At 72.1% G+C, this 57,671-nt stretch carries 49 protein-coding genes and 2 pseudogenes (2 of these 51 cut by a window edge); 22 read left to right on the forward strand and 29 right to left on the reverse strand.

The genetic code is table 11. From position 1 onward, the window contains the following. From CRP51_RS11515 to CRP51_RS11530, 4 genes are all read right to left on the reverse strand, one after another. A protein-coding gene (locus CRP51_RS11515) for an ABC transporter permease (protein ID WP_097231000.1) crosses the window boundary here: on the reverse strand, window positions 1-677 show its 5' end (the start). It extends 1,894 nt beyond the left edge of the window; 677 of the gene's 2,571 nt are visible here — the first part of the coding sequence; the start codon lies at window positions 675-677; its stop codon lies beyond the left edge, outside the window. Between the two features lie 69 nt (window positions 678-746). Continuing rightward, window positions 747-1,523, reverse strand: coding sequence for an ABC transporter ATP-binding protein (locus CRP51_RS11520; protein WP_097231001.1), 777 nt, complete (start codon window positions 1,521-1,523; stop codon window positions 747-749). 504 nt (window positions 1,524-2,027) lie between these two features. Then, a complete protein-coding gene (locus tag CRP51_RS11525) occupies window positions 2,028-2,756 on the reverse strand; it encodes a response regulator (protein WP_097231002.1) in 729 nt (242 codons plus the stop codon). Further along, a complete protein-coding gene (locus CRP51_RS11530) occupies window positions 2,753-4,480 on the reverse strand; it encodes a sensor histidine kinase (RefSeq protein WP_097231003.1) in 1,728 nt (575 codons plus the stop codon). The genes CRP51_RS11525 and CRP51_RS11530 overlap by 4 nt, the downstream gene beginning before the upstream one ends. A gap of 825 nt (window positions 4,481-5,305) precedes the next feature. Between CRP51_RS11530 and CRP51_RS11535 the strand changes: the two genes are divergently transcribed. Genes CRP51_RS11535 through CRP51_RS28460 form a run of 3 tightly spaced genes read left to right on the forward strand, consistent with a single transcriptional unit; the run spans window position 5,306 to window position 10,536 of the window. Further along, entirely contained in the window at window positions 5,306-9,766 is a 4,461-nt protein-coding gene (locus CRP51_RS11535) for a DUF6531 domain-containing protein (protein WP_097231004.1), read from the forward strand. A 16-nt stretch (window positions 9,767-9,782) separates the two neighbouring features. After that, the gene (locus tag CRP51_RS11540; protein ID WP_097231005.1) at window positions 9,783-10,040 is read left to right on the forward strand and encodes a S1 domain-containing protein; all 258 of its coding nucleotides are present in this window, start codon (window positions 9,783-9,785) and stop codon (window positions 10,038-10,040) included. A gap of 55 nt (window positions 10,041-10,095) precedes the next feature. After that, window positions 10,096-10,536 carry a transposase gene (locus CRP51_RS28460; protein WP_141514579.1) on the forward strand — a complete coding sequence of 147 codons (441 nt, stop codon included), beginning with the start codon at window positions 10,096-10,098 and terminating at the stop codon, window positions 10,534-10,536. A 340-nt stretch (window positions 10,537-10,876) separates the two neighbouring features. On the opposite strand, the gene CRP51_RS11550 is transcribed toward CRP51_RS28460, so the two are convergent. Then, a complete protein-coding gene (locus CRP51_RS11550) occupies window positions 10,877-12,304 on the reverse strand; it encodes a non-reducing end alpha-L-arabinofuranosidase family hydrolase (RefSeq protein ID WP_439333154.1) in 1,428 nt (475 codons plus the stop codon). A 1,197-nt stretch (window positions 12,305-13,501) separates the two neighbouring features. Here CRP51_RS11550 and CRP51_RS11555 point away from each other — a divergent pair. From CRP51_RS11555 to CRP51_RS11570, 4 genes and pseudogenes are all read left to right on the forward strand, one after another. Continuing rightward, window positions 13,502-14,923, forward strand: a complete 1,422-nt coding sequence (locus CRP51_RS11555) for an endo-1,4-beta-xylanase (protein WP_097231008.1) — start codon at window positions 13,502-13,504, stop codon at window positions 14,921-14,923. Between the two features lie 132 nt (window positions 14,924-15,055). Beyond that, a pseudogene (locus tag CRP51_RS11560) lies at window positions 15,056-16,009 on the forward strand (RICIN domain-containing protein); the annotation flags it as partial. Window positions 16,010-16,032: 23 nt separating this feature from the next. Continuing rightward, entirely contained in the window at window positions 16,033-17,310 is a 1,278-nt protein-coding gene (locus CRP51_RS11565; RefSeq protein ID WP_500691297.1) for an RHS repeat domain-containing protein, read from the forward strand. Then, entirely contained in the window at window positions 17,303-17,596 is a 294-nt protein-coding gene (locus CRP51_RS11570) for a hypothetical protein (protein ID WP_097231009.1), read from the forward strand. Before CRP51_RS11565 ends, CRP51_RS11570 begins: the two co-directional genes overlap by 8 nt. Before the next feature lie 283 nt (window positions 17,597-17,879). On the opposite strand, the gene CRP51_RS11575 is transcribed toward CRP51_RS11570, so the two are convergent. Further along, the gene (locus tag CRP51_RS11575) at window positions 17,880-18,287 is read right to left on the reverse strand and encodes a DUF3224 domain-containing protein (RefSeq protein WP_097231010.1); all 408 of its coding nucleotides are present in this window, start codon (window positions 18,285-18,287) and stop codon (window positions 17,880-17,882) included. Between the two features lie 311 nt (window positions 18,288-18,598). Here CRP51_RS11575 and CRP51_RS11580 point away from each other — a divergent pair, with 311 nt between their 5' ends. Then, window positions 18,599-21,151: an NACHT domain-containing protein gene (locus CRP51_RS11580; protein ID WP_097231011.1), complete on the forward strand. Its 2,553-nt coding sequence runs from the start codon at window positions 18,599-18,601 to the stop codon at window positions 21,149-21,151. A gap of 18 nt (window positions 21,152-21,169) precedes the next feature. On the opposite strand, the gene CRP51_RS11585 is transcribed toward CRP51_RS11580, so the two are convergent. From CRP51_RS11585 to CRP51_RS11595, 3 genes are all read right to left on the reverse strand, one after another. Then, window positions 21,170-23,083, reverse strand: coding sequence for a DUF2207 domain-containing protein (locus tag CRP51_RS11585; protein WP_097231012.1), 1,914 nt, complete (start codon window positions 23,081-23,083; stop codon window positions 21,170-21,172). A 153-nt stretch (window positions 23,084-23,236) separates the two neighbouring features. Next, window positions 23,237-23,776, reverse strand: a complete 540-nt coding sequence (locus CRP51_RS11590; protein WP_097231013.1) for a kinase — start codon at window positions 23,774-23,776, stop codon at window positions 23,237-23,239. After that, window positions 23,773-24,480, reverse strand: coding sequence for a DinB family protein (locus CRP51_RS11595; RefSeq protein WP_170970517.1), 708 nt, complete (start codon window positions 24,478-24,480; stop codon window positions 23,773-23,775). Before CRP51_RS11595 ends, CRP51_RS11590 begins: the two co-directional genes overlap by 4 nt. A 154-nt stretch (window positions 24,481-24,634) precedes the next feature. Here CRP51_RS11595 and CRP51_RS11600 point away from each other — a divergent pair, with 154 nt between their 5' ends. From CRP51_RS11600 to idi, 10 genes are all read left to right on the forward strand, one after another. Next, complete coding sequence (locus CRP51_RS11600; protein ID WP_097231015.1) at window positions 24,635-25,297, forward strand: response regulator transcription factor; 663 nt, start codon at window positions 24,635-24,637, stop codon at window positions 25,295-25,297. A gap of 56 nt (window positions 25,298-25,353) precedes the next feature. Continuing rightward, a complete protein-coding gene (locus CRP51_RS11605; protein WP_245880529.1) occupies window positions 25,354-26,775 on the forward strand; it encodes a sensor histidine kinase in 1,422 nt (473 codons plus the stop codon). Window positions 26,776-26,899: 124 nt separating this feature from the next. Then, complete coding sequence (locus tag CRP51_RS11610; RefSeq protein ID WP_097231016.1) at window positions 26,900-27,196, forward strand: hypothetical protein; 297 nt, start codon at window positions 26,900-26,902, stop codon at window positions 27,194-27,196. Between the two features lie 94 nt (window positions 27,197-27,290). Further along, the gene (locus tag CRP51_RS29960) at window positions 27,291-27,467 is read left to right on the forward strand and encodes a hypothetical protein (protein ID WP_281259646.1); all 177 of its coding nucleotides are present in this window, start codon (window positions 27,291-27,293) and stop codon (window positions 27,465-27,467) included. A gap of 18 nt (window positions 27,468-27,485) precedes the next feature. Next, window positions 27,486-28,295 (forward strand): helix-turn-helix domain-containing protein, encoded by an 810-nt coding sequence (locus tag CRP51_RS11615; RefSeq protein WP_097231017.1) that lies wholly within the window; start codon window positions 27,486-27,488, stop codon window positions 28,293-28,295. Window positions 28,296-28,539: 244 nt separating this feature from the next. Beyond that, window positions 28,540-29,610 carry an iron-siderophore ABC transporter substrate-binding protein gene (locus tag CRP51_RS11620; RefSeq protein ID WP_097231018.1) on the forward strand — a complete coding sequence of 357 codons (1,071 nt, stop codon included), beginning with the start codon at window positions 28,540-28,542 and terminating at the stop codon, window positions 29,608-29,610. After that, window positions 29,607-30,683 carry a FecCD family ABC transporter permease gene (locus tag CRP51_RS11625; protein ID WP_097231019.1) on the forward strand — a complete coding sequence of 359 codons (1,077 nt, stop codon included), beginning with the start codon at window positions 29,607-29,609 and terminating at the stop codon, window positions 30,681-30,683. The genes CRP51_RS11620 and CRP51_RS11625 overlap by 4 nt, the downstream gene beginning before the upstream one ends. Continuing rightward, window positions 30,680-31,735: a FecCD family ABC transporter permease gene (locus CRP51_RS11630; RefSeq protein ID WP_097231020.1), complete on the forward strand. Its 1,056-nt coding sequence runs from the start codon at window positions 30,680-30,682 to the stop codon at window positions 31,733-31,735. Before CRP51_RS11625 ends, CRP51_RS11630 begins: the two co-directional genes overlap by 4 nt. Continuing rightward, complete coding sequence (locus CRP51_RS11635) at window positions 31,732-32,580, forward strand: ABC transporter ATP-binding protein (protein ID WP_097231021.1); 849 nt, start codon at window positions 31,732-31,734, stop codon at window positions 32,578-32,580. The genes CRP51_RS11630 and CRP51_RS11635 overlap by 4 nt, the downstream gene beginning before the upstream one ends. A 203-nt stretch (window positions 32,581-32,783) precedes the next feature. Continuing rightward, window positions 32,784-33,356 (forward strand): isopentenyl-diphosphate Delta-isomerase, encoded by a 573-nt coding sequence (gene idi / locus CRP51_RS11640; protein WP_097231022.1) that lies wholly within the window; start codon window positions 32,784-32,786, stop codon window positions 33,354-33,356. A 46-nt stretch (window positions 33,357-33,402) separates the two neighbouring features. On the opposite strand, the gene CRP51_RS11645 is transcribed toward idi, so the two are convergent. Genes CRP51_RS11645 through CRP51_RS11670 form a run of 6 tightly spaced genes read right to left on the reverse strand, consistent with a single transcriptional unit; the run spans window position 33,403 to window position 38,368 of the window. Beyond that, a complete protein-coding gene (locus tag CRP51_RS11645; protein WP_097231023.1) occupies window positions 33,403-34,596 on the reverse strand; it encodes a cytochrome P450 family protein in 1,194 nt (397 codons plus the stop codon). Further along, window positions 34,593-35,195, reverse strand: a complete 603-nt coding sequence (locus CRP51_RS11650) for a GTP-binding protein (RefSeq protein WP_097231024.1) — start codon at window positions 35,193-35,195, stop codon at window positions 34,593-34,595. The genes CRP51_RS11645 and CRP51_RS11650 overlap by 4 nt, the downstream gene beginning before the upstream one ends. Beyond that, window positions 35,173-35,544, reverse strand: a complete 372-nt coding sequence (locus CRP51_RS11655) for a DUF742 domain-containing protein (protein ID WP_097231025.1) — start codon at window positions 35,542-35,544, stop codon at window positions 35,173-35,175. The genes CRP51_RS11650 and CRP51_RS11655 overlap by 23 nt, the downstream gene beginning before the upstream one ends. After that, window positions 35,541-35,969: a roadblock/LC7 domain-containing protein gene (locus CRP51_RS11660; protein WP_097231026.1), complete on the reverse strand. Its 429-nt coding sequence runs from the start codon at window positions 35,967-35,969 to the stop codon at window positions 35,541-35,543. The genes CRP51_RS11655 and CRP51_RS11660 overlap by 4 nt, the downstream gene beginning before the upstream one ends. Continuing rightward, the gene (locus tag CRP51_RS11665) at window positions 35,966-37,345 is read right to left on the reverse strand and encodes an ATP-binding protein (protein ID WP_097231027.1); all 1,380 of its coding nucleotides are present in this window, start codon (window positions 37,343-37,345) and stop codon (window positions 35,966-35,968) included. The genes CRP51_RS11660 and CRP51_RS11665 overlap by 4 nt, the downstream gene beginning before the upstream one ends. Window positions 37,346-37,390: 45 nt before the next feature. Further along, complete coding sequence (locus tag CRP51_RS11670) at window positions 37,391-38,368, reverse strand: MBL fold metallo-hydrolase (RefSeq protein WP_097231028.1); 978 nt, start codon at window positions 38,366-38,368, stop codon at window positions 37,391-37,393. Window positions 38,369-38,850: 482 nt separating this feature from the next. Between CRP51_RS11670 and xynA the strand changes: the two genes are divergently transcribed. Beyond that, window positions 38,851-39,540 carry an endo-1,4-beta-xylanase XynA gene (xynA, locus tag CRP51_RS11675; protein WP_097231029.1) on the forward strand — a complete coding sequence of 230 codons (690 nt, stop codon included), beginning with the start codon at window positions 38,851-38,853 and terminating at the stop codon, window positions 39,538-39,540. A gap of 246 nt (window positions 39,541-39,786) precedes the next feature. On the opposite strand, the gene CRP51_RS11680 is transcribed toward xynA, so the two are convergent. Then, complete coding sequence (locus tag CRP51_RS11680; protein ID WP_097231030.1) at window positions 39,787-40,851, reverse strand: helix-turn-helix transcriptional regulator; 1,065 nt, start codon at window positions 40,849-40,851, stop codon at window positions 39,787-39,789. A gap of 136 nt (window positions 40,852-40,987) precedes the next feature. Between CRP51_RS11680 and CRP51_RS11685 the strand changes: the two genes are divergently transcribed. Continuing rightward, window positions 40,988-41,557 carry a DinB family protein gene (locus tag CRP51_RS11685; protein WP_097231031.1) on the forward strand — a complete coding sequence of 190 codons (570 nt, stop codon included), beginning with the start codon at window positions 40,988-40,990 and terminating at the stop codon, window positions 41,555-41,557. 80 nt (window positions 41,558-41,637) lie between these two features. On the opposite strand, the gene CRP51_RS11690 is transcribed toward CRP51_RS11685, so the two are convergent. The 9 genes from CRP51_RS11690 to CRP51_RS11730 all read right to left on the reverse strand — a co-directional run bounded on the left by CRP51_RS11690 (window position 41,638) and on the right by CRP51_RS11730 (window position 50,458). After that, on the reverse strand, window positions 41,638-42,711 hold the full coding sequence (locus tag CRP51_RS11690) for a hypothetical protein (protein WP_097231032.1): 1,074 nt from the start codon (window positions 42,709-42,711) through the stop codon (window positions 41,638-41,640). Next, the gene (locus CRP51_RS28805; RefSeq protein ID WP_097231033.1) at window positions 42,705-43,367 is read right to left on the reverse strand and encodes a hypothetical protein; all 663 of its coding nucleotides are present in this window, start codon (window positions 43,365-43,367) and stop codon (window positions 42,705-42,707) included. Before CRP51_RS28805 ends, CRP51_RS11690 begins: the two co-directional genes overlap by 7 nt. Window positions 43,368-43,486: 119 nt before the next feature. Further along, on the reverse strand, window positions 43,487-44,788 hold the full coding sequence (locus tag CRP51_RS11700; RefSeq protein WP_097231034.1) for a hypothetical protein: 1,302 nt from the start codon (window positions 44,786-44,788) through the stop codon (window positions 43,487-43,489). 21 nt (window positions 44,789-44,809) lie between these two features. Then, window positions 44,810-45,319: a SigE family RNA polymerase sigma factor gene (locus tag CRP51_RS11705; protein WP_097231035.1), complete on the reverse strand. Its 510-nt coding sequence runs from the start codon at window positions 45,317-45,319 to the stop codon at window positions 44,810-44,812. A 21-nt stretch (window positions 45,320-45,340) separates the two neighbouring features. Then, entirely contained in the window at window positions 45,341-45,571 is a 231-nt protein-coding gene (locus CRP51_RS11710) for a hypothetical protein (protein WP_097231036.1), read from the reverse strand. Between the two features lie 397 nt (window positions 45,572-45,968). Next, window positions 45,969-46,529, reverse strand: coding sequence for a hypothetical protein (locus tag CRP51_RS11715; protein WP_097231037.1), 561 nt, complete (start codon window positions 46,527-46,529; stop codon window positions 45,969-45,971). A gap of 148 nt (window positions 46,530-46,677) precedes the next feature. After that, window positions 46,678-46,929, reverse strand: coding sequence for a hypothetical protein (locus tag CRP51_RS11720; protein ID WP_141514582.1), 252 nt, complete (start codon window positions 46,927-46,929; stop codon window positions 46,678-46,680). Window positions 46,930-46,995: 66 nt separating this feature from the next. Next, entirely contained in the window at window positions 46,996-49,572 is a 2,577-nt protein-coding gene (locus CRP51_RS11725) for an ATP-binding protein (protein WP_097231039.1), read from the reverse strand. 160 nt (window positions 49,573-49,732) lie between these two features. Then, window positions 49,733-50,458, reverse strand: a complete 726-nt coding sequence (locus CRP51_RS11730; protein WP_097231040.1) for a Crp/Fnr family transcriptional regulator — start codon at window positions 50,456-50,458, stop codon at window positions 49,733-49,735. A 320-nt stretch (window positions 50,459-50,778) separates the two neighbouring features. Between CRP51_RS11730 and CRP51_RS11735 the strand changes: the two genes are divergently transcribed. Then, complete coding sequence (locus tag CRP51_RS11735) at window positions 50,779-51,594, forward strand: hypothetical protein (protein ID WP_245880530.1); 816 nt, start codon at window positions 50,779-50,781, stop codon at window positions 51,592-51,594. A gap of 112 nt (window positions 51,595-51,706) precedes the next feature. On the opposite strand, the gene CRP51_RS11740 is transcribed toward CRP51_RS11735, so the two are convergent. Next, entirely contained in the window at window positions 51,707-52,714 is a 1,008-nt protein-coding gene (locus CRP51_RS11740) for a glutathione S-transferase family protein (protein ID WP_097231042.1), read from the reverse strand. A gap of 743 nt (window positions 52,715-53,457) precedes the next feature. Here CRP51_RS11740 and CRP51_RS11745 point away from each other — a divergent pair. Continuing rightward, a pseudogene (locus CRP51_RS11745) lies at window positions 53,458-54,153 on the forward strand (lytic polysaccharide monooxygenase auxiliary activity family 9 protein); the annotation flags it as partial. Between the two features lie 716 nt (window positions 54,154-54,869). Here the strand turns inward: CRP51_RS11745 and CRP51_RS11750 are convergent. The 3 genes from CRP51_RS11750 to CRP51_RS11760 all read right to left on the reverse strand — a co-directional run. Next, the gene (locus CRP51_RS11750; protein ID WP_097231043.1) at window positions 54,870-55,628 is read right to left on the reverse strand and encodes an SIMPL domain-containing protein; all 759 of its coding nucleotides are present in this window, start codon (window positions 55,626-55,628) and stop codon (window positions 54,870-54,872) included. 119 nt (window positions 55,629-55,747) lie between these two features. Continuing rightward, complete coding sequence (locus CRP51_RS11755) at window positions 55,748-56,290, reverse strand: hypothetical protein (RefSeq protein WP_141514584.1); 543 nt, start codon at window positions 56,288-56,290, stop codon at window positions 55,748-55,750. A 270-nt stretch (window positions 56,291-56,560) separates the two neighbouring features. After that, window positions 56,561-57,671 carry the 3' portion of an ABC1 kinase family protein gene (locus tag CRP51_RS11760; protein ID WP_097231045.1) on the reverse strand. It continues 860 nt past the right edge of the window, so 1,111 of the gene's 1,971 nt are visible here — the last part of the coding sequence; the start codon falls outside the window, past its right edge; it ends in the stop codon at window positions 56,561-56,563.

The raw sequence follows: 57,671 nt of genomic DNA on the forward strand, positions 1-57,671 counted from the left end.
CTCACCAGCAGTTCGTCGAACTGCCCGTCGTGGAGGAAGAGCTGCTGGGCGGTCGGGGTGTCGAAGAGGACGAGGGAGCCGCCGGCGTTCACGCGCGGGTCGTCGGTGGAGACGGTGCCGACCAGGGTCTTCTCCAGGGCGGGACCGTCGGTGGCGAAGCGGACCGTGTCGCCGATCCGGTAACCGGACTCGTCGGCGGTGCGGTCGGCCAGGGCGATCTCGTCCTCGGCGGCGGGCCCGCGACCGGCGGTGATCGGGAAGCGGCTGTCCTGGCCGTCCGCCTCGTCGGCGGCGTAGTTGGTGGCCAGGTTCTGCCAGAAGTACTCCACGTTCAGCGGGTTGCCGTCCTTGTCGGCGAGGGTGGCCCAGCCGTTGACTGTGGGGTGGACGGAGGCGACGCCGGGCAGGGCGCGGATCTCGTCCGCGAGGTCGCTGGTGAGGGCGGTTCTGCGGCCCTCCTCGTCCTCGTCACGGTCGTCGCCCGGCACGTACTCGGCCGTCACGGACACGGCGACGCCCTGGAGGTTCCGGCTGGAGGCATCGCGGAAGGCCTGGGCGACCGTGTCGCCGAAGACGAGGGTGCCGGAGACGAAGGCCACTCCGAGCATGACTGCGAGGGTGGTCATGGCCAGTCGGGCTTTGTGCGCGAAGACGTTGCGCAGAGCGGTACGCAGCATGATGTCTCAGTCCTGGATCGTATGGCGGGGCCGCGCTCGCGCGGCGGGAGTCCGTGGGGCTGGCCGGCGTCAGGTGGTGCGGTCCTTGGCCTTGAAGAGGCCCATCCGGTCCAGGACGCTCTCCGCGGTGGGTCCCAGCAGTTCGTCGGTGAGGCGGCCGTCGGAGAGGAAGACGACTCGGTCGGCGTAGGCCGCGGCCACCGGGTCGTGGGTCACCATCACGACGGTCTGGCCCAACTCCCGGACGGACTCGCTCAGGAAGCCGAGGATCTCGGCTCCGGAGCGGGAGTCCAGGTTGCCGGTCGGTTCGTCGGCGAAGATGATCTCGGGCCGGGAGGCGAGGGCCCGGGCGACGGCCACACGCTGCTGCTGGCCGCCGGAGAGCTGCGCGGGACGGTGGGAGAGCCGCCCGGAGAGGCCCACGGTGTCCACGATCGTGTCGAGCCACTGCCGGTCCGGCCTGCGCCGCGCGATGGTCATCGGCAGCGTGATGTTCTCCAGAGCGGTCAGCGTGGGCAGCAGGTTGAAGGCCTGGAAGACGAAACCGACGCTCTCACGCCGGAGTTTGGTGAGCTGGCGGTCGCCGAGAGTGGAGAGTTCCGTGTCACCGATGCGCGCCGAACCGGCGGTGATCGCGTCGAGCCCGGCCATGCAGTGCATCAGGGTCGACTTGCCCGAGCCGGAGGGGCCCATGATCGCGGTGAACCGGCCGCGCGCGAAACCGACCGAGACGCCGTCGAGGGCGACGACCCGGGTTTCGCCCTCGCCGTAGACCTTGCTCAACTGGGTGGCCTCGGCCGCGGCGACGGTGTGGACGCGGCCGGTGGCTGCTGGGTGCCTGTGCATGTCGGCTCCTGAGGAGTGCGGAAGCGGTTGGGCTGCTTCCATCCTCACGACGCCGCGCCCCGGAAACGTGGGCCTCAGGGCGTGGATACCGGGTCCCCGAAAAGGCAGGCACGGGGCGGTCCCTCCTCCTCGCTGCGGACGGTGGATCTGCCATCCGGCAGAGGAGGCCACCGCCGTCGTCCGCGCCGGGCCACCCGTGGGCGGCCCGTGGCCCGGGACGCGGGCGTGCGCGGCCCGGTCAACGGCGGCTGCTCGCCCAGCGCCTCTCAACTCGGGCTGGAGGATGGCCGGTCCGGGCCAGGGTGGCCGGTCTGCGGCGGGCGGTCAGCGGCGGCCGACACCTCCCGACGAGGCCACGACACCCGTCGACCGACCCGTGGTCGGGATGGTCGGTGTCGGGAGAGTCGGAGGGCGGCGTCGGCGCGGACCACCCCGGCTCGGCACGCCCACCGCACACGCCGGGGAAGCGTCCCCGGGGCTATCGCGCGCCCCGACCGTCCCGGCTCAGGAGACCAACCCCGTCTGGTACGCCAGCACCGCGGCCTGGACGCGGCTCTCCGAGCCCGTCTTCTCCAGGATGGCGCTGACGTGGGTCTTCACCGTGCCCGCGCCGATGTCCAGGCGGCTCCCGATCTCCCGGTTGGCCAGGCCCTGCCCCAACAGGACGAGGACGTCCCGCTCCCGTTGGGTGAGGTTCCCCAGCAGTCGCGCGGCCGTCGGCGAGGCATCGGGGCTCGACGCGGGGTCCGGCACCCCGCGCGCGGTCCGCGGCGTGCCGGTTCCGCCCCTGAGCATGCGGGTGATGACCGCTCCGGTGACGCCGGGCGAGAGGACCGAGTCCCCCACGGCGGCGGCCCGGACAGCGCTGACGAGTTCCTGCGGACCTTCGTCCTTGAGGAGAAAGCCGGCGGCGCCGGACCGCAGCGCGCGTAGCACGTTCTCCTCGTCGCCGAAGGTGGTGAGCATGACGACCTGCGGGCGGGGGTCGAGGGCGACCAGCCGCTCGATCGCGGCGAGCCCGTCGAGTACGGGCATCCGGATGTCGACCAGCGCGACATCCGGACGGGTCTCGGCGGCGAGGCGCACCGCTTCCTCGCCGTTGGCGGCCTCACCGACCACCTCGACGCACTCGGCGTGCCGCAGGATCAGCCGCACGCCGTGGCGGATCATCTCCTCGTCGTCTGCGAGGAGCACGCGGATCGGGCGCTGGTCGTGAGCCGACGGCTCCGTCATAGGGCCTCCCACGGGGGCTTCTGCGACACCATCGGCACGGTGAAGCGGTCGATGGCGGCCAGTTCGTCACCGCGGAAACAGTACCGGGTGATGAGGTAGTGCGCCGCGCCGTCGTAGGTCCAGGCGTCGATCTCGGGATCGTCCCGTACGTGCTGGGGAACGATGTGCTCGCCCGGCAACGAGGGGTAGACGCACCTCGTCACGTCGTCCGGGCGAGCCGGTTCCCGCCCCGTCGCCGCCGCGCGGACCACCGAGCTGTCGCTCCCGACGGCGTCCTCGACCTCCTCGCGGGACATCCCGATCCGGGGATCCTCTGGCGGGACATAGGGACTTCCGGGGCGAGCCGAGTGGAACAGGGCCAGGGAGAGCAACATCAGCACGGCCAGTCCCGCGAGTCCGAGGAGGCCGGTGAGCGCGTTCGCCGCGCGGCGCTGGAACCCGTCGAACGACCGGGCCGGGGGCGGCTGGGGGAGCGGTTCCGGCGCGGGTTCGCCCGTGTCGGCGGGGTCCGCCTCAGGGTCGGGTTCCGGCCGGATATCGGCCGTCACCGCGAAACCTCCGGACGCGGTCGGTCCCGCGTCCAGCGTGCCGCCGAGCAGGGACACCCGCTCCCGCAGACCGGTGAGGCCGCGCCCCGTGCCGAGGCCGGTCGTCGCGGGCGGGGGCGAGGGCGGGGCCCCGTTGCGCACGAGGAGGCCCACCCGGTCGTCGGTGTGGGTGACGGCCACGGTGACGTGGGATCCCGGGGCGTAACGGTGCACGTTGGTCAGGGATTCGCGCACCACGCGGTGCACCGCGCGACGCACCATGGCCGGGCGGACGTCGAGATCGGGTCCGTCCCAGGTGAGTGCGACCGCGATGCCGACCCGTCGCGACTCCTCGGCGAGCGCCTCGATGTCGGCCCGGGTGCCGGTGGCGTCGGTGAGGGCGCCGGTGCCGGTGTCGTCCCGCCCCAGCGGGCCCAGGACCCCCAGTACCTCGCGCAGTTCGCGCATGGCGTCCCCGGTGGCCTTGCGTACCAACGCGGCCTCGTCGCGCAGTTCGGGTGACTCCTTGCCCAACGCCATCTCCAGGCCGCCGGAGTGCAGGGAGATCAGGCTGAGCCGGTGGCCGACGAGGTCGTGCATCTCGGCGGCGATCCGGGACCGCTCGTGGGTGCGGGACTCGCTCTCCGCGAGCCGTCGGGCCTCCTCCGCGGCGGCTGCGCGCTCCCCCAGCGCCCGCAGCAGGCGGTCCTGCTGCCCGCGTGCGGTGCCGACGAGACCGGGGACCAGCAACGTCGTGGCGGCGAGCACGAGCCCGAGCCCGAAGCCGAAGGAGCGGCTGCCGGCCGCGTAGAGCGGTGCGACAACGGCGGCCACGACCACGAGGAGACCGGTCGCGCCGAAGAGCACGGACGTTCTGCGCCGTGCGGAGGCCAGTTGCCTGGCCGTGGTGTAGGCGATCACCGCGACCGGCAGTCCGGCCGCGGGCAGCGCGCCCAGGAAGGCGGACGCGCCCAGGAGGCTGGTGATCGGATAGCGGCGACGGACAGCGAGGAGGACGAGGATGGCGCCGCTGAGGAGGAGAAGAGGCAGGACGGGCGGAGACGGGGTGAAGCCCTCCATCGTTGAGTAGGTGAGCAGCATCAGCAGCCCGGATCCGGTCGTTTCCCAGAGCGCGCGCCACCGCCCGTGCCGCTGCTCACCCGGGGCAGTGAGGAAGCTGTGGGGGGTTGGAGCCATGGCTCAATTGTCGGGTCTGCCAGAGCGGGGTCGCTGGGCCCCGGGGGTGAGGTCGCCTCTCCCGTTCGGCAGAGGCGACCGGTCGCGGGAAGCTGGTGAGGCACGCCGGAGCACCGTGCCGCGTGGCCGCGCGACGACGCGCCCTGCCGCCGACACACCACGCGCCGGCGTGGGCGTGGGTCGTCGTGCCGTCGTGCCGCCGTGCCGCCGTGCCGCCGTGCCGCCGTGCCGCCGTGCCGCCGTGCCGCCGTGCCGCCGTGCCGTCGTGCCGTCGTGCCGTCGTGCCGTCGGCTGAAGATCTACCGCACCGCTCACCGGGAGCGGCGCCGTACTCGCGTCCCGGGGAGCCGGTGAACGCCAACGCCGAGCCGCCGCCACCCGAAAGCCGCGCCCACAGCCTCGGCGAGGACCTGGCCGCAGCGCGACAGGCTTCCTGTCTCCGCTCCGAACACCAGGCGGGGCGAGGACACCGAGTACTGCGCTCGGGGCCGGCGGACTGCCGGCTCCCGTCAGGTGCCGTGCCCGACGCGTGCCCGTCAGAACGCTTACCCGCAGTCGACGGGGTTCCCCAGCGGGGGGTGAACAGGGCACCGAGTGTGACGTTTCAGCAGATCAGTGGCCCGGCAACCGCCGGAGGCGCGATGATTCCCAAGCTGAGAGTGCGAGTTCGATTCTCGTCGCCCGCTCTTGTAGGCAAGGCCCAGGTCAGCGTCCTGGGCCTTACTTTTTGCGCCTCCGTGCGCCCGGCCTCCCCGGTGCCGTCGGTCACCCGTTGCTCGCGTCGACTTCTCTGAGTAGTGTTTCGTCCGCTTTGGGGAAAGCGGCTTGGGGGGGATCATGGCGCGGCCGTCTGACTGGTCACCGGTGGACATGGACCGCGATCCGACGCCGGGGGATCCGGACGAGGTCCGGGAGCTGGCGGATGAGTTGGAGGAGTTCGCCGACGATGTCGGTGAGGCGCTCGGCAAGATCCGGGGCATGGCGGGCGAACGGGCCATGCTGGAGTGGGCGGGGCTGTCCGCGGACGCCTTCCGGCGGGAGTTCGACGGTGTTCCGGACAACCTGACGAAGCTGGAGGACAGTTACTCCCTTTGTAGCCAGGCCCTGCACACCTACTGGCCCAAACTCCAAACCGCCCAGGGCATGGCCGACCGTGCCCTGGACCGCGCCGTCACCGCCCAGGCCGACCTCGCCTCCGCCCAGACCGCGCTCGGCGACGCCACCGACTGGGTCGGCCGCGCCGGCGACGAAGCCGAACGCCTCCAACGGGAGGGGGAGCAGGAGAACGTCGAACCACCCGACGAGGCCGACGTCCGCGCCGCCACCCGCGACCAGCAGGCCGCCGAAGCCGCCGCCGGCGCCGCCCAGAGCCGGGTCGACGACGCCGAGGAACGCCTGACCGCGGCCCGCCAACTCGCCCTGGACGCGCAGGAGATGCGCGAGGAAGCCGCACGCCAGTGCGCCCGCGACATCGACGAGGCGAGCGACGCCGGTATCCAGAACCGGCGGTGGTGGGAGAAGGCCATCAAATGGGCCACCGACAACTGGGACACCCTCGTCGAGATCTGCAAGGTCATCGTCGCCGTCCTCGGCATCGTCGTCCTCATCATCGGCGGGCCCCTCGCCTGGGTCGTCCTCGCCGCCGCGATCGTCGTCCTCGCCGACACCCTCATCAAATACGCCAGAGGAGAAGCCGGACTCCTCGACGTCGCCTTCGCGGCACTCGACTGCATCCCCGGCATGAAAGGACTCACCACCCTCGGCGGCCTCGCCCGAGGACTACGCGGGGCCGCGAGCACAGGACTGCGAGGGCTGCGGCAGGGAGTGCGAGGGCTCGGGCGGGGCATTCGCCGCATGGGCCGGGGCGGCGACAACCTGGTCTGCCGCACCGATCCGATCGACATGGCCACCGGCGAGATGGTCATGTCCGAGACAGACATCGAGTTGCCCGGCGTCCTCCCGTTGGTCATCCGTCGGCATCATCGCACCAGCCTCCGCGAAGGGACTTGGTTCGGCCCCTCCTGGACATCGACCCTCGACCAGCGCCTGGTCCTCGACGAGGCTGGTCTGCGGTTCATCACCGCCGACGGCATGATCCTCGACTACCCCCGCCCCGCCCCCGACGAGCCAGTGCAGCCGGTAGAGGGCCCACGCTGGGGCCTTTCCTGGGACGGCGATCCCGGGACGCCACTTACGGTCCATCAGCCCGAGACGGGCCATACCCTGCACTTCGCGCCCGTCCCCGGCCGCCGCGGTGGCGAACTCCCCCTCACCGCCATCACCGACCGCAATGACAACCACATCGCCATCCACTACGACGGGCAGGGTGCGCCCACAGATGTCGTCCACCACGGCGGGTACCACATCGGGATCACCACCGCCAACGGTCGCATCACCCACCTCCACCTACTCAACGATCCCGAACGGCCGATCCTGCGCTGCTACGCCTACGACGGGCGCGGCAACCTCTTCAAGATCCACAACTCGTCGGAGCTCCCTCTCGTACTTTCCTACGACGACGAGCGGCGCATCACCGGCTGGGAGGACCGCAACGGCACCTGGTACCGCTACACCTACGACGGCAGCGGTCGTTGCGTCCGCACGGAGGGTATCGATGGTTTCCTCAGCAGCCGCATCGCCTACGACGAGGCCAGCTATCGGACCCTCTTCACCGACTCCCTCGGCAACACCACCGTCTACCAGTTCAACGACAGCTACCAACTCCTCACTGAGACCGACCCCCTTGGCCACCGCACCCACCGCACCCACGACCGCTACGACCGTCTGCTGACGATGACCGACCCCTTGGGTCGCACCAGCGAGTTCACGTACGACGGCGATGGCAATCTGATCCGGATCCGACGCGCTGACGGCAACCAGGCCACCGCCGAGTACAACGACAAGCGGCAGCCCGTCCTCATCGTCGAGCCCGGCGGTCAGCGTTGGGAACAGGGCTACGACGAACGCGGGAACCTGGTCGCCGTCAGCGACCCCCTCGGGAACACCACGGCCTACACCTACAGCGGCCACGGCCATCTGCTCCGTGCGACTGACCCGTTGGGCGGCGTGCGACATCTGGAGAGCAACGCGGCGGGGCTGCCGACCGCAGTCACCGAGTCAGACGGTTCCATAACCCGCTGCACTCGGGACCCGTTCGGGCGCGTGGCCGAGACGATCGATCCGACGGGTGGTGTCACCCGAGTCACGTGGTCGGTGGAGGGCAAGCCTCTGCGCAGAAACCTGCCCGACGGCAGTGCTGACTCCTGGGCATACGACGCCGAAAGCCACCTCATCGCGTACACCGACCCAGCTGGCGGCGTGACCGCCTACCGATGGGGACCTTTTGACCTGCCCGCCTCTCGGGTCGGTCCGGACGGCGCACGCACCGAGTACGCCCACGACACCGAAGGCAACAGGACCTCGGTCACCAACCCGCTGGGTCTCGTGTGGACCTACGCTCACGACGCTTGCGGTCGAGTGGTCAGCGAGACCGACTTCAACGGCCGCACGATCCGTTACCGCTACGACGCTGCCGGGCGACTCTCTGAGCAAACCAACGGCGCTGGCCAGACCACATACTTCACCCGTGACGCCCTCGGCGAGATCGTGACGCGGCGCGCCGGCGACGCTGTCACCGTCTTCGAACGCGACCGGCTCAGCCGCATCGTTCACGCCAGCAACGCGGACGCCGTACTGACTCTCGAACGTGATCCGCTCGGTCGCGTCATCGCTGAGACCTGCAACGGTCAAACGATGGTTGCCGAGTACGACACGCTGGGTCGGCGAACGTCCCGGCGTACACCGTCGGGGACGGTCAGCCGGTGGCGGTACGACGAGGCGCACCGCCCGCTCACTGTGGACATCGCCGGCCGTATCATCGGTTTCACCCACGACGCGGCAGGCCGCGAGATCGAGCGTGGTCTTGTCGGAGCCGTCAGCCTCACCCAGGAGTGGGATGCCGTGGGCCGGCTCACCGCCCAGACTCTCACCGGGTCGAGCGCCGGCAGAGGCGGAGAACCACAGTCAATTCAGCGGCGGGATTACGCCTACCGGGCCGATGGCTACATGACAGCGATCACGGACCGGATGTCGGGTGAACGCCGCTTCACCCTGGACGCGGCGGGCCGCATCACAGGCGTCGACTCCGGGGAACGGCTGGAGTCCTACAGCTACGACGCCGTGGGAAACGTGATCGACGCCACCTGGCGCGGGGAGGACCAAGCCGCGCTGGGCGAACGCGTCTACGCCGGTACGCTGGTCCGACGTGCCGGCCGTACTCGATACGAACACGACGCACAGGGCCGGGTGATCCGACGATCTCGGAAGCTGCTGTCTGGAGGCACGAGGGACTGGCGGTATGTCTGGGACGCGGACGATCGGCTCGTGGCCGTGGAGACGCCCGGCGGCAGTATGTGGCGCTATCTCTACGACCCGCTTGGCCGTCGAATCGCCAAGCTGCGAGTAGCCAGTGATGGCAGCGTGGAGGAACAGACGAATTTCGTCTGGGATGGCACGCGCGTCATCGAGCAGTCGCACAACGGGCACACCACAACCTGGGAGTGGGAGCCGGGTTCCGACCGTCCCGTGGCGCAACTGGACAAAGTTGACCTTGATGAGCGTTTCTACGCCATCGTCACCGACCTCGTCGGGACTCCCACTGAACTCGTGGACGACGCCGGGCGCGTCCTCCCCCAGAGGAACACAACCGTGTGGGGCGTCACCACTGGCAACGCTCCGGGTGATGCGGACTGTCCTCTGCGCTTTCCAGGCCAATACCACGACTCCGAGACCGGCCTGAACTACAACCATCACCGTTACTACGCACCCGAGACAGCCCGCTACCAGTCACCGGATCCACTTGGGCTGTTCCCGGCGCTCGACCACCACGCGTACGTCCACAACCCGTTCTTGTGGACGGACCCACTCGGCCTGTCCGGCTGCGACGAGTACTTCTCCATCTACCGCACCCCCAGGCGTGATGACCTGGCCGACGAACTGGCAAACGGGCCCGACCCGGCGAACTTCCCACCCGTCACGCGCCAGTCCGGCGCGTATTTCGGAGAGCGAAGCGTGGCAGCCGAGTACCAGGGGCGACGTGGATATGCAGATGGGATGGTTCGCTACGATATGGACCCGGCCTTCGTCAACGAGTTCATGGACTGTATGCATCGCTACGACTGGGCTGGACCGAACGGTACCCCGCGCATCGAGTGGGCCATTCCGGCCGATCGATTGGCCCGGTTCAACGAGCTCACCGGCGGGCGGCGGACATTTATTCCGATGTGAGGGGCGCAAAAGAGAAATGGTTTCTGTTCATGAGGAGTTCGAGGCGGTCGTCACCGAGATCGCTCCCTGGGGCGTACTCGTTCAGCTCGACGGCGACATCGCCGGACTCATTGACAATCTGAAACTCCCGGCATGGCTCCACGACAAACCACTCCCCGAGATCGGCAGTACCATGCGTGTCGTGGTCCTGGACGACGCCCGAGACCCCGTCCGTGTCAGCGCACTCGCGGCGGACATGGAAATCGCTCGTGGGCTTCGTGGGCATCGCGCCTGAGAGCGCGTTTTGAGATCTGGAGTGCCTTGTCTGGGGCTTGGTCGTTGAGCGGTGTGTGAGTGTTGCCGGGGGGCTACCCGTCGGCCTGCTGCTGGCCATCCACGTCGTCTCCGCTAGCGTCCAAGACAGCGACGGGGCCAGGAGTCCACTGCTGTGGACGCGTCTGGACCACCCATCGGTGCGCCTGATCTGGGCAGACGCCGGCTTCGCCGGACGTCTGGTGGAGTGGACCAACCAGATCCTGTGCCGCACGCTTGAGATTTTCCGTAAGTCGCCTGACCAGCGTGGTTTCGCTGTCCAGCCCCGGCGCTGGGTGGTCGAGCGGACGTTCAGCTGGATCTCCATGCGCCGCCGGCTGGCCAGCGACTACGAAACCAACCCAGCACACTCCGCCACCATGATCCGCCGGGCGATGACCGACGTGATACTCCGCCGACTCACCCGTGGTCAATCCACGACCCGACCCGGACGGCGACCCCTGCGACACACCTCATAACCGAATTGCAAACGCGCTCTGAGACTGCCAGCCAAGGACAATGCAGTCGGAACTCGCGGAACCGCACAAGCGGCGTGGCGGAGCGAGCTCGGAAAGCCATGTCACCGCAAAGACCCGGGCCTTGCGCCCGAGCCGATCCGGCGCCTTCGGTGGCCAACACCACCCTCCTGAACCACGCCGGAGATGTTGGCGCAAGCGTTACCCCCACCGAGTTCACTGAGTGTTTCCCCGCGCCCCGTCGCCGTACGAGTGCCGACGTGGTCGCGCGACCCGGCGGGCTCGGCGGAAGGCCGAGCCCGCCACGTCGGCTCCGTGCCGGAGCCGGAGTCGTGTCGCGCCGTCAGCGCCGCAGTGTCAGCAGGCCCGGACGGTAGGGGAGGAGGCCGTAGTCGCCGCCGGAGTTGGGGCTGCACCCCTGGTAGAGCAACTGCAGATTGCAGGGGTCGACGGTCATGGTCTGATCGGGGCTCGTGCGAAGCAGTTCGCCGTGGCTGATGTCGTTGGTCCAGGTGACGCCGCTGTTGGCCTTGCCGGCGAAGGGGTTGTTCTCGGTCACGGCCTGGGGCGTCCACGAGCCGTTCAGACTGGTGGCCGTGAACGAGCGGAAGTAGCGGCCCTGCGAGCCGATCGCCTCGACGATCATGAGGTAGCGGTTCTCGCCCTGAAGCTTGTAGACCTGCGGGGCTTCGAACAGGTTGTTCTGCGTATCGCTCATGATCACGGTCGACGTCGAACCGAAGCTGCTCGGGAAGTTTCCGATCGGCATACTGGCCCGGTAGATCCTGCCGTTGTCACCGGCGAAGAACAGGTACATGTTCGTGTCGTCGGCGATGAGCGTCTGGTCGATGGGGCCGGTCGGGGAGTCGGAGATGCTTCCGGAGAAGAGCTCCTGCTCGGCTGACCAGCCGTTCGGGTTGGTGGGGTCGCTCGAGGTCCGGTAGGAGAACGAGGTCCTGCCCCATTGGTAGGCGAGCACCCAGATGTCCTTCGGCGCGAAGTAGAAGAGCGTGGGCGCGACGGTGGAAGCTGACATCGCGTTCTGGCTGGCCGAGGCCATCTGCGACCAGTCGCCGAACAGGCCGAAGTTCATCGAACCCCAGCGCGTCCCCGTGTCGTGCGTCGTCGCGTAGACGAGGTGCTGGCCGTTGTGGGGGACGACGGTGAAGTCCTTGAGCGAGACCCAGCCCGGCCTGGGCTCCGCCAGCGCGCCCGTTGATGTCCAGCGGTATGTCGATGGCAGAGCGCACGGGCCGGGGTCGCCCTCGCCGACCTTGACGAGCCGCCACTGCTGATTGGCGCCGTCCCAGTCGTCGTACTGGACGATGTTCGCGCTGTCGGCGGTGGAGGCGCCTTGCACTTCGAGGGCCTTGTCGCTGTGGCGCGAGATGAACCTCACGTAGCCGTCAGAGCTGTCGGCCAGCCGCCACTGCTGGTTGGTGCCGTTCAGGTCGGCCCACTGGACGATCGAGCCGCCGTTCTCGGTGGACCAGTTGTGAACGTCCAGGACCTTGCCGGAGTGGCGCGACTTGATGCGGTAGTAACCGTTGCCGGAGTCGACGAACTGCCACTGCTGCTGGGCCTGATCGTTTCTGGTCCACTGGGTGATGCGGGCGCCGTCGCCGGTCGCCTGGTTGTAGACGTCAAGTGCCTTGCCGCTGTTGCGGTTGACCAGCACATACGAGGCGTCGGGGTCGATGGTCGCCGCGCTGGCGGGCTGGGCGCCGAGGAAGGTGGCCACGAGCAGTAAGGGCGCGAGGATGGTGAGCATACGTCTCAGGCGGAGCGGGGACGGACGGCGAAGCCACATGGGAGGCATCCCTTTCTGGGGTCGGGGGTGAGGTGACCCCGATGAACCGGAACGGCCGCCCCGGGGGTCAGGGACGGGAGAGGTGCGCAAGCGGCCGCGTATGCCGAGGAGTTGGTGCGCCGGGCGCTCAGCCGGAGCACTTCGCCGTGGGCGGAGACGAGATATCTCCAGCCTTCGGCCGTTCCGGCTGACGACCGGTTGTGAGGGCTACCGCCGGGGGGCCGTCACGCCAGCGGATCCACTGGGCGTCCGGTGGGGATTGGCCATGGAGACCTCCGGGGCGGGAAGCATCAAGCATCGAAAACTTACGAAACTTCATGGACTCCTTGGCGCCACAAGCTAGGAACGTAGGGCCTCTCGGTCAAGACCTGTCACCTATCTGTCCATAAACAGCCCCTCTCCTTCGGACTTGAGGGAACACGTCCGACCCTGGCCGGTACTCGACCTCGCGCGACCGGCCGGCACGTGGACCCAGCGGCACCAGGGGCCGCCCGACCTTGCCTACCTGCTGTTTCGATCCCTTCGTCGGGGCCCGCGCCAACGGCCCCCACCGACGGCGGCACGGCGGGTCCGGCGGTCCCCGTCGAACGCGCCAGGCTTCCGGAAACTCTCGGTCCAGACCCGAAATATTTTTCGCGAGGAGGATTGACGGCCCCCCGTCGATCCCGCAATCTCACTGTCTGAGAAGGCAGTTGCCGTGCGCACTTCGAACAGTCGGCCCCGAGCGATCTGTGGTGCACGGCAGAGCCGCGCACCACGGCACCGCGCCACCCCGTTTCCGATCCGGTGAGGTCCACGCCCGCGCGTCCTGGCTCTTCGCACAGGTGGAGAGGTAGGCGACGACGCGTGGCGGTCCGCCGGTTGAGCCGCCATGGAGCACCCCATGCCTCTGTCGAAACCCCGCGACGGCCCCGCGTCCGGTAAGCGCGGCCGTGGTGGTCCCGCGTCCGGTACGCGCGGCCGTGGTCGTCCACCACGGCCTGGCGTCGGCGTCGCTCATCGCCCCCGCCGAATCCGCTGCCCTTCGGCGCGCCCGCGGTGTCCGGTGATCCCGTAATGCCCGGGTCCCGGCCCGCCTCCTCCGCCTGCCGCGTGGAGGCGGACGACGACTCCGCCGCGCTTCAGCCCTTCCGTGACGTCTACCCAGGAGGCACAGTCATGGGCTCGTATGCCATATCCCCACCCACCGCCCGCCGAAAGTTCCGCGGACTGCTGACAGCGCTGGTCGTCGGCGTCCTCGGGGTGGTCGGTGCACTGGTCAACCCGCCGAGCGCACACGCCGCCGAGAGCACGCTCGGCGCCGCGGCGGCGCAGAGCGATCGTTACTTCGGCGTCGCCATCGCCTCGGGCAGGTTGGGCGACTCGGTGTACACGAGTATCGCGAACCGCGAGTTCAACTCGGTGACGGCCGAGAACGAGATGAAGATCGACGCCACCCAACCCCAGCGGGGACAGTTCAACTTCACCGCCGGTGACCGCGTCTACAACTGGGCGGTGCAGAACGGCAAGCAGGTGCGCGGCCACACCCTGGCCTGGCACTCCCAGCAGCCCGGCTGGATGCAGAGCCTCGGCGGCGGCGAGCTGCGCCAGGCGATGATCGACCACATCAACGGCGTGATGGCCCACTACCGCGGCAAGATCGTCGAGTGGGACGTCGTGAACGAGGCCTTCGAGGACGGCGGTTCGGGAGCCCGGCGCGACTCCAACCTGCAGCGCACCGGCAACGACTGGATCGAGGTCGCCTTCCGCACCGCGCGCGCCGCCGACCCGGCCGCCAAGCTCTGCTACAACGACTACAACGTCGAGAACTGGAACGCGGCCAAAACCCAGGCCATGTACGCCATGGTCCGGGACTTCAAGGAGCGCGGCGTGCCGATCGACTGTGTCGGCTTCCAGTCGCACTTCAACGAGGGCAACCCCTACAACAGCAACTTCCGCACCACCCTGCAGAATTTCGCCGCGCTCGGCGTCGACGTGTCCGTCACCGAGCTCGACATCCAGGGCGCCTCGCCCACGACCTTCGCCAACGTGACCAACGACTGCCTGGCGGTCGCGCGCTGCGTCGGCGTCACCGTCTGGGGGGTGCGCGACAGCGACTCCTGGCGATCGCACCACACGCCGCTGCTCTTCAACAACGACGGCAGCAAGAAGCCCGCCTACGACGCCGTCCTCAACGCGCTCAACGGCGGCACGTCCACGCCCCCCACGGGTGGGCAGATCAGGGGCGGCGGTGCGGAGCGGTGCCTGGACGTGCCCGACTCCAGCACCACCGACGGCACCCAGGTTCATCTGTGGGACTGCCACGGCGGCACCAACCAGCAGTGGACGCACACCGCCGACGGCGAGTTCAGGATCTACGGCGACAAGTGCCTGGACGCCGGCGGTACCGGCAACGGCACCAGAGTCCAGATCTACAGCTGCTGGGGCGGCGACAACCAGAAATGGCGCGTGAACTCCGACGGCTCCATCGTCGGCGTCCAGTCCGGCCTCTGCCTCGACGCCACAGGCTCCGGCAACGGCGCCCTGCTCCAGCTCTACTCCTGCTGGAACGGCAGCAACCAGCGCTGGACCGTCACCTGATAAGGCCTGTCGCTGACCGCGGAGCGAGTCGATGAAGACCCATGGTGCGGCTCGCTCCGCCCGCCCCCACGGAACCCGACGGCGGTCCCGGTTCACCGCCGTGCTGACGGCGGTCCTGTCCTCGCGACTGGCCTGCTCACCTCGGTGATCACCACGCCCGCCCAGGGGCTGTCGGCGTCCGCCGAGGCCGCGGCGGTGGACACAGACGCCTGGTACGTCCTGGTCAATCGCAACAGCGACAAGGCACTGGACGCCGCGGACGCCTCGACCGCCGACGGCGCCGCGCCGCGGCAGTGGACGCGCCACGACGGGGCCAACCGGCGGTTCAGCCTGGCCGACTCCGACGCGGACCACGTCCGGCTGGTCAACCGCGGCAGCGGCAAGGCCGTAGAGGTGCGGGACGCCTCGACCGCCGACGGCGGCAGCGTCATCCAGTACGCCGACTGGGGCGGCACCAACCAGCAATGGCGAACGATCAAGCTGTCGTCCGGTGGCGACGGCGGATGCGGCAGCGCACCGGGGCTGACGAACGGCACGCACACGATGCAGAGCAGCGGCACGAGCCGCAGCTTCAACCTCAGAGTCCCTGACAACTACGACGACAACCACCCCTACCGGCTGATCTTCGCCTTCCACTGGCGAGGCGGAACCGCCCAGGACGTCGCCTCCGGCGGAACGAGCGGGACCGCCTGGTCCTACTACGGCCAGCAGGAATAGTCGAACAACACCGCGATCCTCGTCGCCCCCCAGGGTCTCGACAACGGCTGGGCCAACGCGGGCGGTGAGGACGTCACCTTCGTCGACGACATGATCCGGCGCATCGAGGCAGGCCTCTGCGTCAACCAGGCACAGCGTTTCGCCACGGGCTTCAGCTGGGGTGGCGGCATGAGCTAAGCACTCGCCTGCGCCCGGGCGAACGACTTCAGGGCCGTCGCGGTCATCGCCGGCGCCCAGATCAGCGGGTGCAGCGGCGGCAACCAGCCCATCGCCTACTTCGGAATCCACGGCATCAGCGACTCCGTCCTCAACGTCGCGCAAGGACGGTCCCTGCGCGACAGGTTCGTCAGCAACAACGGCTGCGCTTCGACCTGGACCCGGTCGGTCGGGTCATTTCCGTCACCACACCGCGCTGGACGGAGCGGTACGCGTATGACGAGTGGGGAAACCAGGCATCGGCCCACTGGCAGGGCGGAGAAGAGAGCCAAGAGAGCTCAGCCTGGGGCGAACGCTCACTCACAGGCAGCCGCGTCGACCGCGCCGGCGCGTTCCGCTACGAGTACGACCGGGCTGGCCGCACGGTGCTGCGCCAGAAGTCTCGCTTGTCGAAGAAACCCGCCACCTGGTGCTACGAGTGGGACGCCGAGGACCGGCTGAGCTCGGTCGTGACACCAGACGGCGCCCGATGGCGCTATGTGTACGACGCCCTCGGACGACGCGTGGAGAAACGACGTGTGGACGCCCGGGGAGAAGTCGTCGACGGAACGACCTTCACCTGGCAGGGCACCACCCTGGTGGAACAGGTCAGCCTGTGCCCAGACAAGTCGGCCCTCGCAGTACTCACCTGGGAATACGACGGAGTCCGGCCACTCAGCCAGACGGAACGGCTGGTGGGTGACGGGGAAGCGACGCAGCGGGATTACGACCACCGCTTCTACGCGATCGTCACCGACCTGGCCGGTGCCCCCACCCATCTCGTAGACGAGGAAGGGGATATCGCCTGGGAGGCGACGACAACACTCTGGGGGGAGGCCAGACCCTCCCCATCGAACCGGGCGAGTACCCCGCTGCGGTTTCCCGGCCAGTACGCCGACCCGGAGACGGGTTGGCACTACAACTTCCATCGCCACTACGACCCCGCCCTCGGACGCTTCACCTCGCCTGACCCGCTGGGCCTCGCCCCAGCAGGGAACCCCGTCACCTACCCCCACAACCCACACATCTGGTCCGACCCGCACGGGCTCAGCCCGTGCCACCTCTTCCGTGGAACTACGCGCGGCTACGCGGGAAGCTCCGGAACACAGCGTGTGGGCATCACACCGACAAGCAGCGACCCCGGTGTGGCCACGATCTTCGCGACGCATTCAGCGCAGTACGGTGACGACGTGGTACAGATCATCCCGACATCGGCCCTGGACGGGGTGCCCACCCACGCCGGGTACATTCGAGCGGAAGCCGAGGTGGCCGTAGAGCTTCCGGCATCGGAGCTGGCCCAACGCGCGACGATCGAGATCCCCTCGGCCACGGCCCGGGAGATCCTGGGCGACATGGGGATCGACGTCCCACGCAATGTCCCTCTGGACCAGCTCAGTTCCGTTCTGGAGAACACCCCCAAACTTTCCACCGACCAGATCAACCAATTCGTAGCGGAGGCCGCAAGACGTGCCTAGTCCCGTAGAACTCGCCGTCGAGCACGTGGAGAGCACCCAGGAGGGCAGCGCGGTGTGTGTGGTGCGCTGCCTCTCCGGAGTCGTCGAACCTGGGACCCTCGTCCTGGCCGGCACGGACGCTGAGGCTCCGGCCCAGGACGGCACACTTCGCATCGACTGGATCAAGCGGTACGAGCGCATGGTCGATATCCTTGACCCGCCGCACAACGCCAAGGTGCAGCTTTCGGGTCCCACTGTCTCCTACGTGCGCCACGGGACGCGCTTGCGTTCCACAGCCCCACACTGACGACCAGGGAGCCGGGGACCGGGACTACGGGCGTCACCGTGGACGGACCCGACATCAGACAGGCCGACGGCAGTGTCCTGGCATCGTGCCCGATGCGTGGCCTGCAGGGTCGGTACCGATCGGTGGCTGGGGGCACATCGGCAAACGCTCATTCAGCCAATGGGACGGCGCCCGAGACCCCGTCCGTGTCAGCGCACTCGCGTTCGAGGACCCGGTCAGCAGGGAGCGACCACCGTCGCGGAGGGACGGGGCTCCGGGTTGGAGCCTCTCGTGACGCGCCGGGCTACTGGCCGAGTTCGTAGTCGAACCAGATGCGGTGAGTGCCGTCCGCGTCGACGGCGATCCCGCCGGTCCCCGTGATTCCAGCCAACGCGCCCGTGCCGCTGGTCGGCACGATGGCAAAGAACTCGTTCTCTCTCCCCTCTCCCAGGGTCGTCGCGGAGTGCGCGAAGTTGAAGGCGCCCGCCCGGCCATGGAGCGTGCCTTCGAAGGACTCCATCGCGAGATACGTCCCCGTCCCGGCGGACTGCTCGAACGCCGCGGTGAACAAGGTGGCGGAGCGGCCGGCGACCTCGCCTTCGTACCGCTTCTCCATCGTGGCGACATCAACGGGCAGTGCCGTCTCGATCGCGGGGCTCGGCACCGGTGCCGGGGCGAAATCCGCGACGTGGAACGTTCCTGAGGCTCGCATGTCGGCATCGTATGCGGCACCACTGACACCGCCGCTGCACAGTCCGCCGTGCTCCGAGGCCGAGACGCTGTACTCCCCCGCAATGCCAGGGAAGGAGAGATGGTCCGCGAGTTGCCGCCCGGCTTCGACTACCCGCCGTCCCTGACGAAGTGTGGCTCGCCGGCGCCGGACTGGTCGGTGCCTGCAAGCAGACGAGTCGCTCGCGCTCCGACATCAGCTACCAGCACGAGCGCCGCGGCGGCAGGGGGTCACGACCGCGCGCGGGCGCACCCTGTCGAGTGCGCGCCCCGCGCCGCCTAGCATCTGCCGGTATGGAGCTTGCGTCCGCCTCCGCCCGTGTCGCGGCCGGTGTCGTGGGGCCGCTGGTCAGGAAGTTGTTCGTGCGGGACGGGGTCGGGGCGGGGGTGGTGGATCGCCCGGTGCGGATCGCTTCTCTGGTCTCGTTTCGGGGGGAGCGGCGGGAGCTTTCGGAGAAGGAGTTGCGGAAGCTGGCCGGCGCGTTGGTGCGGCGTTTCCTCGAGGCGGGTGGGCCGCACGAGGCGCCAGATGGGGAGGGGCGTCGGGAGTTGGTCGAGGCGTTGGTGCGGTGTCTGCACAGCCTCGGGGATCTCGACATGGACGACGTGCAGGCCGTGGCGCTCGGGCACCGGGAGTTGGCGCGGCGGTTGCGGCGGCCGGTGGATGTGTCGGCCGAGGTGGAGGCGCGGTTGGACGCTCTGTTGGAGATCTGCTGTCTGCACGTGCTGAATTTCTTCAGCCAGCGGTCGACCTTCGTTTCCCGCACATTGATCGAGCAGACCCGGCGCATTGACGGTCTGGTCGCGGCCGTTGACCTGCTGGCCGCTCGTGTTCCGCGCCGAGCGGCGGAGGACGTGCGGTTCGAGACGCGCTACGCCGACCACGTGGTGCGTGCGCACGGCCGGTTGAGTATCCCGGCGGCCGATGTCTCGACGGGGTTCCGGGTGCCTTTGGACAGCGCCTATGTGTCGTTGGAGGCGACGGTTCTGCCGGACGGACCGACCGCGGCGGAACGGGTGTTGGCGGGGGACGGGCGGGTGTTGTTGCGCGGCGCTGCGGGCGCCGGGAAGAGCACGCTGGCGCAGTGGGTGGCGGTGGCGACGGCGCGGCAGAGTCTCGACGAGACTCCCGGGCATCTCCTCGGACGGGTGCCTTTCGTTCTCCCGCTGCGACGAGTCGTGCGGGAGGGGCGGTTTCCGCTTCCGGAGGACTTTCTGCGCCGGGTGGGAAGCGCGGTCGCCGGCGGGCAGCCGGACGGGTGGGTGGACCGGGTGCTCGGCGCGGGGCGCGGGGTGTTGCTGGTCGACGGTGTGGACGAGCTCGGGGAGGACGAGCGGGCGGAGGCACGTCGTTGGGTGGACGACCTGGTCGGGGAGTTCCCGGGGAATCTGTGGCTGGTGACCGCGCGCCCTTCGGCGGTGCCCGAGGGCTGGCTGGCCGAGCAGGGTTTCGCCGAGGCGTCGTTGTCACCGATGGGGCGCGGGGAGGTCGCGCGTTTCGTCCGCCGTTGGCACGGTGCCGTCGACGCCGGGCGTGCGGGAGGGCACGAGGAGCGCGCGGAGTCACTGGTGACCGCGGTCGGGGCGAACGGTGGACTGGCGCGGCTGGCGACGAATCCGTTGCTGTGCGGTCTGTTGTGCGCGTGGCACCGGGAGGGGAGCGGGGCGCTGCTGCCGAGCGGGCGGGGGGAACTCTTCGAGGCCGCCCTCCACACGCTGTGGAAACGCCGGGAGGGCGGTCCGGGGGGCACGGGCGAGACGTCGATGCGGCTGTTGGAACGGCTGGCGTACTGGATGATCCGCAACGGGGTGGCGGAGGTGGGGCGCCCGGACGCGCTGCGCCAGGTCGAACGGGCGCTGCTCGCCCTGCCGGGGCGCGCCTCCGTCGCGGCGGAGGAGGCGTGGGACGCCCTGGTGGAACGGTCCGGTGTGCTGCGCGCGTCGGCGGGGGGTTCCGTCGAGTTCACGCACGGCACGTTCCGGGATTTCCTGGGTGCGAAGGCTCTTGTCGAGGAGGGGGACTTCCCGCTGCTGCTGAGCATCGCCCGGGAGGTCCGCGGGGAGGACGTCGTGCGGATGGCGGTGGCACGGGGGCGTCCGGAGGAAGCGGCGCGGATTCTCGACGGGTTGGTCGCGGGCGGCACCGTGCGCGGCGCGCTGCTGGCCGCGGCGTGTCTGGACCACGCCGGGCGCGTCGACCCCGGGGTGCGGGCTCGGGTCGTGGCGCGGGTCTCCGAGCTGGTTCCGCCGCGGGACTGGGCCGCGGCGCGGCAGTTGGCGGACGGGGGCGGGGGCGTGGTGCTGGAGCTGCTGCCGGGGCCGGAGTCGTGCGGCGAACGGGAGGCACCGTTCGTGGTCGCGGCGGCGGGGCGCACGGGTGACGACGCGGCGCTCCCGCTGCTGGCGCGCTACCGCACGCACCCGAGTCTGGAGGTCCGCCGTCAACTCGTCTGGTGCTGGCACCGGTTCGACACCGAGCGGTACGCCGAGGAGGTGCTGCGGCACGTGGACGAGCGGGGGGTCTACTTCACCGTTCATCGTCCCGAGCATCTGCGGGCGTTGCGCGCGCTGGGCGGGCGCAGCCGGGTGCACGTCGCCTTCGACTGCGACCCGGGCGAGTTGGTGGAGCTCGTCGACGGGGAGCGCCTGACCCATCTGTGGCTCCGGGAGGGCCTCCGGGCGCGGAGCGGCGCGGGGGGTGCCGGGGGCGCGGGGGGCGCCGCGTGGCTGGCGGCCCTGCCGGCGCTGCGCGTGCTCGTCCTTCCTGAGGGAGCTGAGGGCTCGGTGCCCTCGCTGCCGCCCGGCGTCGACGTGCGGTTCGCGCGCAGAGGCGAGGTCGTCTTCTGAGGCGGCGCGCCTCGGCGTTCACCAGGAGCCGCCCCCTCCCCCGCCGTCCCCGCCGCCGACGCCTCCGCTGTCGCCGCCGCCGCTGTATCCCGAGGAGCCGGAGCCCGAGGAGCCGGAGGAGGAGCCCGAGGTGAGGGCGGAGCCCGAGGAGGACGGCGTGGTCGCGGCGGCGACGGCCGCCAGCGGGAGGTGGGCGGCCAGCAGCGGCCGGTGCGTGGCGTCGTCCACGGGCAGGCGGGTCCCGGCGCGGGAGCCGCGGCGCCCGGCCCTCGTCGCGGCGGCCGTCCAGGTCCCGCCCGCGCCGAGGGCCACCGCCCAGGCCGCGGTCCGGTCGGCGGGTACCGGGTCCTCGGTCTCGGCCAGGTGGCGTCGGTAGGACTCGGTCTCGCACCACAGTCGGGAACCGCGCGCGGTGAGCGCCCGCAGCTCCCAGGCGCGCACCAGGGCCGCGAGCCCCGCGCCGGCCAGGGCGGCGCCCAGCGCCAGCGGTGTCCGCCAGCCCGCGCCCGGGTCCGCGACATCCGTGGCCGCGAACGCCACCGCGACCGTGCCGACGGCGGCGGCGACCGCGCCGGCCCGGCGGGCCGCCCGGCGGCGGCGCTCGCCGGCCGGCTCCCACAGCCCCTCCCCGCCGCTGCGCCGCCACTCCTCCAGCCGCTCGCGGAGCAGCTTCCAGGCGTTGGCGAACGCCCTGTTGTACTGGCCGAGCGGGACGCGCGGCTTGCGGGCGAACACGGTCTCCAGGAACTCCGGGGTCAACGGGTCGGCGCGCTCCGGGGGAAGGGCCTCCACGGGGAGGGCGTCGATCGGGGCGCTCTCGGCGGGGCTCGCGCCCCGGGCCGGCTCCGCGCCGTCGGCGGAGGCCGCGCCGTCGGCGCCCGTCGGCTCCTCGCCGACCCGGTGCAGCACCGGGCGTCTGCCGCCGCTGACCGTCAGGTGGCCGTGCGCCGCCGCCGTCAGCAGCCACGCCGCCAGGTGCTCGTCGCGCACCCGGTCGGCGAGCAGGATGCCGGCACGCGCCGGGTCGATGTCCGCCGGCGGCTCGTCCCGGGGGGTGACCGAGGCCGCGAGCCGGGCGACGTCCGTCCGCCGGCTGCCGCCGTCCGGCCGGCCGACCCGCGCCCGCCCGGCCCACCGCACCGACTCGGCGACCAGCGCCGTCGCGAGCATCGCCGCCAGCGTGGCCCACAGCCACCCGGCCGCCGCGCCGTCCCCGCGCTCGACGGCGTCCGCGGCGCCGCCGGGCGGCCGCGGCAGCGGCGCCGCGCCGTCCGGCTCCGGCGCGCCTATCTCGGCGTAGAGCGTCAGCCCCTCGCCCGCGTCCAGACCGTCCCGCACGACCGTCAACTGTCCCGGCGCGGACTGCCGTTGGCCGCCGCAGTCGTCCCCCGAACCCGCGCCGCCCGCCGCGCAGACCGGCGACCGCAGGGCGAACGGGCTGGTCAGATGCACGTCTATGCGGTCGATCGGCACCTCCCACCCGGCGCCGACGGCGTCCCACGCCAGCCACTGCTCGTCCCCGAGGCTCGGGAGCGTGTAGTCGATCCGGTACCGGTGGGCTCCGGTCACCGTCGTGTCGGGGTCGCCGATCACGACGCGCGTGAAGGGCTCGGTCTCCTCCTCGACGCGGAACGGCACGGGCTCGCCGTCGGCCGTCACGGAGACGTCGCTCACCTCGCCCGCGTCCGTCCCCGGGATGTCGCGCAGGATGCCGTGTCGCCGCTCGCCGCCGAAGTCGTAGTCGACGACCTCGGTGATCCGGGCCGTGCCGTCCTCCGCCAGCTCAGCGCCGACCCACATCCGGGGCACGCGCTCCCCGGGACCCGACCCCAACAGCGCGCCGAACAGCCCGACCAGTCCGACCACCAACGCGCCCGCCAGCAGCCACCCCGCGTCGCGCCGCCGCCGCGCCGTCACCGACCCCGCACGCATCCCCTGGCCCCCGTATCGCCTCACTCCGACTGGAAAGGAGACTAACGGCCATGTCTGACAACGGGGAGGTTCCGCCGTCGGCCGCCCCGGCCCAGGGCGCCGGAGCCGAAGTGCGGAGCCAGGAGCTCGGAGGCAGGAGCCCGGAGGCAGGCCCTAGCTGGCCGCGGCGCCCAACCCCGCCTCCCGCAGGATCCGTTCCACCGTCGCCGCGAAGCCGCTCGTCTCCGGGACGACGGACTCGACCCCGCTCGGCAGCAGGTCGAGTGGCCGGTACCAGTCGCGCATCTCGGCCTCCCCGTACTCCGCCGCCTGCGGCTTGCCGGCGTGGCGGCGCAGCGTCTCCTCGAAGGAGACGTCGAGGTAGTAGTGGTGTGTGCGCCCCCGGTGGTCCCGGCGCAGCGCTTCGAGCATGGGCCCGTAGTGGGCGGCGTACAGGATGCCCTCGACGACCACGTGGTATCCGTGCTCCAGCGCGTAGCGGGCGACCGTGTCGATCAGGCCGATGTTCGCGCCGTCGGCGACGTCCCGCTCGCGCAGCACGACGCGCCGCAGGTTGTCCTGCCCGACCAGCGCCATGCCGCGCCCGTGGCGGCGTCTGACCTCGGCGGCGACGGTCGACTTGCCGGAGGCCGAGTTCCCCCGGAGCACGACCAGCCGGGTCGCCGCCGAGCCGACCCCCCTCCCACCCGTCACCGCGCGCGAGCCCGGAACAGGTCGCGCAGCAGGGCGATTTCGGCCATATGGTGGATGAACTCCAGGTTCGCGCCCCCCAGCACGCTGGCGTAGGTGTCGTCCGCGTCGGAGGCGTAGGGATAGCGGGAGAAGCCAACCGTGTCGAGCTGCTCCCCGGTGAGGGTGGCGACACTGTCGCGCCAGCGGCCGATCGTCTCCCAGAAGCGCGCCAGCGCCAGTTCGGCGGAGGGCGTGAAGTCGACCAGCGTCTTCGGTTCCCGTCGCCGGCCGAACGCCCAGTCCCAGCCGCCCTCGAAGTGGAAGTGCAGATGCCCCAGCCGCCAGGCGATCGTCGTCACGGGCGTCGGCTCGGGCTCGGGGTTCCCCGGATGCGCCAGCACCTCCTCGACCCGCTCGACACCGACGCTCCAGTCCTCGGCGATCTTCGCGACGGTCATGCCGCCGGCGGCCTGCCGCGCGACCTCGGCGTACTCGCTCGGCGGGATGTCCGGCGCGCCCTGGTCGAGCACCCACTCCCCCGGCCCGAACGCCCGCGGCGTCCTCGCCTCGGCCCGACGCCGGACGGACCAGCAGCCGGGCACCGGCTCCCACAGGTACTCCTCGTCGCCGAGCCCGGTCAGCCGGACCCGCGCCATCTCGCTCGCCTGGTCGAACTGTTCCAGAAGCAACCCCAGTCGGGTGTCCCGCGCGCCCGTGGTCTCCACAACGGCCCCTGCCTTCCCGTCTCCACGCCCCCGCGCCCCGCCGAGGGCCGGGGCGCCCCATCCGCCCCAGCGTGTTCCGCCCCAGCGTGGCCGACGACCGGGGGCGGCGCGAGTCTTTATATCTCTGTAACAGGCGGCCTGATGGCATGAGGGCATGAGGGTTCTGATTGCCGAAGACCACCGGGTGCTGGCCCGCACCGTCGCCAAGGGGCTGCGCCGCGCGTCGATCGCGGTCGACGTGGCGGCGACGGGGGACGAGGCCGAGCGGATGTGCCAGCTGACCGACTACGACGTGCTCGTTCTCGACCGAGATCTTCCGGTGATGACCGGGGACGAGGTGTGCCGGAGAGTGCGGCGGCTGCCGCGTCCGCCCCGCGTGATGATGCTGACGGCGGCCGGCGACCTCGCGGAGAGGGTCTACGGGCTGGAGGAGTTGGGCGCCGACGACTACCTGGCCAAGCCCTTCGACTTCCCTGAGCTGCTGGCCCGCATCCATGTGCTGCACCGCCGCGCGCCGACGCCTCCACCCTCGGTGCTGCGGTGCGGCCGGATAGAGATGGACCGCAACCGCCACGAAGTCCTCGTCGACGGCCGGCCGGTCGATCTCACGCCGAAGGAGTTCGCCGTTCTCCGCCTGCTGTTGGCGTCGGGGGGCGAGCCGGTCTCGCGCCGCGAGCTGGTGCGCACCGTCTGGGACGAGCATCTGGACCCGGAGACCAGCGCCGTGCGCGCCACGGTCAGCCGGCTGCGGACGAAGCTCGGCGGCCCCGGCACGATCACCGCCGCCACCGGCCGCGGCTACCGGCTCATGTCGTGAACGGCAACGGGGACGGGGACGGCAGCGGAGACGGGGGCCGAGAAGGGGACGAGGGCGTGAACGGGGACGGGGACAGGGACGGCAACGGCAACGGGGACGGGGGCGCGGACGGAGCGGTGCGCGGGCGCGGGGGCGGCGTGCTGAACGGGAACGGGGCGACGGCCGGGGAGGAGAACGGGCCGGCGCGCGACGGGAGTCGCGTCGCGCGGGGCGGCGGCCGCTGGTCGCGGCTGCCGTTCGTGACCCGGCTCGCGCTCGGCTTCGGCGGCCTCTTCCTGCTGTCGGGGACCGCGCTGCTGGCCTTCGTCGTCACCCTGGCGCGCCACGGGACCGCCACCCGGTCCCCCGGCATCGCCGTCGCGAAAGACGAGGACGCCGGGGACGGGCCGATGGACACGACCGGCTACCTCCCGACCGAGGAGGGCGACCCGGAGCCCTCCGGGTCGACGGAGGCGTCCGGCGCGGGCGGCCCCACCGTCCCGGGCGGGGAGGGCGAGCCGCGCGAGGTCTCGTTGCGGGTGCTCGACGCGACCATCCAGTCGGTGCAGGACACCGCCGTGCAGCAGATGCTGGTCTGGTCGGGCATCGGGCTGGGGCTGATGACCGTCCTGGTGGTTCTCACCGGCCGGTGGCTGGCCCGGCGCGCGCTGCGGCCGGTGACCGCCGTCACCGACACGGCGCTGCGGATCAGCGAGACCAGCCTGGACCGGCGCCTCGATCTGTCGGGCCCCGACGACGAGTTGCACCACCTGGCGGACGCGTTCGACTCGATGTTGGCACGGCTCCAGGCGGCCTTCGACAGTCAACGCCGCTTCGTGGCCAACGCCTCCCACGAGCTGCGCACCCCGCTGGCCGCCCAACGCGTCAGCATCGAGGTCGGCCTGGCCGATCCGCTCCCCGAGCACCTCGTGGAGACCCGCGACGACCTGCTGACCACCAACCGCGAGGCGGAGCGGCTCATCGCCTCCCTGCTGGTCCTCTCGCGCGGGGAGCGCGGCTTGGAGCACAGGGAGGAGGTGGAGCTGGCCGAGACGACCGAGGAGGCGGTCGACGGGCTGCGCCGCGTCGCCGAGGAGAAGGGGCTCACGCTGCGCACCCGGCTGAGCGACCCCGCGCGGACCACCGGGGACCCGGTGCTTCTGCGCCATCTCGTGGTCAACCTGGTGGGCAACGCGCTCCAGTACAACCGCCCGGACGGCCGCGTCGAGGTGACGCTCGACGGCGCGACCCTGACGGTCGCCAACACCGGGGCTCCCGTCCCCGCCGACCAGATAGCCGGGCTCTTCGAGCCCTTCCGCCGCCTCGGGCAGGACCGCGTCGGCACGACGGGGCACGGGCTCGGCCTGTCCATCGTCCGCTCCATAGCCAGGGCCCACGGGGCCGCGCTGCGCGCCGAGCCGGGCCCGGACGGCGGGCTCGCGATCACCGTCGACTTCGTGCGCGAGGCGACGCGAAGGGCCGTTGTCACGGCCAGATAAGGAAAGTCGCCGGAAGACCGTTGATCCGTTTACCGGGCTGAACGTGGCCCCGCGATGTGATGGAGGCACGAACACGGCGGACGGCCGAGTTCGAGAACCGAGTCAAGGAATCAGGGAGCCCGTCATGCGCAAGTTCAAGGTTGTGGGAATCATCGCCTCGTCCGTCGCCGCCATCGGCCTGACCGCCCTCGCCGCCACCTCCGCCAACGCCTCCGACGGTGGCGAGGACGCCGAGCGCGAGCGCACCACCTCCGGCCAGACCGAGTCCGGCCCGACCCAGCCCGGCGAGGGCGACATCGAACTCGGTGCGGGTGTCAGCGTGAAGAAGAACGAGGACGGCTCGATGGAGATCGTCCAGCTCACCGAGGAGGAGGCCGAGGAGATGGACGGCTGGCAGCCGGTCACCCCGCCCGCCGAGTGACCCCCGGCGGTACGCAGGGCGAGCCGGGGCCGTGTGGTCCGCGCGCGCGAGCGGACCACACGGCCCCGCCCCCCACCCCCACCGGACGACCGGCATGACCGGCACGACCGGCACGACCGGCACGGCAGACGCGGCAGACGCGATCGGTGTGATCGGTGTGATCGGTGTGACCGGTGTGACCGGTGTGACCGGTGTGACCGGTGTGACCGGACAACTGACGCGAGCGCACGACCGATCGACCGCCCGCGGGCATCCGCGCGCCGGCGCCTAAGCTGACGGGGTGCCCGCCGTGACCTCCGCACCCGCCTCCCCCGAGGGGTCACGCAGGGAGCGGGAGACCCGCAGGCTGCCGGCGTATCCGCCCGGTGCCGTGGAGGCACCGTTCGTGATCAGGTGCTACGACGAGGTCGTGGAGTGCGACACCACCTGGGACGCGCACTCCCATCGCTCGCACGAGTTGCTGTGGAACGAGCGGGGCGCCTCCACGGCCGTGGTGGGTTCGCGGGTGTGGACCATCACGCCGACGTTGGGGCTGTGGATGCCGGCCGGCACGCTCCACTCGGGGTCGGCGATAGCGGGAACCTGGTTCCGGGCCAGCTTCTTCGGCTTCGTCGGCACCACCTCGATCTCCGACGTGCCGGTGGCCGTGGAGATCACCCCGCTGCTGCGGCTGCTGCTGGAGCGGCTCGCCGAGCCCGACCTCCCACCGGCCTCGCGCTCGGTGACCGAGGCGATGGTGCTGGACGTGGTCACGCCGTCCCCGCACGCGCTGTTGACCAGGATGCCGGTCTCGCCGCTGCTGCGCCCGATCGCCGAAGCGGTCCGGGAGAACCCCGGCGACCAGCGGACCCTCGCCCGCTGGGCGTCCGAGCTCGGGGTGAGCTCCCGGACCGTGGCGCGCGCGTTCACCGCCGAGACCGGCACCAGCTTCGTGCGCTGGGTCGCCTCGGTGCGCGCCCGGCACGCCGTGGAGTTGCTCACACGCGGCTGGGAGGTCGACGCCGTCGCCCAGGCCGTCGGCTACCAGTCGGCGAGCGCCTTCGGCGCGGCCTTCCGCCGCACAACTGGCTTGACTCCAGGGGCGTTTCGATCCCGTTGAGGCCCCGGGGGCGGCCGACGGGGGCGACCACCGCGGCCGTTCGCCCGCCCGAACGCTGTCCCGTTCGCTACAGCGGCTGTCCCGAAAGGCCGATTGCGACACCCGCACCACTCTCCTAAGGTACCGGGCAAGGTAAGCCTTACCTAACCCCCTCCCTCAGTGCGGTGCACCGCTCCACGGCCGCGTCCCGCGGCCCGTTGTGTGAGGTCCTGCACCCAGACCCACGGAAGTGGAGCACGGAACGATGCGTTCACCCCGCCTCCCCCTACTCGCCGTGGCGGCGGTCCTGTTGGGGCTCACCGCCTGCGGCTCCTCCGACTCCGACGGCGACGACGCCTCGGGCTCCGACTCGGGTTCGGGCGCCGGGGGCGAGAACCCGGGCGGCGACTCCGGCGCGTTCCCCCTCACCATCGAGCACGCCCTCGGCGAGACCACCCTGGAGTCCAAGCCGGAGCGGGTGGCCACCGTCAACTGGGCCAACCACGAGGTGCCGCTGGCCCTCGGCGTCGTCCCCGTCGGCATGGCCGCCGCGAACTTCGGCGACGATGACGACGACGGCGTGCTGCCATGGGTGAGCGAGCGGCTGGAGGAGTTGGACGCCGAGACGCCCGTGCTCTTCGACGAGACCGACGGCATCGACTTCGAGGCCGTCGCCGACACCCAGCCCGACGTGATCCTCGCCGCCTACTCCGGTCTCACCGAGCAGGACTACGAGACGCTCAGCGAGATCGCCCCCGTCGTCGCCTACCCCGACGCCCCCTGGGCGACCCCGTGGCGGGAGATCGTCCGCGTCAACAGCCAGGCCATCGGCATGGCGGACGAGGGCGAGGAGATGATCACCGACATCGAGGGCCAGATCGAGGCCACCGTCGCCGACTACCCGCAGCTGGAGGGGAAGTCCGCGATGTTCATGACGCATGTCGACCCCAACGACGTGAGCCAGGTCGGCTTCTACACCACGCACGACACCAGGACCCTCTTCTTCGAGGACCTGGGCATGACCACCCCGGAGAGCATCGCCACCGCCTCCGAGGGCACCGACCAGTTCGCGCTGACCCGCAGCGCCGAGCAGATCGACCTCTTCGACGACGTCGACATCATCACCGGATACGGCGACGAGACCGGCGAGTTGCTCCAGACGCTGGAGAACGACCCGCTGCTGTCGCGCATCCCGGCCGTCGAGCGCGGCTCGGTCTTCCTGCTGCCGGGCAGCACCCCGCTGGCCACGGCCGCCAACCCCACGCCGCTGTCGATCTCCTGGGTGCTGGAGGACTACGTGGCGGCACTCGCCGAGGCAGCGGAACACGTCGAATGACGGACGCCGCCCCTACCACGGCGGCCCCCACCGCGGCGGCCCCGACCGAACGCCAGCCGGACGCCGCCCCCGCGCGGCGTCCGGCGCGCGTGCGGCTGCTGTGGCTGCTGGCCGTGGTCGCGGTGCTGGCCGCGACGGCGCTGGCCTCGTTCGCCTTCGGCTCGCGCACCGTGCCCTGGTCGGACGTGCTCGCCGCGCTCGGCGGCGCGAAGGACTCGCTGGAACAGGCGGCCGTCGCCAAACGCGTGCCCCGCACGCTGCTGGCGGTGCTCGTCGGCGCGGCGCTCGGCCTGGCCGGCGCGGTGATGCAGGGCGTGACCCGCAACCCGCTGGCCGACCCCGGCATCCTCGGCGTCAACATGGGCGCCTCGCTCGCGGTCGTCACGGGCGTCGCCTACTTCGGGCTGACGTCGCCCACCGGCTACGTCTGGGTGGCGATGGCCGGCGCCGCCGTCGCGGCCGGCTTCGTCTACACCGTCGGCTCCCTCGGGCGCGGCGGCGCCACCCCGCTGAAGCTGGCGCTGGCCGGGGCCGCCACGTCGGCCGCGTTCGCGTCGCTGGTCAGCGCCGTGATGCTGCCGCGCAACGACATCGCGGGCGGCTTCCGGCTCTGGCAGGTCGGCGGCGTGGGCGGCGCGAGCTACGAACGGCTGGGCCACATCTGGCCGTTCCTCGCCGTCGGCTTCGCGCTCTGCCTGCTGTCGGCCAGGGCGCTGAACTCGTTGGCGCTCGGCGACGAACTCGCCGCCGGCCTCGGCGAACACGTGGGCAGGGCGCGGGCGACGGCCGCCGTCGGCGCCGTGGTGCTGTGCGGAACGGCGACCGCCGCCGCGGGGCCGATCGCGTTCGTCGGGCTGGTCGTGCCGCACGCCTGCCGGCTGCTGGTCGGTGTCGACCACCGCTGGCTGCTGCCGTTCTCCGCGCTGGCCGGCGCGACGCTGCTCACGGCGGCCGACGTGGTCGGGCGCGTGATCGCCCGCCCGGCCGAGGTCGAGGTGGGCATCGTGACGGCGCTGCTCGGCGCGCCGTTCTTCCTGCACATCGTCCGCCGTCAGAAGGTGCGTGCCCTGTGAGCGCCCCCGTCACGAGCCCGCCGTCGGCCACGCTGCGCGCCGTCGTCCGGGGCAGGAGCCGGCGCGCCGCGCGGCGCCGCCTCGTCGTCCTGGTCCTGCTGGTGCTCGTGGTGGCCGGGTTCGCCGCGAGCCTGATGTACGGGCAGACGTACTACCCGCCCGGCGAGGTGCTGCGGGTGATCGGGGGCGAACAGGTGCCGGGCGCCTCGTTCACCGTCGGCCGGCTGCGGCTGCCGCGCGCGGTGTTGGCCGTCGTCGCCGGGTTCAGCTTCGGGCTGGCCGGCGTCACGTTCCAGACGATGCTGCGCAACCCGCTGGCCAGCCCCGACATCATCGGCATCAGCGCGGGCGCCAGCGCCGCCGCGGCCATCGCCATCGTGACGCTGTCGCTGAGCGGAACGGCCGTCTCGGTGCTGGCGATCGGCGCCGGCCTCGGCGTCGCGCTGCTGGTCTACGGGCTGGCGTTCAAGGACGGCGTGGTCGGCACCCGGCTGATCCTGATCGGCATCGGGATCTCGGCGATGCTCGACAGCGTCACCTCCTACGTGCTCTCCCGCGCCGCCGAGTGGGACCTCCAGGAGGCGATGCGCTGGCTGACCGGCAGCCTCAACGGCACCACCTGGGAGGAGACCGTGCCGGCCGTGGTCGCGCTGGCCGTGCTCGCGCCGGTGCTGCTGGCATGCGGCCGCGACCTGTCGGCGCTGCGGCTCGGCGACGACACGGCCGCCGCGCTCGGGGTGCGCGTCGAGCGCACCAGGATCACGCTGATCGTCGCGGCCGTCGGGCTGATCGCCTTCGCGACGGCGGCGGCCGGGCCGATCGCGTTCGTCGCGTTCCTCTCCGGGCCGATCGCGGCCCGACTGGTGGGACCCGGCAGCTCGCTGCTGGTCCCCGCCGGTCTCGTGGGGGCGCTGCTGGTGCTCTCGGCGGACTTCGTCGGGCAGTTCGCGTTCGCCCACCGCTACCCCGTCGGGGTCGTCACCGGGGTGCTCGGCGCGCCCTATCTCCTCTATCTGATCATCCGCACCCACCGGTCGGGAGGCTCGCTGTGACCTTGACCCACCGCCTCGCCGCCGAGCGTCTGACGCTCGGCTACGGCGACCGCGTCGTCATCTCCTCCCTCGACCTGGCGGTGCCGCCGGGCGAGATCACGGTGATCGTCGGCGCCAACGCCTGCGGCAAGTCGACGCTGCTGCGGTCGATGACCAGGCTGCTGGCCCCGCGCGAGGGCCGGGTCGTGCTGGACGGCAAGGCGGTGCACCGGCTGCCGGCGAAGGAACTCGCCCGCACGCTGGGCCTGCTGCCGCAGTCGCCGGTGGCGCCCGAGGGCATCACCGTCTCCGACCTGGTGGGTCGGGGGCGCCACCCGCACCAGGGCGTCTTCTCGCGCTGGAACGCGGAGGACGACGCGGCGGTCGCGGCGGCGCTGGACGCCACCCACACCGCGGAGCTCGCCGACCGCGCCGTCGACGAACTCTCCGGCGGGCAGCGGCAACGGGTCTGGATCGCGATGGCGTTGGCGCAGCAGACGGACCTGCTGCTGCTGGACGAGCCGACGACGTTTCTCGACGCGAGCCACCAGGTCGAGGTGCTCGACCTGCTGACCGACCTCAACCACGCGCGCGGCACCACGATCGTCATGGTGCTGCACGACCTCAACCTCGCGGCCCGGTACGCGGACCATCTGATCGCCGTCGCGGACGGCGCGCTGCACGCGGCGGGGGCGCCGCGCGAGGTGCTCACGGAGACGACCGTCAAGGCGGTCTTCGGTCTGGACAGCCGGGTGATCGAGGACCCGGTCTCCGGCCGCCCCCTGATGCTCCCGATCGGCCGCCACCACAGCGGCCCGCCCGGCGGCGGGCCGAAGGCCACCGGCCCGGACCCCGCGCACGGGTAGTCGGCCGACCCCGCCCCCGCCCCCGCGCGCCGCTCAAGGCCGTCACCGGCCGAACGAAAACCCCAACGCGGGACCCGGGGAACCGCGCGACCAGCGGCCCGCCGCCCCGCGGACGAGCGGCGGCCACCGTCCGGGAACCCGGGCGGGGGGAGGGCGGGCGTACCATCGGTGGCGTCCGAGAAGCGAGGGGAGGGTGGCTCACGATGGCCAGTCGGGAAGCGCAACTGGTGGAGCTGGTCGACGCGGACGGTGGGCCCACCGGCTCCGCGACGGTCGCCGACGCGCACACCGCGCCGGGGCGGCTGCACCGCGCGTTCTCGGTGCTGCTGCTGGACACCGAGGGGCGGATGCTGCTTCAGCGGCGGGCCGCCGTCAAGACGAGGTTCGCGCTGCGCTGGGCCAACGCCTGCTGCGGCCACCCCACGCCGGGCGACTCGCTGATCGAGGACGCCGCGCTGCGGCTCCGCGAGGAGATCGGCGTGCGCGACACGGCGCTGCACCGCGCCGGCGTCTACGTGTACCGGGCCGAGGACCCCGCGACCGGCCGGGTGGAGCACGAGTACGACCACGTGCTGGTCGGCCGCGTGCCGGTGGGCGCGGAGCTGCGGCCCGATCCGGAGGAGGTCGCGGAGGTCCGCTGGGTCGCGCCCGGCCTGCTGCGGGACGAACTCGCCGAGACCCCGGACCGTTTCGCGCCCTGGCTCGGCGGCGTGCTGAACGTGGCGACCGACGCCGCCCCCCGCCTCCCCGAGGCGGCCGCGCTCGCGACGGAGTGAGGCGCGACGGCCGCCGATCGGGACGACGGCGGCCGCGAGCCCCCGCTCACAGCCCGGTCAGCGGGCTGAAGCGGACCGGCAGATGCGTCAGGGCACGGTGGAAGGGCCCCGGCCGCCACAGCAGTTCCGACGGGTGGCAGGTCAGCTCCATGTCCGTGAGATGGCTGGTCAGCTGCTCGATGGCGGTGATCGCGATCAGCAGCGCCGGCTGGCGCGCCGGGCAGCCGTGCGGGCCGGCCGCCCAGGCCAGGTGCGCGTTGTCCCCGGAGCGCGGCAGGTCGTGGCCGACCGGTGGCCGCGACTGGAGGTTGGCGGCGGCATAGGAGACCAGCACCAGCTCGCCGGCGCGCAACTGGCGGCCGTGGAAGACGGTGTCGTAACGGGGGTAGTGCGCCGAGAAGTTGGCGATCGGCGGGTCCTGCCACAGCACCTCGTTGATCGCCTCGTGGGCGGTCATCGCGCCGCCGTAGAGCGAGCCCGCGTACCGCGGGTCGGTCAGCATGTGCAGCAGCGCGTTGCCGATCAGATTGGTGCTGGGCTCGTGGCCGGCGCTCATGGTGAGGGTGATCTGGCGGATCACCTCGTCGTTCTCCAGCCCCGCCGGGTGGGCGATGAACCAGGAGATCAGGTCCCGGCGCGGGCGGGCCCGGCGGTCGGCGACCAGGCGGGTCACGACGGCGACCAGGTCGGCGTAGGCGGCGGCGGCGTTGCCGGCCGAGTTCATCATCCCGGCGATGCCGTTGACCAGCCGTTCGCTGTCCTCCTCGGGGACGCCGAACCAGCTGTTGAAGACGTGCAGCGGGAGCTGCCGCGCGTACTGCGTCATCAGGTCGGCGTGGCCGGTCGCCGCGAAGTCCCTGATCAGCCGCTGCGCGGCCGTGGAGACCTGGCGTTGCAGCACGTGCGGCTCGATCAGCCCGAGGCTGTCGGTGATGGCCGCGCGGTAGCGGGCGTGGACGTCGCCGTCGCTGAAGAGCGCGGTGGGCCGGTAGGCGAGCATCGGCAGGATCGGCGAGTCCTGCGGGACGGTGGTCTGCCAGCCGCGCGGGTCCTTGGAGAACGTGTAGGTGTCGCGCAGCAGGTCGAGCGCCGCCTGGTAGTCGATGACCAGCTGGGCCCGCACGCCGGGCGCCAACTCGACCGGCGCCACGGGGCCGTGCACCCGAAGCCGCTCGTAGTGGCCTGCCGGGTCGGCCGCGAAGTCCGGGCCGTAGAGGGCGAGCGGGGTCGAGGTGGTCATGGCCGGTCCTCGGGTAGTCGGGTCAGTACGTGCTCGGCCAGGGCGATCAACGGCTCCACGCTGCTGCGGCGTTCGCGCGCGTCGCACTGCACCAGCGGGGTACTCGGGTGCAGGTCGAGGTGTTTGCGGAGCACCTCGTCACCGTAGGTGGGCGCGTCGGGGAAGCGGTTGACGGCGACCGCGTAGGGCAGCCCCTGCTCCTCGACCATGTCCATGACGGGGAACGAGTCGCCCAGCCGCCGCGTGTCGGCCAGCACCAACGCGCCCAGCGCCCCGCGCGCGATGTCCTCCCAGAGCGGGAAGAACCGCTCCTGTCCCGGCGTGCCGAAGAGGTAGAGCACCAGCTCGCCGGGGACGGTGAGCCGGCCGAAGTCGACGGCGACGGTGGTCGTCGTCTTGTCCGGCACGCCGGCGAGGTCGTCGTGCCCGGCGCTGGTCTCGGTCATCGCCTCCTCGGTGTGCAGGGGAGGGATCTCGGAGAGGGTCCGGATCAAGGTGGTCTTGCCCACTCCGAACGGGCCGGTGACCACCAGCTTCATCAGGGTCTGTCCGCCGGCTGGCAGGTATCCGACCAGGTCAACGGAGGGTGCGGAGTCCAACGAGAAGCCTCTCCACGAGCGAACGGTCTATCTCTTGCGCCCGGGGCACCGGTCCCCGCGCGTGCAGGTGGCCGCTTTCGATCAGATCGGCCGCGACGACCACGGTGGCGCTGACCGGCAGCCCCAGATGGGCGGCGCACTCGACCAGGCTGAGGGAACCGGGAGCTAACAGGGCGCACAGCCGGTGGTGTTCGGGCCCGATCCCCGCGGTGGCCTCGGGTGTCTCGGTGAGCTTCGCGTCGGCCAGGGTCAGCACGGAGAGCCGGTCCAGGTCCGCGCGCGAGGTCAGCTGCCGCCCGCCGGTGACCAGATAGGCGGGGACGAGTCGGCGTCGGGGCGCACGGCTCATGGCCTGGTGGTGGCATCCGGCTGGCGGGCTGGGGTGGACATGGCCCTGGCCAGCGCGGCGACCTGCACCTGCATCTGGTAGGCGATGTTGCCCAGTTGGGCATCGGGTTCGGCGAAGAGCGCGAGCGAGGTGTTCTTCCCGGCGGGCACGACGATGGCGAAGCCCTGCTCGGACTCGACGACGGTCTGCTGGAGCCCGGGGGCCTCCCGTTCGGTGAACGCGGTGGTGAAGGCGCGGGCCGCGGCGTGCAGGGTCGCCGTCATCGCGGCCACCCGTTCCGCCGACGCCCTGCCGAGCCCGGGGGAGCTGCCCTCGACCAGTCCGTCGCCGGTCGCGATCACCGCGTGGCGGACGCCCGGCAGTTCCAGCAGCGGCGTCAGGACCCAGGCGAGGCCGTCCGCCGAACGGGCTTGGGGGGTGTTCACGTGCCCTCGTCTCCTTCGTGGTCTCGTCCGCCCGCGGCGCGCGGCGCCGGCAGGCCGCCGACGGCGTTCCGTCCGCTGACGGTGCCCTGTTGGAGGGCGCTCCAGCGGGCGTCGGCCTCCTCGGGGGTGCGGGCGGGGGTCCGCGCGTCGGCCGGGGCCGCCGCGTCCTGGTGGCGGGGAGCGCGGCGGCGGCGGGTCGGCAGGCGTGCCGTGTCGGGGTCGGGTTCCGGTACGTCGACCGGCCGTCGCGGCGTCGGCTCCCCCGTCCCCGGGACAGGGACGCCGTGGCCCTCGCGCCCCGTCGGGGTGGGGCGCGACTGGACCGGCTCGGGGGCCAGCACCGACAGGTCGTGCTCGTCCTCCACCACGGTGAGCATCTCGGCCGGCACCCTCAGCATGGCACGGACGCCGCCGTAGGGGGAGGGCTCCACGTGGCAGGTGAATCCGTACTGGCGCGCCAGCCGCCCGACGACGGCGAACCCGGCCTGCGGCGGGTTGCCCAGCTCGGTGAGCAGCAACCCCTCGGGCCCCACCAACAGCCGGCGGGCGCGGGTGAGGGCGTCCTCCTCCATGCCGATGCCGGCGTCGTCGATGACGAGGAACACCCCGCGCCCGCCGCCGTGTTGCAGCGTGAGGGGCACCTCGGTCTCGGGGTGCGAGTAGGCGGTGGCGTTGGCCAGCAGCTCGGCGAGCGCGATGGCCAGCGGCTCGGCGGCGCGGGCGACGACGCCGAGCCGCTGCTCGCGCAGGTGGTTGGTGACCTTGATGCGCTGGTAACCGGGCACCCGGGACTGCGCGCCGCGCACCACCTCGGCCAGCGGAGAGTCGGTGCGCGCCAGGCCGGGCCACGCCTCGCAGAGCACGGCGGTGGCCTGGATGCGGCGCAGCGCCAGCTCGTTGCGGAAGTCCAGCTCCAGCAGGCGCAGGTCGTCGTTCTCGTGCTGGAGTTCGTGGAGCAGGCTCTGGATCTGGTAGAGCAGCGACTGCACCTTGGCGGTGGCGCCGCGCATGGAGGCCCTGGCGGCGGCGTCCACCCGTTCGCGCTCCTCGCCGAGCGCGGCGAGGACGGCGTCCAGCGCCTCGTTCAACGCGGCGACGGCCTCCGGGCCGATCTCGCCGGCCGAGGGCGGCGGCGGCACGGGGGCGTGGGGGTGGGTCAGCGCCATCGCGGCGGCCGGGACGCGCTCTCTGGCCAGCCGGCGCAGCTCACCGGTGACCGCGTCGAGGCGGCGCACCGTGCCCATCTCCCTGGCCTCGACCGCGCGGGCCAGCGCCTCGGCGGCGCGCAGCCGTGCGAGGTCGCGGTTGCGCTGCCAGAGAGCTCCGGCGAGCACCACCAGCGCGGTCGTCAGCGCCGCGAGCACCGCGCCCGTCATGGCTCCTCCGTCTCACATGGTCGCCCCTGGTCAACCACGGGCCGCTCAGTCATCGGCCTTCAACTGGTGGGCCAGGGTGGCGACTTGGTTCATCACTTCCACGATGTCGGGCCGCTGGGTGCCGTCCAGGTGACGGTACTCGGTACCGATGGTCACCACCAGTCGCTCAGGCAACTCCAATTCGCGCCCCAGCCCCTCGGCGATCAACCGGTGCGCGGCCTCCTGCGCGGGAACGCCCGCGGCGTGCGCGGTGTGGGCCGCCTCCCGCACGCGTTCCAGATAGGCGATGTGCGCCCGCACGCCGGCGCGGTCGAGGACCGGGCCGTGGCCGGGGACGAAGATCTCCGCGCCGGTCTCCAACACCTGTTCGCAGGCGGAGACGACATTGCCCAGCGGACCGGCCCAGTGCACCGGGTGGTCGCCCGGCTGCTCGGGGGTGGAGGCGAAGACCACGTCGCCGGTGAAGACGGTGCGCTGCGCCGGCAGGTGGACGATGAGGTCACCCGCGGTGTGCGCGGGCGGCAGGGCGCTGATCTGCACGGGGTAGTCGCCGACGGACAGCTCCAGCTCGCCGGTGAAGTAGGTGTGCGGCTGGACGGGTTCGGTGGTGGCCCAGTCGAACACGCCGAAGTGGCGCCGCAGATAGCCGCCCAGCGGGGAGTCCGGGTCGGTGCCGAAGACCATGGCGTGCAGTTGCTGGGGCGGCGGCTCGAAGCACATCTGGTCACGGGCGCCCCGGGTGACGATGATCTCGGCCTCGGGAACGACGCCCGCGCCCCAGTAGTGGTCGCCGTTGCCATGGGTGACCACCACCCGGTCGATGGACACGCCCTCGGGCAGCAGCGCGCGGCTGCGGTCGAGGAACGCGCCGGCCAGCACGGGGTCGTAGGGGGTGTCGATCCACAGGGCGGTGCGGGGCGAGACCAGCAGCCCGCAGTTGGCGAGCCCCCAGCCGCGGCGGGGCGGCAGCCACGCGTGGAGGTCCTTGCTTATCTCGGACACGGTCCAGTCCCTGATCGTCATGCGCGCGATTATGCCGTCACCCGGTCACGAGGGAAGAGCCGCGTGGTGACGGGCCGTCGCGGGCACCGACGGCGGGCGGGGGTCCGGAAGGTTTTCGATAATTCTCGGGTGAGTGTGTGCGAAACCGCGACACCCGGAGGCGAGTTGAGCCGTCGAACGGTTCGATTGACGCGCGTTGCACCGCGCTGAACTGGAGAGATCACCGAGGACGCGGGACGCTTCCACGCTTCACCCTTCCGGGAATTTTGCGGAAAGCGTTGACAGCCGGTCGGCGCCGGAGCATTGTCATGGCACTGGCGACGAGACCAACTCGCCGCCGACGACGGCCACTTGAACGTGCGCCCGCCCCACCTCACCGGTCACGTGCGAGACGACGGACCGGCCCACCCACCGCGCGCCGTTCCCGGTCACCGCACGCCCGCGTGCCGATGACCCGAGCCCCCTGGCCGCCGGAGCCGCAACGTTCCACGAGGAGGACGAGCATGGACCAGGAGAACGCCCCCAGCAGCCCCCGGCTCAGCCGCAGGACGCTCATCGGCGGCGCCGGCGCCCTCGCGCTGGCCTCCGCCTCGGTGCTGACGCTGCCCAGCACCGCGCAGGCGCAGACGATCACGGAGAACCAGGAGGGCACCCACAACGGCTACTACTTCTCGTTCTGGACCGACGCCCCGGGCACCGTCTCCATGACCATGGGCAACGGCGGCCAGTACAGCACCCAGTGGGGCAACACCGGCAACTTCGTCTGCGGCAAGGGCTGGAGCAACGGCGGCCGCCGCACCGTGAACTACTCCGGCAGCTTCAACCCGTCCGGCAACGGCTATCTGTGCCTCTACGGCTGGACGTCCAACCCGCTGGTCGAGTACTACATCGTGGAGAGCTGGGGCAACTACCGGCCCACCGGCGAGTACCGGGGCACGGTCAACGCCGACGGCGGGAACTACGACATCTACCACACCATGCGGTACAACGCGCCCTCGGTGGAGGGCACCCAGACCTTCCCGCAGTACTGGAGCACCCGGCAGTCCAAGCGCGTCGGCGGCTCCATCAACACCGGCGCGCACTTCGACGCCTGGGCCCAGGCCGGGATGAACCTCGGGGACTTCCGGTACTACATGATCATGGCGACCGAGGGCTACCAGAGCAGCGGTAACTCGAACATCTCCGTGAGCTGAGCCCGGGGCGGGGCCGGACGTCCGGTCGGGAGAGGGCCGGGCGTCCGGCCCCGGGGCTGGGGCCGGCGGGGGCTGTGGCGCGGCGATCGGGGATCGTCGCCGCGCCACGGCCGGTCGGACGCGGACGGGCGGGACGCGGACGGCCGCGAACGGGCGCGATCAGGCGGACGCGGTCGGGCGGGCGCGGACGGTCGGACGCGGTCGGACGCGGACGGGCGCGGACGGGCGGGCGGGATCAGACAGCGGTCAGGCGGGCGGCGACTCCGGCGCGGCGGCGCCCGGCGCAGTGACCGTGTCCGGCGCGGTGCCCCTGTCCGCTGCGGTGGTGGCGGGGTGCGGCGCGGTGACCGTGTCCGGTGCGGTGGCGCGGGCGAAACGGGTGGCCCAGGCGGCGACGGCCGCGTGCAGTGCGGGCGGGCGGACGACCCGGAACTCGGCCCCGGTCGAACCGAGGCACATCACCGCCCACTCCAGCGAGTCGACGGTCATTCGCACCAGGGAACGTTCCGCCTCGACCGCCTCCACCGTGCTCCACCGGCCGATGCGCCGGCGCACCGCGTCCGCCGGCGCCTCGACGAGGGCCTCCGCCTCGTGCGGGCGCGGGAGGCCGCTCAGCCGCGCCCGCACGAACGCGGCGGCGTCCGCCGCCGGCAGTTCGCGCGGCGCGAAGCGACCGCCAGTGCCCCGGGGTTCGGTCATGCGGTCCAGACGGAAGACCCGCCAGTCGTGGCGGTCCAGGTCGTGGGCGACCAGGTACCAGCGGCGCCCGACGCAGACCAGCCGATGCGGCTCCACATGGCGTGCGCCGCGCCGGTTGTCGGCGGTGGCGTAGGCGAAGGCGAGCCGTTCGCCGTCCCGGCAGGCCAGCGCGAGCACCGTCAACGCGGCCGGATCGACGCCGGCGCCCGCGCCGCTCCACTCCACGGCGTCCGTCATGGCGCCCAGCGCCTCCACCCGGCGCCGCAGCCGGTTGGGCATCACCTGCACCACCTTGGCCAGTACCCGCACCGAGGACTCGGCGATGCCCTCCACCGCGCCCTGAGCGGCGGTGTGCAGGCCGACGGCGAGCGCCACCGCCTCCTCGTCGTCGATCACCAACGGCGGCAACGCCGCACCGGCCGCCAGTTGGTACCCCCCGTCCACCCCGCGCCTGGCCTCGACGGGGTACCCCAACTCCCGCAACCGGTCGACGTCACGGCGCAGCGTGCGCGGCGAGACCCCGAGGCGTTCGGCCAACTCGCCGCCCGACCAGTGGCGATGGCTCTGGAGCAGGGACAGCAGCCGCAGGGTGCGCGAGCTGGTGTCGGCCATGGCGCCGTCGCCTCCACTGAGGTCGCGCGGGGCATCGCACGTGCACCCGCGTATTGCGGACAGAAAGTGGCCGCTGTCGTCTCTACCGTGATCTCAGAACGACGAAAGCGCAAGCACAGCAACGGTGGAGACTGACATGAGCGTTCAGGAACTGACCCCGGCGGAAACGACCGCCGACGCGGCCGCCGCCCGGGAGAACCGCACCGAACGGGCCGACCTGCGGGCGATGCTGGCCGACCAGCGGCACTTCCTCCGTTTCACCACCCGCGACCTCACCGACGAGCAGGCCGGGCGGCGCACCACCGCGAGCGAACTCTGCCTCGGCGGCCTGATCAAGCACGTCACGTCGATGGAACGCGGCTGGGCGCGGTTCATTCTGGAGGGGCCCTCGGCGCTGGGCGACTTCTCCGCGATGACCGAGGAGGACTTCGCGGAGCGGGCCGCCGAGTTCCGGATGCTGCCCGGGGAGACGCTGGAGGGGGTGCTGGCGGAGTACGCGCGGGTGGCGGAGCGGACCGACGAGATCGTCGACACCCTCCCCGACCTGGACCTGTCGCACCCGCTGCCGAAGGCGCCGTGGTTCGAGCCGGAAGCGAGCTGGTCGGCGCGCCGGGTCCTGCTCCACATGATCGCGGAGACCGCCCAGCACGCCGGCCACGCCGACATCATCCGGGAGTCGCTGGACGGCGCGAAGAGCATGGGCTGACGGGCTGATCCGAACGCCCCTCCGGCCGGCCCACCCTCCCGACCTTCCCCAGCAGCCCAACGACCCAACGCCTCAACGCCTCAACGGACGATGGTCTGTATCTCCTGCACCTCGACGTCTTGCTCGGTGCCGTAGGTGCCGTCGGGGAGGTCGCCACCCGTCCCGCCGGACCCCTCCCAGGCGACGCTCCAGGTCAGGCCTGCGGCGAGCGAGAACGGGCCGGTGCCATGGGTCGCGCGGAGATAGGTGATGCCGCAGGGCGGCGCCTGGTCGGTCTCACCGCCGGGGTGGGGCCGGCCGATGGCGCCGCCGTCGCCCGTCGGGCAGATACCCGAGGCCGGGTGGAGGGTGGCGTCACCGGTGCCGGCGTCGAGGCTCAACGCGGTCGGCTCGGCGTGAGTGGTCGCCCAGATGTCGTACCCCTCGACCTGGGCCGTGACCTCGACGGGCTGGAAGTCGGTCGGGTCGAGCCAGATCCAGGTGGCGAGGTTGACCGTCTGGGTGCCGTCCGGGTTCCACTCGATCTCGGTGGGGGGCACCCGGGTCTGCGCGTAGGCCAGCTCGGCGAGCATCTCGGGGGTGGGCACCCCGGGGATGTCGGGCGGCGCGTCGCCGAAGTCGACCCAGAACGTGGGCTCGTTACACGCCAGCTTGCCCTCGTGGTCGTCGGAGGCCGTGTTGATCACGCCGGTCCACCACATGCCCTCGCCCTCACGGTCGAGGTTGTGGTCGTTGTACTCGCTGTCCTCCCCGTAGGCCTCCTCGTGCATCCGGACGGCTTCGCCCTTGCCGGAGTGGAGGGGGGTGCCGTTCACATACTCCTGGAAGTGCTCCTTGAACTCGGTGGGGGTGTAGGTCGGGGCGTAGTAGCAGGGCGGCGGCGTCCAGGAGGTGTCGACGCTGCTGATCGTCCCGCCGTTCGTCCCGCCGCCGCTGGTGGTGATGATGATGCCGGCGCCTGCCGCCAACTCGCCGTCGTCGCCGCCCTCGCCGAACGTGTTCTCCGTGTGGTCGTTGAACCGTCCCCGGTTCTCCTCCTCGGCCGCCGCCCGCGGCGCGGGAAGCAGGGGTATGGCGAGCAGCAGCCCGCCGCCGAGCAGCGAGGCGACGAACCGTCGGGCGTAGGGGCGTCGGGGGCCACTGGTGCTCAGCATCTGTCCGTCTCCGGATCCGCCACGGCCTCGGTGGTCTGCCACACCCCGGCCTCGTTCCGATCAAGTTGCGTCTCGTAGTGCACCTTCACGGTCACTGCCGAATCGGGGTCGGCCTCGCCGGTGCTGCGGGTGGTGGTCAACGAATCGCTGGCGTCGATGCAGTAACTCACGGAGGCGCGGCCGGCCTCCTCGTCCACGGTCACCTGGCGCTCGTAGTAGCGGGTGGTGCCGGAGAAGCTCTCGTCGTTCGCCACCAGGGACTCCGCCCACTCCACGGCCGAGGTCAACGCGTCACCCGCGGAGTAGAAGTCGAGCGCGGGCCGCTCCAGGTCGCCACTGGTGATCGCCTCGTCGATCGAGTTCACCCGGCGCTCGTGGTCGGCCAACACCGCCAGCTCCACCGGATCTTCGGTGTCGACCTCCTCGAAGACGTTCACCACGTCCTCGGGCAACGTGATGTCGGGCCGCTCGATCCCGTCGTCCCGCACGGCCGGTGACTCCCCGGCGTCGTCCTCGTCGACCGCCGGGCTCTCGCCGCCCTCGTCGACTCCTCGAATCTCCTCGCTGCTGTCCTCCCCGTCTCCGCCGCACGCGGTGAGCAGCAACGACGCGGCCGCCACACCGGCGACAAGGGTGGTCCTGGTTCGGCTGGTCACGCTGGCTCCGAAGGTGTGGCTGTGGGCGGTCCTCTACAGCTTACGGAGCGGACCTCCCGGACGGACCGGGTCGGAAGCCGCGAGATGCGCGGACGCCCCCTCGGGCGCCGCTTCGCACGTCAGCGAAGCAGCGCCGGCCAGGCCGGGTCACCGGCTATGCCGAGGAGTTGGTCTTCGGACAGCGGGGGCTCGCCACCCACCGGCGGGCTGACCAGAATCACGAGGGAGGCATCGTCCGGGTAGTGCACGACGACGCTGGTCGCGCCCCCGTGCTGGTCGCCGGCGCAGACCACCGTCCGGGTGCCGTCGGCCCGGGTCTCCCGCTGGCAATCCTCGGCCGGCTCCTCGTCCCGCTCCCCGGGGTCGACACTCCCGGAGGGGTAGGCACCGATCTCGATCCGGGCCGAGGCGACGCCGTCGGCGACGGTCAGGGTCGCGCCCCCGGGCGTCTCGTCGGGCCGGTCGGTGATCGTCAGTCCGTCGGGGGCCAACTCTTGGAACAGCGTCCGGACCTCGACCGCCGGAACGTCGGCCCTCGGACCGGTGTCGAGGGACTCCCCTGGCGCGCCGTGCAACGCGTCGACGCGGTCGAAGAGCAGCGGCCAGAGAGGCTCCGCGGAGAGCGAGACCAGCTCCGCCTCGCTGAGCGGAGGCACCCCGGGTGTGGCGGACGCCGACGGCTCCGTGGTGGCGAGGTCGATGGTCAGCCTCCGCAGCCCGTCCTCTCCTGGCCCCCAACTCGTCGGCGCGTCCACCCACACGGTCCAGGAGCGACGGCCCTCCGTGTGAAGCGGGCCGTCGTCGCCGCTCTCCGACGCCCCGCCGTCCCCGTCCTGGCCGACGAGGTCGAAACTGTGCGCCTCCAGCTGCGCCTCCGTCACCGAACGCAGCGAACCGTCGGGCAACTCCTCCTCCTCACACCGCGCCTCGTCCGGCGCCAGGGCGGGGCAGCCGGCATGGGCGCCCCAGTCCTCCGTCACCCGGCGGGAGAGCGCCACCTCAAGCGTGTAGCTCGTCTCCCCCGCTTCGAGCACGAACAACGCGGCGGGGTCGGCGGCTTGATCCACGCCCACGGCCGACGTCCGCGTCACCCGCGCGTCCTCGGGAAGCATCCCGCTCACCGCGGCCGTCAGCTCGGCTCCGGTCTCCGGCACCCCCGGCGGCGCGGCGACGCCGCCGCGATCGGCCGCCTCGCCGCTGCCGCCGGGCAGTTGGGTGGCGAAGACGGCGATGCCGGCGACGGCGGCGGCCCCCGTGGCCGTGGCCGCGCGGCGCCGCCACAACCGCGACCGGCCGCGTCGCAGGGCGCCATCCGCCAGCGCCTCGGGGTCCGGCTGGAACCCGCCGCCCACCTCCCGCAGTTGGGCGGCGAGCGTCCGCTCGAACGGACTGAGCTGGTCGTCGTCTGGCTCGTTGGTCATCGAGGTCCCCTTTCGCCGGCCTCAGACGGCGGTCAGTTCGGCGAAGCCGGTCTGCTCCAGCTCGGCCCTGAGCTTGGCCAGCGCGCGGCTGGAGCGGGAGCGGACGGCGCTGGAGCTGGTGCGCAGGGCGGCCGCCGTCTGCTCGATGCTGAGGTCTTCCAGGTAGCGCATGACCACCACCGCCCGGTCCTTCGGCGGCAGGGTGGCGATGGCCTGGATCAGGGTGACCCGCAGCGAGAAGTCCCCTATCTCGACGGGCTTATCGGGAAGCCAGGCGGCGGGCTGCTCGCCGCTGCTGCGCCGCCTGCGGTGGGTCACACAGGCCCGGACCAGAACCTTCCGCGCGTAGGCGTCCGGATTGTCGATGCAGCGCTTCCGGCCCCACACGGTGAACATCCGCCCGAGGGTCTCCTGAACGAGATCCTCCGCGAGGTGGGTGTCGCCGCCGACCATCAGGCACGCCGCCCTGAAGAGCCGCGGACCGCGGCTCTCGGCGAACTGGCGAAAAGACTCCTCGTCTCGCCGCCTCATCACATCCCCCTGGCTCTTCTCTCAGGCCGTGGTCTCGTCCCGCCACCGTGGCCTCTTCGTGGGTGGCGCGAGCGCCGACGCGATGCCTACGGAGCTGACATCCGCGTGGGTGAGGACGGCCCGGATATCAGGGGGCGGAGCGTCGTCACCGGCCGTTCGCTCTCCGCCGGCGCACCGCTCGTCGGCGTCCAGGGCGTCGTCGACCACCGCGTCCTGGGCCAACGCCTTCTCGGCCTCGGGGAGCTCGGCCACGGGGCGCTCAGCATCGGGAGCGGCGTGTGTGCACGCGCCGTGGGCCGGCTCGCTACGGCCATGACCACGGCGGTCGTCGTCCCCGTGAGGGCGGCGACGACAGTGACGAAGGCCGCCAGCCACCACTTCCACCAGCGCGCCAGCCCGCTCCTGTCACCGGCTCTCATCTCGTGCGCACTGCTCATGGCTACCCCCCTGCGGCTCCTGTGGCCTTCGGTCTTCCGGTCCTCCGCGAGGAACTCCGCCCCTCGCGTCCCTCACCTAGAAAGACGCTCCGGGCCCCCTCCGATGTCGCAACGCTTCCGAAGTTTTTTTGAGACCGCCGGCGGCCCCGCGCTCCGGGCGCGCGCGACCGCCGGCGTCGGTGAGACGGCCAGAGAGGGCGTTCCCCGAGGGGTCAGGGAGCGACTTCCCCGATGACCTCCAGCTCCTCGATCGGAATCACGGAAGCGGTCTCGTCGCCCCCGTGTCCGTCCGCTTCCGCCGCCAACTCCGCCGGCAGCGGCTCGGGCTGGGCGGCCTCCGCGGCCACGTCAGCCCCCGACTCCTCCGCGGCGATGATCTCCAGCTCCTCGATCGGGATGACGGAAGGGCTGGCGCCCTCCTCCCACCCGACGCCCCCGGCGTCCGGCCCGTCCGCGTCGCCGTCGGCCTCCTCGGCGGGCGCTGGCTCGGCAGGCGACGCCTCCCTCGCTTCGAGCTGGTCGCCCGAGGGGCGCTCCTCGGCGGGAGCGGTGGTCACCGGACCGCCGTGGGGGCCACCGCTGAAGCCGTCGTCGGCGACCTCCTCGGCGGTGGCACTCCGCGCACCGGACTCGCCCCCGCCGAACGTCCCCGGCTGGGCGTGACTCGGCGCGGCGGCGCCCATCGTGGCGAGTGCCGCGGCCACGCCGGCGGCTATCCCCACCAGCCGGTGCTTCGACGACCCGCGGACGGCTCCGTGGCTGTGCTTACTCATACGCTGCGTCTCCTTGCCTTCGGAAGCGGGGCCTGCTGGCTCCTCGGCGAGCGGGCTCCTCGCCCTCCTCGCCCCGCCACCTACAAAGACGCGCCGGCACGGCCCGCATGTCGCAGCCGTGCCCGATGTTCTCCGCGCGGCCGCCGCCTCAGCTCTCGGAGGGGGACCCCGCGCCGTTCTGGTGGATGTGCATGTCGCCGCCGGTCACGGCGTAGACGGTGCCGTGCTGGTGCGCCGTGTTGGTCTGGGTGCCCGAGGCAGCCGCGCCGTCGACCGGTTCCGGGGTCGGCGGCGGAGGCGGCCCCTGGGTGGAGACGTGGTTTCCGTCGCCGACCACGACCGGGCCGTGGGCGTCGCCCCCGATCCGCACACTGCGGCGGTCGTTCTGTGTGGCTGTCATGTCGCGGACCTTTCTGTTCGCACAACGTTCGAGAGGAGACGCTCGTGTGGTGGCCGCCCGCGTCCCTCAGAGCTTCTGCCGGGTCAGAGTCACGTCGCAGTTCACCTCGCACGGCGGAAGGTCGGGGGGACTGGACGCGTGCAGGGCAAGGCTCTGCCCGTCGTCGGCGAGAAGCAGATCGAGGTCGCCCCAGCCCAGCGGCTCGCAGTCGGCGTCGAACCACTCCTGCCGTCCGCTGAACTCGTCGCCGTCACCGGTGATCTCGATGACCTGGACTCCGCAGCCCTGACCGGGCGCCCGCATGGAGAAGGCGCCACCACCGTCGTCCGTGACCGTCCAGACGCCGCCCCACTCGTCCTGCCACGCGCCGGCCAGACCGGTGGCCGCCTGCTCGGCGCCCCCCTCGTCACCGCTGTCGTTGAGAGTGACCCCCAGGATCACGCCGCCGAGGGCGAGGGCGACCCCGCCGCCGATCACCACGGAGAGAAGTGAACCTCCCATGCCGAGGGCCGTTCCGCCGGCTCCCGCGCTCGCCGCCGCGCCCTGGCCGCCCGCGCCGGCGAGAGCCTGACCCGCGCCGCCGTCACCGCCGCCCAGGCCGCCACCCCAGCCACCGTCGTGCCCGGTGCGCGGCGGCCCGTCGAGATACCCGCCGCCCCCGTGCGAGGGCTCCTGCGGCGTGACATACGGGTTGCCCGGTGGCGACGCGGGCGGTGGGGGCGGTGGCGGCGCCTGGGAGGCGAAACCGCTCTGGTCGAGAGTGGTCAGGTCGTCGACGGGCCGGGACGGTTCCAGCGGGGTCGAGTGCTCGGCCGACGAGTGCAGCGAGGCCGGCTCAGACGAGGCGACCGGCTCGGACAACGAGACCGGCTCGGACGGCTCCGCCGGCTGAACCGGCTGCGACGGTTCCGCGCACGGCGGTTCGAACGGCGGTGGCTCCGGCTGTGCCATCCCGGAAGACGTCCCCTCCGGCGTCGCCGGGCCGACGCCGTCTGCCGGTTGGTGAGTGGCCGGGCCCGCGCCCGTCTCCGCCACCGGAGGGTCGCCCGCGCCGGCGCCCGCGTCGTGACGCGCGCCCTCAGTGGGCGACTGCGCCTCCGCCGAGGAGGCAGGCGGACTGTCGTCCACCGTGCCGCCGCCCCCGGTGCTCCACTCCCGACCCAGCCACGCGGCCTCCGCCATCAGCGTCGCCGCGACCGCGTGCTTGCCGATCAACAGCGCCCGCACGCCCTGCTCATGGGTGAAGAACGCCTCCGCGCGCCGGTCCCCGGCGCTCCTGGCCGCGCCCCAGCCGCGTCCCAGCAGGACGCCCCACGCGCCGAACCGCAGCGAACGGGCCATCGCCACCGCGGCGGCCCTGGTCAGTCGCACCGCGAGATCCGGGTGCCCGTTGCGCTCGGCCAGCGCCGCCACCACGTCCAACGCCGGCCCGTGCGCGACGACCTCGGCCGACGTGGTGCCCGCGAGGCCCACCCAGCGGGTGAAGTGGCCGCAGAGCCTCTCCACCGAAAACGGAACGGGGAAGCGTGCCCGCACGGCCGGGCGCAGGTCGGCGGTGCAGCGGTAGCCGTGCTCCCCGGCCAGCAACAGGCCGAGCCGCACCAGGCGTTCGCAAAGTTCGACCGGCGCGTCCAGATTGGTGAGCGCCCCGATGTGCGCCGGCGCGATCTCCGTCTCGTCCAGGGTGACCATCAGATGAAGCACATCCATCGCCGACCGGTCCGCCGACAGCCCGTCGAGCAGCATCGGCAGCAGCTCCGCCACCTGACCGGGCCGCGGCAGCGCGCCCCCGCCGCCCGGCGCGAGCCCGGCGAGCGCCGCCGCGCGCACCAGCGGCAGCGGCAGGCCGGAGGCCGCGGACCAGAGCGCGGTCGCCGCCTCCGTCTCCTCCTCGGGGATCGGTCGGCCCAACTCACGCTCCAACAGGGCGTGGGCCGCGCTCTCCCGGAGCCCGACGAGCCGGATGGCCGTGCCACCGCTCCAGAGCGAACGCTCCACGCCGGCGAAGACGAACGTGGCGTCGGGCGCCGCGTCCATCAGCTCCTCCAGCTGCTCGGGGGCGAGATCCGCGTTGTCCACATAGACCGTGAGGCGCACCCCGGCCATCAGCCGGCGCAGCTCCCCGCGCGTCGGCACGTAGCCGGGGGCCTCGTAGCAGGACTCGAACAGCTCCTGGGCGATGTCGCCCGCCTCGCGCCCGCTCGCGCTGACGAACACCACCCCGTCGGCGCCCGGCGGCAGCTCCCGGGCGGCCTGCCGCAGCAGGGTGGACTTGCCGACGCCCGCGTCGCCCCACAACTGCACCTGCTCGCCCGCGGCGACGGCCCTGGTCAACGCCGCGAGCTCGTCCTCCCGTCCGAGCGGCGGCGCCGACTGCCGCCTCGGCGGCAACGCGACAGTGGAACGCCGCACGGGACGCGGCCGTTCCCCCTCGACCAACACGGTCACATGGGAACCGAGTTGCGCATCCACCACCACGTTGCGGTCGCCCGCGATCACCGGCCCTCGCGCGTCACCTCCCACCTCGACGCGCCGCGCACCGCCCGAGGGCGCGAACGGCGACGTGCCCCCCACCGTTGCCGCGCCCGCCCTCGCCCCACCGTCACCGGCCGCGTCGCGTTCGTCGACGTCGCGCTCGTCCACGGCTCCCCCTCCCGGTCGTTCCAAACGGTCAGCATCGAGCCGACCACTGAACGCTAGCGATCCCGCCCCAAACAGAAACCGTCATTCGAGGGTTTCCCCGACATGTGCATGGCATGAACGCGGGAACGCCGCCGGTAATCGAAAGAAGGCCACCGCCCCGTCACCCGAACGCGATCTCCCGCAGCCGTCCCAGCCGTTCGACCCGGACCGTGCGGTACCCCGTCGACACCACGCCCGCCTCCCGCAAGCTCCGCAGCGCCTTGTGGACGGTCGGTTCCGCGGCACCCGAGAGCGTTGCCAACTCCGGCTGGGTCAACGGCCAACGGATCACCACCGCGTCCCCGGCGCGCTCCCCGTACACCATGGCGATCTGGTGCAGCACCCGCGCCAGTCGGGTCGCCGCGTCGCAGCCGGTGAAGTCGACGCGGAAGGCGTTGGCGACCCGCAACTTGGCGACGATCGCCCGGTCGACCGCCTGCCCGATCTCCGGATCGTCGCGCAGACAGCGCAGAAAGTCGCCGCGCCGCACCAGCCTGGCCGCCACCGGCCCGCACGTGGTCACGGTGGCCGAGCGCGGACCGCCGTCGACGGCCGCGAACTCGCCCACCAGATCGCCGCCCCTCCGCACGGCCAGCAACGCCTCCCGGCCGTCCTGGGTCCGCCCCGTCGCCTTCACCACGCCGCCGAGCAGGACCAGGACGAACGTGGTCTCCTCGCCCTCCCCCATCAGAACCCGGTCGGCGGCATAACGCCGCCCCACGCCCAGGGCGAGCAGCCGCGCGCGCGCCCTCGGGCCGAGGCCCCCGACCAGGCTGGAGGGCGGCCAGTCCCACACCACGCGCGGGCGCGCCCACCGCCCCGCGCCCTCGCGCCCGTTCACCACCATCCGCGCGCTCCCGTCTCCTCGACGGCGCCTCGCGCGCGTACGCGCGCACGCTAGGAGTGTGCCCAGACGCACGGCGGTGGAGCGCGCCCCGCACCGCCGATCCGCCGTCTCGCCCGCATAACGGCGCCGGAGACCGCGCCGCACGGCACCGGAAACGCACACCGCGCCGACACCCCCGTGCCGGAGCCCCGCGCCACGACGCAACCCCGCACCACGACGGAAACCCGTACCACGGTGGAAACCCGTACCACGACGGGTTCGCCACGCGGGTTCTGCGGCAGCCTGGAAGGCGAGCGCGCCGGAACGAGGGAGGGACACCCGTGACCGAAACTGACGGCATGGCGACCGGGTTGGCATACCGCGCGATCATGGCGGTCGACATCGAACGGTCGGCCGGGCGCGGCAACACCGCGTTCTTCGCCGCGCGCGAGGCGCTCGACGCCGCGCTGCGCGGGGCGTTCTCCGAGGCCGGCATCGCGTGGGGCGCCGGCCACCACCACGACCTGGGCGACGGGCTGCGGGTGACCCTGCCCGCCGACACCCCGAAGGCCCGGCTGCTCCACCCACTGGTCCCGGAGTTGGCGGCCCGGCTGCGCGCCCACAACCGAACGGCCGCCGAGGAGGCGCGCGTGCGGGTCCGGATCGCGATGCACGCCGGGGATGTGCGCCTCGGGCCCGCCGGCGCCGCCGGCGGTTGGCCGTTCGAGATCCTGGCGCGCCTGCTGGACGCCGCGCCGGCGCGCGCGGCGCTCGCGCAGGCGCCCTCCTCGGTCGTGGCCGCGGTGCTGGTCTCCCGTCACTTCCACGACGAGACCGTGCCCCACGGCTATCCGGGGATCGACCGGGAGCGGTTCCAGCGGGTCGCCTTCACCGCCAAGGAGTACGCGGGGGAAGCCTGGCTGCACCTCGCCGGCCACCCCACGGCGCCGCCCTGGGCGGGCGCCGGGGCCACGGGAGTTCCCGCGCCCGCGCCCGCGCCCGAGCCCGAACGGCCCGCGTCGCCCGCGTCGCCCGCGTCGGAAATGCCCCAGGTCGGCGGCGTCTCCCACATGCACAACACCGCCTCGGGTCACGCGACCCTCTTCGCCTCCCAGAACGGCGGCCAACACATACACCAGCACGGCAACGGCGCCTGAGGGGGCGTGCGGCGCACGCCCGTCTGCCCCCGCCGGCCCGCGGGGCGCGGGGAGTGCCGCGACGGCCGACCGGGCGCCCCCTCGGACGACGGTCCCCTCAGACGATGGCCCCTCAGACGATGGTCTCCTCCGCCGGCGGCGGCCCCGGCGGGGTGGCGCCGGGGGCGAAGGGGGTGCCGCCGAGCTCCTCGCGGTGGTGAGGGGTCGTCCAACCGGACAGGTCGGGGCCCGCGGGAACGACACCGGTCGGGTTGATACCGGTGTGCACCCGGTAGTAGTGCTGCTTGATGTGGTCGAAGTCGACCGTGTCGCCGAAGCCCGGCGTCTGGTACAGATCCCTGGTGTATGCCCAGAGCACCGGGTCCTCGGTCAGCTTGTTGCGGTTGCACTTGAAGTGGCCGTGGTACACCGCGTCGAAGCGCACGAGCGTGGTGAAAAGCCGGATGTCGGCCTCGGTGATGTGGTCGCCGACCAGGTAACGACGTTCCGCCAGGCGGTCGGAGAGCCGGTCGAGGCGGTGGAAGACATCCGCGTACGCCGCCTCGTACTCGTCCTGGTCGGTGGCGAACCCGGCCCGGTACACCCCGTTGTTCACATCCCGGAAGATCTCCTCCGCGATCTCGTCGATCTCGTCCCGCAACCGCTCCGGGTAGAGGTCGGGCGCGCCTGGCCGGTGCAGGCTTGTCCACTCGGTGGCCAGGTCGAGGGTGATCTGCGGGTAGTCGTTGGTGACCAGCACCCCGGTCGGCACGTCCACGATCGCCGGCACGCTGACGCCGCCCGGGTACTCGGTCTCGCGCGCGTCGTACGCCTCGTGCAGAAAGCGGATTCCCAGCACCGGGTCCCGCTCGTCCGGGTCCAGCGTGAACCGCCAGCTGCGGTCGTCCTGGATCGGGTCCACCACCCCGAGCGAGAGGGCGGACTCAAGGCCGAGCAGCCGCCGCGAGATCAGCGCCCGGCTCGCCCACGGACAGGCGCGGCTGACCACCAGCCGGTAGCGCCCCGCCTCCACCGGCCACCCGTCCTCGCCGGCCACCGTGATCCGGTCGGTGAAGTGGCTCCGTGAACGCTTGAACTTCTTACGGCCGTACTCGGTGTTGCCCTCGCCCAACCCGGTCATTGCGTTCCCCGCGTTCCCTCGGTTTCGGATGCGTGTGTCGTCACTGTCGTGCGGGCGGCGGCCCGTGCGCGCGTCCCGCGCACGCGTCCGGCCCTCCTCGGCAGATGAGAGCACTCCCCTCCGCCCAGGTCACCCTTGCCACGCCGAGGGCCACCGCGACCGCCCGCACGCGCTCCCGCGCGCCCCCGGGACTTTTTCGCGCCCGCGCACCACGCCGGAGAGCGCGCGCCCTCGCCGTTCCCGTTCCCGTTGCCGTTCCCGTTCCCGTTGCCGTTCCCGTTCCTGGCGCTGTCTCCTTCGCTGTTTCCGTTTCGCACGCAACGTGCCCCGGTCCGCCCCGTTCATGCGGCGTGTCACCCGGGGAACCGGCGAACGGAAACCGGTGGGCGACGGCGCGCGGAAGCCGGCGGGCGAAAGGGGCGGCCGCCGGCTTCCGCGCGCCGTCGCGAACAAGCCAACTGCCGTCGAGCGCCCGGGACATGTGGACGCAACGGTTTCGTCACGCGCCGGTCGGCGGTACCGTGCTTGCGGGAGCGCTCCCATACGGCACGGCGGTAATACCTCGACCCACGGGTTCGGGGCGACCACCCCACAGCCGCGCACGGTGGCGGGCGAGCAGACAGCGGAAGCCGTTCGCCTGGCCGGCCGCGCGGTGACGCGGGTGTGGTCGTCAGGGCCCGAGGTCGAGGAGGACTCTAGAGGAGACCCCCCACATGGCCATTCGACCTCCCACCGACCGCGGCATGACCGCCCGGCGCACCTCGCCGCTCGGCGGAACGCAGGTCCGCAGGGCACGCTTTCTGAGCCTTCTGGTGACCGCGCTGGTCGCCATGGTGCTGACGAGCCTGCCGTCCCCGGCGGCGGCGCACGGCGTCGCCATGTCGCCCGGCTCGCGGACCTACCTCTGCTACCGGGACATGATCGACAACGGCACGCCGACCAACCCGGCGTGTGCCGACGCGGTGGCCGAGACCGGCACCACCCCGCTCTACAACTGGTTCGCCGTGCTGGACTCCAACGGCGGCGGCAAGACCGAGGGGTACATCCCCGACGGCGAGCTGTGCAGCGGCGGCAGCAACGGTCCCTTCGACTTCTCCTCCTACAACGCGGCCCGCGACGACTGGCCGAGCACCGACCTCCAGGCCGGCTCGACCATCGAGTTGCAGTACAGCAACTGGGCCGCCCACCCGGGTGACTTCGACGTCTACATCACCAAGAGCGGCTGGTCCCCGACCGACTCCCTCGGCTGGGGCGACCTCGAACTCCTCGGCAGCGTCACCGACCCGCCCCAGTCCGGCGGCGCCGGCTCCGACGGCGGTCACTACTACTGGGACGTGACCCTGCCGTCCGACCGGACCGGCCAGCACATCCTCTACGTGCACTGGATCCGTTCCGACAGCCAGGAGAACTTCTACTCCTGCTCGGACGTCGTCCTGAACTGAGCCACGTCCTGAACTGAGCCACGTCGTCGACCGATCAGTCCGTCGACCGCTCAGTCCGTCGACCGCTCCGCACACCGCGCCCCCGCCCGGCCACGCGCCGGGTGGGGGCGCGGCGCGTGCGGGGGGCGCGCGGGGAGGGGTGGCGCCCCCCGGGACGGGCAGCCGTACCGCAACGACTACTGCTGAGTGCTGACCCTCCGCCGGAACACCGTCGTGCGCACGTACGCGTATCTCGACATGGTCGCGGTCAACACACTCATCGACCGGGTGCCGGCACCTCGTTGGCCCTCCGGCACGGAATCCCGGGCCGGAGCGGCGGCTCCGCCGTGCGGTGTGCGCGGCGGAGCCGGGCGGCGCAGGACGGCCGTCGTTCAGCGGGCCGGCGCCGGGCTGTTCAGCCATCCTCCGGCTTCTCCCCGGTGGCGGACTCGGCGGACTCAGCGGACTGGCCGGGCTCCGGGGCTCGGCCTCCGAGTCCCGCGTCAGGTGGTGGTCCAGGCGGCTGCCCCGGCTGCGGGCGTCGCGGTCAAGGTCGCGGAGGGCGACGGCGAGGCGGGTGCGCGGGGCGGCGAGGTCGGCCCGCGCACACCCGTGGGAAGCGGTTGAGGGCTTCACGCGCGAGCGCCGGCCTCACGCGACAAGAGCTGGCGAAGCGCGCGATCGCGCCCCGCTCCCGCATCGCACACACCGGCCTCACCCGGTCCTGACGCCGGTCAGAGCACCGGCGGGGTGATCTTGAACCGCGCGTTGATCCGGGCGTGGACGGTCTGGCGGCGGGGCTCCAGGTCGAGGGCCGCGGGGGCGGGGGACGCCGCCGCGCGGCCCGCCGGGGCGGCGGCGCCGTAGCCGGTGCGGGCGGCGGCGAACTCCGGCTGGCTCTCCGCGCCCAGGTCGGCTATGTCGATCAGCCCGGCCAACTCCGCGCCCACCGCCTCGGCGTACTCGCGGGCGCGGGCGACGGCCTGGCGCACGGCCTCCTGGCGGGCCTCCCGGTGCACGGGCGAGCCGGGGCGCAGACCCCACCAGGGGCCGGAGACGCTGGTCAACTCCAGGTCGGCGAGTCTCGTCGTCACCTCGCCCAGCGCCGTGAAGTCGTTGAACACCGCCTGGACATGGACCTTCCCGTGGTACGCCCGCACCCGCTCGCCGCGACCGCGCAGCTCGGGGCTGATGGAGAAGGCGCCTGTCTCCAGCTTCTCCGTGGCCTCACCATAGGAGCGGAGCAGGTCCAGCACCGCGTTGTTGCGCATCGTCAGGTCGTGCAACGCGGCGCGACGGTCACCGCCCCGCGCGCCGACCGTGACCCCGATCCGCGCGGTCTCCGGGTCCACCTCCAACCGGGCCTCGCCGCGCACGGCGACGCGGGGTGCCTCCGGTGCGGGGACCGCGGAGGTCCCGGGCGCCCCGGAGGTCCCGGGGGTCTCGGGGGTCTCGGGCACGAGGCGGGCGGTGTGGTCGGACGGCGTGGTCATCGCTGCTCCGTGAGTCGGCGGGTGCCCCGGGCGGGCCGGGTGTCTGGGTCACGAGCGTGGTCAACGGGGTGGGGCCCGACCGCCGGCCACGCTCGTGGCCGGTACGCCCGGGACCTGTCCTAGCCGGTCGCCAGCGGGCGCTCCCCGGAGAGGTCCTCGACCTCGAACTCCACTTCGAGGCCCCCGGGCCGGTAGTTCTCCGCCTCCTGGGAATCCAGCACGAACGTCGTGAAGTACAACTGCCCGTCGACCTCCTCCGGGTCGGAGAGGGTGATCGCCGTCTCGAAGGGGGTGTCCGTGCAGTCGGGCGAGCACCATATGCCGGAGAGCAGCCCGTTGCCGACCGCCCGCTCGCCGTCCCAGCGCTCCCACTCCAGGCCCCTGACGGCGGAGAACTCGCTGAGCCCGATCGCCTCCGGCTCCGCCGAGGGAGCGCCGCCCTCGCCGGAGTAGTTGGCCACCAGGGGCAGCTCCTCCGAGACGTCGGGGGGACCCGAGGCGTCGTCCGAGGCGTCCGCTCCGGCCTCGTCGTCGGTCGGCGTCTTCCCGGAGGCCGACTGGGTCTCCGTCTCCTCACTCTGCGCCCCGTCGTCCCCACCGCACGCGGTGAGTGCCACGTCGAGCGCCAACACCCCGAGCATCGCCGCACCCGATCGGAACACCCGCGCGGACCCTGCCGCTCGTCGGTGTCCGCTGCCGCGCGTGCCCAGGTTCATGCGCCGTTCCTCCGTGTCGGTTGCGTCGCCGCCACCAGGCGTGTTCCCCGCGGGCCGCCCGGCATGTGCCCGCGTCCGGGACACGCCGTGGCAACTGCGGGGAGCGGGCTGAGGGTTCCCACCGCACAGCATCGGGGCGCGGCGGTCATGACCGTGGACAAGCTCCCGCGAGCCCCGCTCCGGGCCCTGTCAGCCCGACCGCGCGGGGCCACCGGGCTACCTCGGGGCGCGGATGATCGAGAAGATCACCCGCAGGACCAGGACACCGCTGAGCATCAGCAGGTTGAGACCGATGACGTCGTAGAGGGTGAGGGAGCCGGCGATCTCGCTGTCCTCGGACTCCTCGGCGCGCAGCAGCAGCACGCCCATCAGGCCGATGAGGCCGCCGAGGAACGACAGCAGCACGTCGTTGACGATGCCCCGGATGAAGCGGCGGTCGCGCGGGTCGGCCAGCAGCCTCACCTGGAAGCCGAGTCGGCCGCCCTCAAGGGAGTCGGTGATGCGGTCGATCCGGCGCGGCAGGCGGCGGATCACCGGGATCAGGGACAGCGTCTCCTCGGCGATGGTGCGGCCGGCGGCCTCGGGGGTGAGCTTTTCCTGTATCTGGCCGGCGGCCAGCGACTGGGCCTCCTCGACCAGGTCGAAGTCGGGCGCGATCCGCTGCACGGAGCCGGTGATGGTGCCGATGGCACGGAAGACCGCGGCCAACTCCGGCGGCACCCGCAGCCCGTGCGCGGTGACCATGACGAACAGCTCGGCGAAGATGGCGGCCTGGTCGGGCGGGCCGCCGGGCGCCAGGTGCTTGGCCATGAACCGGCCGAGGGAACGCTCCAGTTGGTCCGCGTCGGTATCCTCGTGGCGCTCGACCAGCTCCAGCATGGCGTCGCAGAGAGCGGCCGGGTCCTGCCGGTGTATCGCCAGCAGCATGGTCTGGAGCGAGGACCGCAGGGAGCGGTCGATGCGGCCGACGGAGCCGAAGTCGAGCAGCACCAGGCGGCCGTCCTCCAGCAGCATGATGTTGCCCGGATGGGGGTCGGCGTGGAAGACGCCCCCGGTCATGATCTGTTGCAGCAGGCAGCGCAGCAGCCGGCGGGCTACCTCGGTGGGGTCGAGGCCGCGCTCTTCGAGGACAGGTCCGGCCGTGTCCAGGGTGACGCCGTCGAGCCACTCCAGGACGAGCACACGCTCGGAGGACAGCTCCTCGTAGACGCGGGGGATGGCGACGTCGATCTCGGGGTCGTCGGCGCCGGCCGAGGCGGCGATGGCGACCATGTTGCGCGCCTCGACCCGCAGGTCCAGCTCCTCGTGCAGGGAGGCGGCGAAGCCG

The organism is Streptomyces zhaozhouensis, from assembly GCF_900230195.1.
Taxonomy (GTDB): domain Bacteria; phylum Actinomycetota; class Actinomycetes; order Streptomycetales; family Streptomycetaceae; genus Streptomyces; species Streptomyces zhaozhouensis.

Excerpts from the sequence above, each read along its gene's own strand:
- CRP51_RS11520 (WP_097231001.1), bottom strand. The coding sequence starts at position 1,523 with ATGCACAGGCACCCAGCAGCCACCGGCCGCGTCCACACCGTCGCCGCG.
- CRP51_RS11525 (WP_097231002.1), bottom strand. The coding sequence starts at position 2,756 with ATGACGGAGCCGTCGGCTCACGACCAGCGCCCGATCCGCGTGCTCCTC.
- CRP51_RS11530 (WP_097231003.1), bottom strand. The coding sequence starts at position 4,480 with ATGGCTCCAACCCCCCACAGCTTCCTCACTGCCCCGGGTGAGCAGCGG.
- CRP51_RS11540 (WP_097231005.1), top strand. The coding sequence starts at position 9,783 with ATGGTTTCTGTTCATGAGGAGTTCGAGGCGGTCGTCACCGAGATCGCT.
- CRP51_RS11550 (WP_439333154.1), bottom strand. The coding sequence starts at position 12,304 with ATGCTCACCATCCTCGCGCCCTTACTGCTCGTGGCCACCTTCCTCGGC.
- CRP51_RS11555 (WP_097231008.1), top strand. The coding sequence starts at position 13,502 with ATGGGCTCGTATGCCATATCCCCACCCACCGCCCGCCGAAAGTTCCGC.
- CRP51_RS11575 (WP_097231010.1), bottom strand. The coding sequence starts at position 18,287 with ATGCGAGCCTCAGGAACGTTCCACGTCGCGGATTTCGCCCCGGCACCG.
- CRP51_RS11580 (WP_097231011.1), top strand. The coding sequence starts at position 18,599 with ATGGAGCTTGCGTCCGCCTCCGCCCGTGTCGCGGCCGGTGTCGTGGGG.
- CRP51_RS11585 (WP_097231012.1), bottom strand. The coding sequence starts at position 23,083 with ATGCGTGCGGGGTCGGTGACGGCGCGGCGGCGGCGCGACGCGGGGTGG.
- CRP51_RS11600 (WP_097231015.1), top strand. The coding sequence starts at position 24,635 with ATGAGGGTTCTGATTGCCGAAGACCACCGGGTGCTGGCCCGCACCGTC.
- CRP51_RS11610 (WP_097231016.1), top strand. The coding sequence starts at position 26,900 with ATGCGCAAGTTCAAGGTTGTGGGAATCATCGCCTCGTCCGTCGCCGCC.
- CRP51_RS29960 (WP_281259646.1), top strand. The coding sequence starts at position 27,291 with ATGACCGGCACGACCGGCACGACCGGCACGGCAGACGCGGCAGACGCG.
- CRP51_RS11620 (WP_097231018.1), top strand. The coding sequence starts at position 28,540 with ATGCGTTCACCCCGCCTCCCCCTACTCGCCGTGGCGGCGGTCCTGTTG.
- CRP51_RS11625 (WP_097231019.1), top strand. The coding sequence starts at position 29,607 with ATGACGGACGCCGCCCCTACCACGGCGGCCCCCACCGCGGCGGCCCCG.
- idi (WP_097231022.1), top strand. The coding sequence starts at position 32,784 with ATGGCCAGTCGGGAAGCGCAACTGGTGGAGCTGGTCGACGCGGACGGT.
- CRP51_RS11645 (WP_097231023.1), bottom strand. The coding sequence starts at position 34,596 with ATGACCACCTCGACCCCGCTCGCCCTCTACGGCCCGGACTTCGCGGCC.
- CRP51_RS11655 (WP_097231025.1), bottom strand. The coding sequence starts at position 35,544 with ATGAGCCGTGCGCCCCGACGCCGACTCGTCCCCGCCTATCTGGTCACC.
- CRP51_RS11665 (WP_097231027.1), bottom strand. The coding sequence starts at position 37,345 with ATGACGGGCGCGGTGCTCGCGGCGCTGACGACCGCGCTGGTGGTGCTC.
- CRP51_RS11670 (WP_097231028.1), bottom strand. The coding sequence starts at position 38,368 with ATGACGATCAGGGACTGGACCGTGTCCGAGATAAGCAAGGACCTCCAC.
- xynA (WP_097231029.1), top strand. The coding sequence starts at position 38,851 with ATGGACCAGGAGAACGCCCCCAGCAGCCCCCGGCTCAGCCGCAGGACG.
- CRP51_RS11680 (WP_097231030.1), bottom strand. The coding sequence starts at position 40,851 with ATGGCCGACACCAGCTCGCGCACCCTGCGGCTGCTGTCCCTGCTCCAG.
- CRP51_RS11685 (WP_097231031.1), top strand. The coding sequence starts at position 40,988 with ATGAGCGTTCAGGAACTGACCCCGGCGGAAACGACCGCCGACGCGGCC.
- CRP51_RS11690 (WP_097231032.1), bottom strand. The coding sequence starts at position 42,711 with ATGCTGAGCACCAGTGGCCCCCGACGCCCCTACGCCCGACGGTTCGTC.
- CRP51_RS11700 (WP_097231034.1), bottom strand. The coding sequence starts at position 44,788 with ATGACCAACGAGCCAGACGACGACCAGCTCAGTCCGTTCGAGCGGACG.
- CRP51_RS11705 (WP_097231035.1), bottom strand. The coding sequence starts at position 45,319 with ATGAGGCGGCGAGACGAGGAGTCTTTTCGCCAGTTCGCCGAGAGCCGC.
- CRP51_RS11715 (WP_097231037.1), bottom strand. The coding sequence starts at position 46,529 with ATGAGTAAGCACAGCCACGGAGCCGTCCGCGGGTCGTCGAAGCACCGG.
- CRP51_RS11720 (WP_141514582.1), bottom strand. The coding sequence starts at position 46,929 with ATGACAGCCACACAGAACGACCGCCGCAGTGTGCGGATCGGGGGCGAC.
- CRP51_RS11730 (WP_097231040.1), bottom strand. The coding sequence starts at position 50,458 with ATGGTGGTGAACGGGCGCGAGGGCGCGGGGCGGTGGGCGCGCCCGCGC.
- CRP51_RS11740 (WP_097231042.1), bottom strand. The coding sequence starts at position 52,714 with ATGACCGGGTTGGGCGAGGGCAACACCGAGTACGGCCGTAAGAAGTTC.
- CRP51_RS11750 (WP_097231043.1), bottom strand. The coding sequence starts at position 55,628 with ATGACCACGCCGTCCGACCACACCGCCCGCCTCGTGCCCGAGACCCCC.